This is a genomic window from Amycolatopsis lurida, from assembly GCF_900105055.1.
Lineage (GTDB): Bacteria > Actinomycetota > Actinomycetes > Mycobacteriales > Pseudonocardiaceae > Amycolatopsis > Amycolatopsis lurida.
Map to the genome: position 1 here is coordinate 6,772,534 of NZ_FNTA01000004.1, position 57,671 is coordinate 6,830,204.

At 67.3% G+C, this 57,671-nt stretch carries 45 protein-coding genes, 1 tRNA gene and 3 rRNA genes (2 of these 49 only partly in view); 27 read left to right on the forward strand and 22 right to left on the reverse strand.

Features of this window, described 5'->3' with window-relative positions; translation table 11 throughout:
• Window positions 1-657, reverse strand: partial view of a ferredoxin reductase gene (locus BLW75_RS37160; RefSeq protein ID WP_034311093.1) — the 5' portion only. The gene continues 435 nt to the left of window position 1, outside the view; 657 of the gene's 1,092 nt are visible here — the first part of the coding sequence; it begins with the start codon at window positions 655-657; the stop codon falls past the left edge of the window.
• Window positions 658-746: 89 nt separating this feature from the next.
• Between BLW75_RS37160 and BLW75_RS37165 the strand changes: the two genes are divergently transcribed.
• The 5 genes from BLW75_RS37165 to BLW75_RS37185 all read left to right on the forward strand — a co-directional run bounded on the left by BLW75_RS37165 (window position 747) and on the right by BLW75_RS37185 (window position 5,202).
• Window positions 747-1,403 carry a TetR family transcriptional regulator gene (locus BLW75_RS37165; RefSeq protein ID WP_034311095.1) on the forward strand — a complete coding sequence of 219 codons (657 nt, stop codon included), beginning with the start codon at window positions 747-749 and terminating at the stop codon, window positions 1,401-1,403.
• Window positions 1,404-1,668: 265 nt separating this feature from the next.
• Window positions 1,669-2,775 carry a Re/Si-specific NAD(P)(+) transhydrogenase subunit alpha gene (locus BLW75_RS37170; RefSeq protein ID WP_034311097.1) on the forward strand — a complete coding sequence of 369 codons (1,107 nt, stop codon included), beginning with the start codon at window positions 1,669-1,671 and terminating at the stop codon, window positions 2,773-2,775.
• Window positions 2,775-3,074, forward strand: coding sequence for an NAD(P) transhydrogenase subunit alpha part 2 (locus BLW75_RS37175; RefSeq protein WP_007032801.1), 300 nt, complete (start codon window positions 2,775-2,777; stop codon window positions 3,072-3,074). Before BLW75_RS37170 ends, BLW75_RS37175 begins: the two co-directional genes overlap by 1 nt.
• Window positions 3,071-4,456, forward strand: a complete 1,386-nt coding sequence (locus BLW75_RS37180) for an NAD(P)(+) transhydrogenase (Re/Si-specific) subunit beta (RefSeq protein ID WP_034311101.1) — start codon at window positions 3,071-3,073, stop codon at window positions 4,454-4,456. Before BLW75_RS37175 ends, BLW75_RS37180 begins: the two co-directional genes overlap by 4 nt.
• Complete coding sequence (locus tag BLW75_RS37185) at window positions 4,453-5,202, forward strand: lipoate--protein ligase family protein (RefSeq protein ID WP_034311103.1); 750 nt, start codon at window positions 4,453-4,455, stop codon at window positions 5,200-5,202. The genes BLW75_RS37180 and BLW75_RS37185 overlap by 4 nt, the downstream gene beginning before the upstream one ends.
• A 103-nt stretch (window positions 5,203-5,305) precedes the next feature.
• Here BLW75_RS37185 and BLW75_RS37190 read toward each other — a convergent pair whose 3' ends face one another.
• The gene (locus BLW75_RS37190) at window positions 5,306-6,034 is read right to left on the reverse strand and encodes an Lsr2 dimerization domain-containing protein (RefSeq protein ID WP_091599161.1); all 729 of its coding nucleotides are present in this window, start codon (window positions 6,032-6,034) and stop codon (window positions 5,306-5,308) included.
• Between the two features lie 154 nt (window positions 6,035-6,188).
• On the opposite strand from BLW75_RS37190, the gene BLW75_RS37195 reads away from it, so the two are divergent.
• Window positions 6,189-7,562 (forward strand): dihydrolipoyl dehydrogenase family protein, encoded by a 1,374-nt coding sequence (locus BLW75_RS37195; protein WP_034311108.1) that lies wholly within the window; start codon window positions 6,189-6,191, stop codon window positions 7,560-7,562.
• Here the strand turns inward: BLW75_RS37195 and BLW75_RS37200 are convergent.
• Window positions 7,559-8,965: an RNA-binding protein gene (locus BLW75_RS37200; RefSeq protein WP_034311109.1), complete on the reverse strand. Its 1,407-nt coding sequence runs from the start codon at window positions 8,963-8,965 to the stop codon at window positions 7,559-7,561. The genes BLW75_RS37195 and BLW75_RS37200 overlap by 4 nt on opposite strands.
• A 193-nt stretch (window positions 8,966-9,158) precedes the next feature.
• Between BLW75_RS37200 and BLW75_RS37205 the strand changes: the two genes are divergently transcribed.
• From BLW75_RS37205 to BLW75_RS37220, 4 genes are all read left to right on the forward strand, one after another.
• Window positions 9,159-10,631, forward strand: a complete 1,473-nt coding sequence (locus tag BLW75_RS37205; RefSeq protein WP_034311111.1) for a S8 family peptidase — start codon at window positions 9,159-9,161, stop codon at window positions 10,629-10,631.
• A 223-nt stretch (window positions 10,632-10,854) separates the two neighbouring features.
• Window positions 10,855-11,358, forward strand: coding sequence for a DUF3145 domain-containing protein (locus BLW75_RS37210; RefSeq protein WP_091599164.1), 504 nt, complete (start codon window positions 10,855-10,857; stop codon window positions 11,356-11,358).
• Between the two features lie 42 nt (window positions 11,359-11,400).
• Window positions 11,401-11,994: a hypothetical protein gene (locus BLW75_RS37215; RefSeq protein ID WP_034311113.1), complete on the forward strand. Its 594-nt coding sequence runs from the start codon at window positions 11,401-11,403 to the stop codon at window positions 11,992-11,994.
• A 65-nt stretch (window positions 11,995-12,059) separates the two neighbouring features.
• Entirely contained in the window at window positions 12,060-14,420 is a 2,361-nt protein-coding gene (locus tag BLW75_RS37220) for a cation-translocating P-type ATPase (protein ID WP_198935722.1), read from the forward strand.
• Between the two features lie 211 nt (window positions 14,421-14,631).
• Here BLW75_RS37220 and BLW75_RS37225 read toward each other — a convergent pair whose 3' ends face one another.
• The 5 genes from BLW75_RS37225 to BLW75_RS37245 form a co-directional block, all read right to left on the reverse strand.
• On the reverse strand, window positions 14,632-15,882 hold the full coding sequence (locus BLW75_RS37225; protein ID WP_034311114.1) for a beta-ketoacyl-[acyl-carrier-protein] synthase family protein: 1,251 nt from the start codon (window positions 15,880-15,882) through the stop codon (window positions 14,632-14,634).
• 40 nt (window positions 15,883-15,922) lie between these two features.
• Window positions 15,923-16,168 (reverse strand): acyl carrier protein, encoded by a 246-nt coding sequence (locus BLW75_RS37230; protein ID WP_004559006.1) that lies wholly within the window; start codon window positions 16,166-16,168, stop codon window positions 15,923-15,925.
• 68 nt (window positions 16,169-16,236) lie between these two features.
• On the reverse strand, window positions 16,237-17,220 hold the full coding sequence (locus BLW75_RS37235) for a beta-ketoacyl-ACP synthase III (protein WP_034311117.1): 984 nt from the start codon (window positions 17,218-17,220) through the stop codon (window positions 16,237-16,239).
• Window positions 17,217-18,143: an ACP S-malonyltransferase gene (locus tag BLW75_RS37240; protein ID WP_277814953.1), complete on the reverse strand. Its 927-nt coding sequence runs from the start codon at window positions 18,141-18,143 to the stop codon at window positions 17,217-17,219. Before BLW75_RS37240 ends, BLW75_RS37235 begins: the two co-directional genes overlap by 4 nt.
• Window positions 18,144-18,421: 278 nt before the next feature.
• Window positions 18,422-19,636 (reverse strand): PucR family transcriptional regulator, encoded by a 1,215-nt coding sequence (locus tag BLW75_RS37245; protein WP_034311123.1) that lies wholly within the window; start codon window positions 19,634-19,636, stop codon window positions 18,422-18,424.
• Between the two features lie 390 nt (window positions 19,637-20,026).
• On the opposite strand from BLW75_RS37245, the gene BLW75_RS37250 reads away from it, so the two are divergent.
• On the forward strand, window positions 20,027-20,764 hold the full coding sequence (locus BLW75_RS37250) for a mechanosensitive ion channel family protein (protein ID WP_034311126.1): 738 nt from the start codon (window positions 20,027-20,029) through the stop codon (window positions 20,762-20,764).
• A gap of 206 nt (window positions 20,765-20,970) precedes the next feature.
• Window positions 20,971-21,612 carry a nicotinamide mononucleotide transporter family protein gene (locus BLW75_RS37255; protein WP_034311128.1) on the forward strand — a complete coding sequence of 214 codons (642 nt, stop codon included), beginning with the start codon at window positions 20,971-20,973 and terminating at the stop codon, window positions 21,610-21,612.
• A gap of 16 nt (window positions 21,613-21,628) precedes the next feature.
• Here the strand turns inward: BLW75_RS37255 and BLW75_RS37260 are convergent, their stop codons facing one another.
• Window positions 21,629-22,840, reverse strand: coding sequence for an alpha-hydroxy acid oxidase (locus BLW75_RS37260; protein ID WP_007032785.1), 1,212 nt, complete (start codon window positions 22,838-22,840; stop codon window positions 21,629-21,631).
• 116 nt (window positions 22,841-22,956) lie between these two features.
• Window positions 22,957-25,752, reverse strand: coding sequence for a pyruvate dehydrogenase (acetyl-transferring), homodimeric type (aceE, locus tag BLW75_RS37265; protein ID WP_034311131.1), 2,796 nt, complete (start codon window positions 25,750-25,752; stop codon window positions 22,957-22,959).
• Window positions 25,753-26,154: 402 nt separating this feature from the next.
• On the opposite strand from aceE, the gene BLW75_RS37270 reads away from it, so the two are divergent.
• The 4 genes from BLW75_RS37270 to BLW75_RS37285 all read left to right on the forward strand — a co-directional run bounded on the left by BLW75_RS37270 (window position 26,155) and on the right by BLW75_RS37285 (window position 28,236).
• Window positions 26,155-26,586, forward strand: coding sequence for a DUF3052 domain-containing protein (locus tag BLW75_RS37270; RefSeq protein ID WP_034311133.1), 432 nt, complete (start codon window positions 26,155-26,157; stop codon window positions 26,584-26,586).
• 76 nt (window positions 26,587-26,662) lie between these two features.
• The gene (locus tag BLW75_RS37275; protein ID WP_034311135.1) at window positions 26,663-27,124 is read left to right on the forward strand and encodes a peroxiredoxin; all 462 of its coding nucleotides are present in this window, start codon (window positions 26,663-26,665) and stop codon (window positions 27,122-27,124) included.
• 39 nt (window positions 27,125-27,163) lie between these two features.
• Window positions 27,164-27,235, forward strand: a tRNA-Val gene (locus BLW75_RS37280).
• Between the two features lie 47 nt (window positions 27,236-27,282).
• The gene (locus tag BLW75_RS37285; RefSeq protein WP_034311138.1) at window positions 27,283-28,236 is read left to right on the forward strand and encodes a GNAT family N-acetyltransferase; all 954 of its coding nucleotides are present in this window, start codon (window positions 27,283-27,285) and stop codon (window positions 28,234-28,236) included.
• 477 nt (window positions 28,237-28,713) lie between these two features.
• Here the strand turns inward: BLW75_RS37285 and BLW75_RS37290 are convergent, their stop codons facing one another.
• Window positions 28,714-29,217: a carboxymuconolactone decarboxylase family protein gene (locus BLW75_RS37290; protein WP_034311141.1), complete on the reverse strand. Its 504-nt coding sequence runs from the start codon at window positions 29,215-29,217 to the stop codon at window positions 28,714-28,716.
• A gap of 15 nt (window positions 29,218-29,232) precedes the next feature.
• On the opposite strand from BLW75_RS37290, the gene BLW75_RS37295 reads away from it, so the two are divergent.
• On the forward strand, window positions 29,233-29,751 hold the full coding sequence (locus BLW75_RS37295) for a MarR family winged helix-turn-helix transcriptional regulator (RefSeq protein ID WP_034311142.1): 519 nt from the start codon (window positions 29,233-29,235) through the stop codon (window positions 29,749-29,751).
• An 88-nt stretch (window positions 29,752-29,839) separates the two neighbouring features.
• Here BLW75_RS37295 and BLW75_RS37300 read toward each other — a convergent pair whose 3' ends face one another.
• Genes BLW75_RS37300 through BLW75_RS37310 form a run of 3 tightly spaced genes read right to left on the reverse strand, consistent with a single transcriptional unit; the run spans window position 29,840 to window position 32,402 of the window.
• Entirely contained in the window at window positions 29,840-30,259 is a 420-nt protein-coding gene (locus BLW75_RS37300) for a cupin domain-containing protein (RefSeq protein ID WP_034311224.1), read from the reverse strand.
• Window positions 30,260-30,300: 41 nt separating this feature from the next.
• A complete protein-coding gene (locus tag BLW75_RS37305) occupies window positions 30,301-31,797 on the reverse strand; it encodes an AMP-binding protein (RefSeq protein ID WP_034311145.1) in 1,497 nt (498 codons plus the stop codon).
• On the reverse strand, window positions 31,794-32,402 hold the full coding sequence (locus BLW75_RS37310) for a TetR/AcrR family transcriptional regulator (RefSeq protein ID WP_034311147.1): 609 nt from the start codon (window positions 32,400-32,402) through the stop codon (window positions 31,794-31,796). Before BLW75_RS37310 ends, BLW75_RS37305 begins: the two co-directional genes overlap by 4 nt.
• Before the next feature lie 62 nt (window positions 32,403-32,464).
• On the opposite strand from BLW75_RS37310, the gene BLW75_RS37315 reads away from it, so the two are divergent.
• Entirely contained in the window at window positions 32,465-32,956 is a 492-nt protein-coding gene (locus BLW75_RS37315; protein ID WP_034311148.1) for a hypothetical protein, read from the forward strand.
• Here BLW75_RS37315 and BLW75_RS37320 read toward each other — a convergent pair.
• Complete coding sequence (locus BLW75_RS37320; protein WP_034311150.1) at window positions 32,953-34,131, reverse strand: aminotransferase class V-fold PLP-dependent enzyme; 1,179 nt, start codon at window positions 34,129-34,131, stop codon at window positions 32,953-32,955. The genes BLW75_RS37315 and BLW75_RS37320 overlap by 4 nt on opposite strands.
• Window positions 34,132-34,177: 46 nt before the next feature.
• Here BLW75_RS37320 and BLW75_RS37325 point away from each other — a divergent pair, with 46 nt between their 5' ends.
• Window positions 34,178-34,807 (forward strand): GntR family transcriptional regulator, encoded by a 630-nt coding sequence (locus BLW75_RS37325; RefSeq protein ID WP_034311151.1) that lies wholly within the window; start codon window positions 34,178-34,180, stop codon window positions 34,805-34,807.
• Window positions 34,808-34,811: 4 nt separating this feature from the next.
• Window positions 34,812-35,573 carry a metallophosphoesterase gene (locus tag BLW75_RS37330; RefSeq protein WP_034311153.1) on the forward strand — a complete coding sequence of 254 codons (762 nt, stop codon included), beginning with the start codon at window positions 34,812-34,814 and terminating at the stop codon, window positions 35,571-35,573.
• Here the strand turns inward: BLW75_RS37330 and BLW75_RS37335 are convergent.
• The 6 genes from BLW75_RS37335 to BLW75_RS37360 form a co-directional block, all read right to left on the reverse strand.
• Window positions 35,570-37,192, reverse strand: coding sequence for a CocE/NonD family hydrolase (locus tag BLW75_RS37335; protein WP_034311154.1), 1,623 nt, complete (start codon window positions 37,190-37,192; stop codon window positions 35,570-35,572). The genes BLW75_RS37330 and BLW75_RS37335 overlap by 4 nt on opposite strands.
• A 155-nt stretch (window positions 37,193-37,347) precedes the next feature.
• On the reverse strand, window positions 37,348-38,736 hold the full coding sequence (aspA, locus tag BLW75_RS37340; RefSeq protein WP_034311156.1) for an aspartate ammonia-lyase: 1,389 nt from the start codon (window positions 38,734-38,736) through the stop codon (window positions 37,348-37,350).
• Between the two features lie 10 nt (window positions 38,737-38,746).
• A complete protein-coding gene (locus BLW75_RS37345) occupies window positions 38,747-39,700 on the reverse strand; it encodes an asparaginase (RefSeq protein WP_034311158.1) in 954 nt (317 codons plus the stop codon).
• On the reverse strand, window positions 39,697-41,139 hold the full coding sequence (locus tag BLW75_RS37350) for an amino acid permease (protein ID WP_034311160.1): 1,443 nt from the start codon (window positions 41,137-41,139) through the stop codon (window positions 39,697-39,699). The genes BLW75_RS37345 and BLW75_RS37350 overlap by 4 nt, the downstream gene beginning before the upstream one ends.
• Window positions 41,140-41,143: 4 nt before the next feature.
• Window positions 41,144-41,815 carry a FadR/GntR family transcriptional regulator gene (locus tag BLW75_RS37355; RefSeq protein WP_034311162.1) on the reverse strand — a complete coding sequence of 224 codons (672 nt, stop codon included), beginning with the start codon at window positions 41,813-41,815 and terminating at the stop codon, window positions 41,144-41,146.
• A gap of 335 nt (window positions 41,816-42,150) precedes the next feature.
• On the reverse strand, window positions 42,151-42,552 hold the full coding sequence (locus BLW75_RS37360; protein ID WP_034311165.1) for a nitroreductase/quinone reductase family protein: 402 nt from the start codon (window positions 42,550-42,552) through the stop codon (window positions 42,151-42,153).
• A gap of 221 nt (window positions 42,553-42,773) precedes the next feature.
• Between BLW75_RS37360 and BLW75_RS37365 the strand changes: the two genes are divergently transcribed.
• The 7 genes from BLW75_RS37365 to rrf all read left to right on the forward strand — a co-directional run bounded on the left by BLW75_RS37365 (window position 42,774) and on the right by rrf (window position 56,256).
• Window positions 42,774-43,769 carry a plasmid pRiA4b ORF-3 family protein gene (locus BLW75_RS37365; RefSeq protein ID WP_034311167.1) on the forward strand — a complete coding sequence of 332 codons (996 nt, stop codon included), beginning with the start codon at window positions 42,774-42,776 and terminating at the stop codon, window positions 43,767-43,769.
• A 202-nt stretch (window positions 43,770-43,971) separates the two neighbouring features.
• Window positions 43,972-47,556 carry a DNA polymerase III subunit alpha gene (gene dnaE / locus BLW75_RS37370; RefSeq protein ID WP_034311169.1) on the forward strand — a complete coding sequence of 1,195 codons (3,585 nt, stop codon included), beginning with the start codon at window positions 43,972-43,974 and terminating at the stop codon, window positions 47,554-47,556.
• Window positions 47,556-49,028, forward strand: a complete 1,473-nt coding sequence (locus tag BLW75_RS37375; RefSeq protein WP_034311171.1) for an MFS transporter — start codon at window positions 47,556-47,558, stop codon at window positions 49,026-49,028. The genes dnaE and BLW75_RS37375 overlap by 1 nt, the downstream gene beginning before the upstream one ends.
• Window positions 49,029-49,484: 456 nt before the next feature.
• Entirely contained in the window at window positions 49,485-50,729 is a 1,245-nt protein-coding gene (locus BLW75_RS37380; protein ID WP_034311172.1) for a low temperature requirement protein A, read from the forward strand.
• A gap of 351 nt (window positions 50,730-51,080) precedes the next feature.
• Window positions 51,081-52,597, forward strand: a 16S ribosomal RNA gene (locus tag BLW75_RS37385).
• A gap of 321 nt (window positions 52,598-52,918) precedes the next feature.
• A 23S ribosomal RNA gene (locus BLW75_RS37390) occupies window positions 52,919-56,055 on the forward strand.
• 84 nt (window positions 56,056-56,139) lie between these two features.
• Window positions 56,140-56,256 (forward strand): 5S ribosomal RNA (gene rrf, locus BLW75_RS37395).
• Together the 16S, 23S and 5S rRNA genes form the textbook arrangement of a ribosomal RNA operon.
• A 475-nt stretch (window positions 56,257-56,731) precedes the next feature.
• On the opposite strand, the gene BLW75_RS37400 is transcribed toward rrf, so the two are convergent.
• Window positions 56,732-57,671, reverse strand: partial view of a glycoside hydrolase family protein gene (locus BLW75_RS37400; RefSeq protein WP_143055415.1) — the 3' portion only. The gene runs 464 nt beyond the window's last position; the window shows 940 of its 1,404 coding nt (coding positions 465-1,404); its start codon lies beyond the right edge, outside the window — the gene reads right to left on this strand; the stop codon is at window positions 56,732-56,734.

Consider the following 57,671-nt stretch of genomic DNA (forward strand, 5'->3'; position numbering starts at 1 on the left):
TCCGTGGAGGTCGCCGCCGGTTTTGGCGTGAGTGAACGCGTGTACCACCCGCAGGCCGGGCAGGCGGCGCGCGAGGTCGGCGAGTTCGGCGCGGTAGAGCGCGTCTTCGGCGCCGTTGGAGTAGTGCAGGAAGGCGAGATCGCCCTCGTACTTCTCGTCCGCCAGCGTGCGCAGCATCGACAGGACGGGCGTGATCCCGCTTCCGCCGCTCAGCAAGAGGATCCGCCGGGGCCTCGGCGAGGGGAGGGTGAATTCACCGTCCGGAGTGGACAATCCGAGGACCGAGCCGATGGTGACCGTGCGGTTCAGGTGCCGCGAGACGAGGCCCTGCGGGTCGGCCTTGATGGTCAGTTCCAGTGATCCGTCGTGCTCCGAACCGGCGGGTGAGTAGCAGCGGGTCCGGCGGACGCCGTCGATCTCGACGGTCACCCGCACGTACTGGCCCGCGACGTGTCCCCGCCAGGCGCGGCTCGGCCGGATGGTCAGCGTGACCGTGTCGGGTGTCTGCCGCCGGACGCCGGTGACCAGGCCGCGGATCTCGCGGCGGACCAGCATCGGATCGACGAGTTCGAGATAGCGGTCCATGCCATGGGGCGTGAGCAGGGCCTCGGCCAGCGAAGCCAGTCGCCTGGCCCTGCGCGGTACCAGTGCCGTCATCACTTCTCCCAAATTCAGTGAACGCTTGTACACTGAATAGTGAAGTGGCGATACTCGCGCTTGTCAACGCGAGAGGAGGGTGATGTGACGTGGGTGATACCGCGGAGGCGATTACGCTGTCCGTCGTGACAACGGAGCCCGTTTCCCGGCAGGAGCGCAAACAGCGCACACGGCAGGCGCTGCTGGACGCGGCCCTGGACCTGGTGGCGGAACGAGGGTTCTCCGGGCTCAGTCTGCGCGAGGTGGCGAAGCAGGCCGGGATCGTGCCGACGGCGTTCTACCGCCATTTCGCGTCCATGGACGAACTGGGTGTGGCGCTCGTCGAGGAGTCGATGCGCACGCTGCGCACGATGATCCGGTCGGCACGTACCAAACCGGCCGCGTACAACGACATGATCAGGACGTCCGTGCGCATCCTCCGCGAGCACGTGCGGGCGCACGAGGACCATTTCCATTTCCTGACCAGGGAGCGGTACGGCGGCACGGGACCGGTCCGGCAGGCGATCGCGTTCGAACTCAAGCTCTTCGTCAGCGAACTCGCCGTCGACCTCGCGCGCTTCGACAATCTCCGCGAATGGAGCACCGAAGATCTCCATCTGCTCGCCGACCTGATCGTGACGACCATGCTCACGACGGTGCTGGAGCTGCTCGAAGCGCCTTCGCGTGACGACGAGATCGGGCGCACGGCCGAACGGCGGCTGCGGCTGATCTTCCTGGGCGTGCCGAACTGGCGCAGCGTTCCATGATGCGGAAAGCGCTGCCGTACAAGGCGGGCTGAAAGCGTCCTTCGCCACGTGACACGCGGCGAAGGACGCTTTCGTCACATCTGATGCGGTGAAAGTCCCCTTCAGCCCCCTTATGACGTCGCACACCTGGATCGATGGCTGGATCGATCGTGATGAGCGATGTCACGGAAAGATGCCGTCCGGATACGTTCAGCCAGGAAAGTTGTCGGCCGGGCGTGGTAAGAAGTGCGGGTTCGTGTGGTCCTCTCCAGCGAGGAGGTCGCCTGTGGCGGCAGAGAACGAGCAGCTCACGGTCGGTGTGGTCCGGGAAACCGGGCAAGGCGAACGCCGTATCGCGCTGGTACCGAAACTCATCGAGCGCGTTTCCGGACGCGGACTGCGGGTGGTGGTCGAGCCCGGTGCGGGCGCCGGCGCGCTGCTCGCCGACGAGACCTTCGAGCAGGCGGGAGCGGTGATCGGCGATCCGTGGGATGCCGACATCGTGGTGAAGGTGGCGCCTCCGAGCGCGGCCGAAGTCGCGAAGCTCAAACAGGGCACCGTTCTCATCGGCTTCCTGAATCCGAGGGGTGATCCCGAGGGGATAGCGGCGCTCGAATCGGCGGGTGTGCGCGCCTTCGCCGTCGAGGCGATCCCGCGGATCTCCCGCGCGCAGGCGATGGACGCGTTGTCGTCGCAGAGCAGCGTCGCGGGTTATCGCGCGGTCTTGCTGGCCGCGGAGAAACTCACCCGGTTCTTCCCGATGCTCACCACCGCCGCCGGGACCGTCCCACCGGCGAAGGTGCTCGTGCTCGGCGCCGGCGTCGCCGGGTTGCAGGCCTTGGCGACGGCGAAACGGCTCGGCGCGCAGACCACCGGGTACGACGTCCGGCCGGAGGTCGGCGAGCAGGTGAAGTCGCTCGGCGCGAAATTCCTCGACCTCGGTATCGAGGCGGTCGGTGAAGGCGGGTACGCCCGCGAGCTGACCGACGAGGAAAAGGCCGAGCAGCAACGCAGGCTCACCGAGGCGATCACGAGGTTCGACGTCGTGATCACCACCGCGCTCGTGCCTGGCCGCCGGGCACCGGTCCTCGTCACCGCCGACGCGGTGAAGGGGATGCCCGCCGGCGGTGTCGTGGTCGACCTCGCCGGAGAGACCGGCGGCAACTGCGAGCTGACGAAACCGGGCGAGGTGGTCGTCGAGCACGACGTCACGATCTGCGCGCCGCTCAACCTCGCCGCGGAGATGCCCGCGCATTCCAGCGAGCTCTACGCGCGCAACGTCACCGAGTTGCTCGAACTGCTCGTCGACAAAGAAGGCAAGCTCGCGCTCGATTTCTCCGACGAGATCGTCGCCGGGGCCTGCGTGGCCGGAAAAGAAGAAGGAGGCGAGTGATGCTCGTAGGCAGTTTGGCGATCCTCGTACTCGCCGGATTCGTGGGTTTCACGGTCATCTCCAAGGTGCCCAACACGTTGCACACCCCGCTCATGTCGGGCACCAACGCGATCCACGGCATCGTCCTGCTCGGCGGGCTGATCGTGCTCGGCCTCGGGGTCGACGGCGTACTGAACAAGATCCTGCTGGTGATCGCGATCGCCTTCGGCACGATCAACGTGGTCGGCGGCTTCCTCGTCACCGACCGGATGCTCTCGATGTTCAAGGCGAAGAAGCCGGAAGACGGTGGTGACAAGTGACGACCTTCATCGCCGTCCTCTACATCATTTCCTTCGCGCTGTTCATCTACGGCCTCATGGGCCTGACCGGTCCGCGCACCGCGGTGCGCGGCAACTGGATCGCCGCGGTCGGCATGGGCATCGCGGTGATCGCGACGCTGCTGACGCCGGGGATGAGCAACTGGCTGCTGATCGCGCTCGGTGTCGCGATCGGTGTCGTCGTCGGCGTGCCGTCCGCGCGCAAGGTCAAGATGACCGCGATGCCGCAGATGGTGGCGCTGTTCAACGGCGTCGGCGGCGGAGCGGTCGCGCTCATCGCGTGGGTCGAGTTCCGCACCACCGAGGGCTATGCGCACGAGCCCGCGTATGTCGCGATCGCGTCGTTGTTCGCCGCGATCGTCGGTTCGGTGTCCTTCTGGGGATCGAACATCGCGTTCGGGAAACTGCAGGAACTCATCTCCGGCCGCCCGATCACCCTGGGCAAACTGCAGCAGCCGGTGAACGCCCTGGTCCTGATCGCCGCGATCGTGTTCGCGGTCGTCATCGCCGTCGGCGGTGACGCCGAGCTGCTGATGATCGGACTGCTGGTCGCGGCGGGCGTGCTCGGCGTCGTGGTCGTGCTGCCGATCGGCGGCGCGGACATGCCGGTCGTCATCTCGTTGCTGAACGCGCTCACCGGATTGTCGGCCGCGGCCATGGGGCTCGCGCTCGACAACACCGCGCTGATCGTGGCGGGCATGATCGTCGGCGCTTCGGGTTCGATCCTGACGAACCTGATGGCGAAGGCGATGAACCGGTCGATCCCGGCCATCGTCGCGGGCGGGTTCGGCGGCGGCTCGGCGGTCGCGAGCGGCGGATCCGGCGAGGTCCGGCCGGTTCGCAGCACCAGCGCGTCCGACACCGCGATCCAGATGGCGTACGCCAACAAGGTCGTGGTCGTGCCCGGTTACGGCATGGCCGTCGCGCAGGCGCAGCACGTGGTCCGCGAGATGGCGAAACTGCTGGAGGCCAAGGGGATCACCGTCGCGTACGCCATCCACCCGGTGGCGGGCCGGATGCCGGGGCACATGAACGTGCTCCTCGCCGAGGCCGACGTCCCGTACGAGCAGCTCAAAGAGATGGACGAGATCAACTCCGAGTTCGCCCAGACCGACGTCGCGCTGGTGATCGGCGCGAACGACGTCACGAACCCGGCCGCCGAGACCGATCCGGGCTCGCCCATCTACGGGATGCCGATCCTCAAGGTGAACCACAGCCGGTCGGTGATCGTGCTCAAACGCGGGATGAGCTCGGGCTTCGCCGGTATCGACAACGAGCTCTTCTACGATGCGAAGACCAGCATGCTCTTCGGCGACGCCAAATCGTCGGTGGGCGAGATCGTGGAGGAACTCAAAGCACTGTGATCGGTCCCTCGGAAGTCGTCGCCTCGTTCGACGACCCGGCCGACAACCTCGCGTTCGACGAAGCCCTCCTGCGCGCCGCACCGGAGGCGCCGATCCTGTGGATCTGGCGCAACACCGACTGTGTGGTCGTGGGGCGGGGGCAGAAGATCGAACGCGAGGTCAAGGCCGACGTCTGCGCGGCTGACGGCGTCCCGGTGCTGCGCCGGGCCAGCGGCGGCGGCACCGTGTTCCACGATCCCGGCAATCTCAACATCACGCTCGTCCTGCCGGGGCTCGGTTTGTCGGAGAAGTCCGTCAGACCCCTGGAAGCACTCGGGGAACTGATGACCGCGACGGTGGCCGAACTCGGGCTGCCGTCGCGGCTCGGTGATCGTGGTCTGTTCGTCGGTGACGCGAAGCTGTGCGGTTTCGCGGTGTTCCGGACGAGAACGGGCTTGCTCGCGCATTCCACGCTGCTCGTTTCAACCGCGGCCGAACGGGTCGGCCGATACCTCACTTCGGCACCCTCGGATCCTCGGCCGCTCGACTCGCATCGCAGCCCTGTCGCGTCGCTGGCCGAGCATGGCCTGCGCAAAGGTGTCGCCGAAGTCACTGCCGCGGTCCGCGTGGCGGCGGCCGCGCAACTGGGTGAACTCACCACCCGGAAGCCCTCGGCCGAGGAGCTGGAGCGGCACCGCTCACTCCAGCACACGCGGTACCACTACCAGGAATGGCATGCCAAGGGCGCTCAGAGAAAAGGCTCGTGAGTGGTAATGACGGTTCTAACCGTCATTACCACTCACGAGACCCAACGCAATCGGGCCCTCTTCCCACAATTGTGCGAAGAGGGCCCGTTTGTGTTTATTGAGACTATTTCTCCGTGGCCGAGAAAGTGACGGCGGGCACCTTGCGGGCGGCGCGCGTGGTCTTCTTCGGCTCGGCGGTCTTCTTCGCCGGAGCCTTGGCAGCGGCCTTCGGAGCGGCCTTGGCGGCCGTCGTCTTCGCGGCAGCTGCCTTCGGAGCCGCCTTCGCGGCTGTCGTCTTGGCCGCGGCCTTCGGCGTCGCCTTGGCCGTGGTCTTGGTCGCGGCCGCGGTCTTCGCGCGACCGGCCGGAGCCTTGGCCGAGGTCGCCTTCGCCGCTGTGCTGCGGGCCGACTTCGCCTTGGCGGCAGTGGCTTTCGCCGTGGTCTTGGCCGGAGCCTTGGCCTCCGCTTTGGCGGCGGTGGTCTTCGCGGCGGCGGTCTTGGGAGCGGCCTTGGCGGCAGCGGGCTTACGGCCGGCGACCCCCTTCGCGGCGGGCTTGCGGCCCGGCTTCGCGGCCGTCTTCGACTCGGCCTTCGCGGCGGTGGCCGCGGTCTTCGGGGTCGACTTGGCCACGCGCGCGCCCTTGGGCCGCTGCACGACCCGCGGCCGCAGTTTGCGTCCGCCGATCCGGCGGCCGTTCTCCACATAGGCACGCAGGATGTCCCGGAGTGCGGTGGCGTTGTCGGCCGAAAGGTCGATGTCGTAAGCGATTCCGTCCAAACCGAAAGCGACCGTTTCTTCGGCCGCCTCGCCGGTCAGATCATCCAGCAAATGCACAGCAGTGTTCCTGGCCATGAAAAACCTCCCGCGCTCGATCGTTCTACTGCGTAACCGGCACGGCGAAACCTGACCCGCGGCTATGACTCACGCAGCGACACGAGGATAGCGGCAGGTTGCGCGAAGCTGCGCGGTGGTGTGCGCTGAATGCATGTCAGCACAGGATTTTGACGTGATCGTGATCGGAGGCGGCCCGGTCGGCGAGGTCGCCGCCGAACGGGCAGCGCGGGGCGGCCTCCGGGTCGCGCTCGTCGAACACGAACGCTTCGGCGGCGAATGTTCTTACTGGGCCTGCATTCCGAGCAAGGCACTGCTGCGGCCGGGGAACCTCCTCGCCGCCGCCAAACGGGTCCCCGGCGTCCCGGTGGGCGACGCGGTCGACCCGGCCGAGGTGTTCGCGCGCCGGGACTGGTTCACCGGCAAGGGAGACGACACCGGACAGGTCGAGTGGGCGGAAGGCGTCGGGATCGTCCCGATCCGCGGCCACGGGCGGATCACCGGTGAGCGGGAGATCACGGTCGACGGTGGTGACGTGCTGACCGCGCGGCACGCCGTGATCGTCGCCACGGGCAGCGTCCCGCGGACACCGCCGATCCCCGGCCTGGACACCGTTTCCCCGTGGGGGTCGCGTGAGGCGACCTCGGCGGAGAAGGTTCCTGGCCGCCTCGGCGTACTGGGCGGCGGTGTCGTCGGTGTCGAAATGGCGCAGGCCTTCGCCACGCTCGGCGCCGAAGTCCACCTGATCATCTCGGGCGAACGTCCGTTGCCTCGGCTGCCGGAGTTCGCGGGAGACGCCGTCATCGCGGGTCTCCGGGAAGCCGGGGTCACCGTGCACACCGGCTCCGGCCTCGACTCCGTGTCCGCTGTGGACGGTGGTAAGGAATTGGCCTTGAAAGGTGGTGAGCGGTTGGTCGTCGACGAATTGCTCGTCGCCACCGGCCGCCGCCCGGCGACCGACGGACTCGGCGTCGAGACACTGGGGCTCGAAGCGGGCGCGCCGCTCACGACGGACGACAACGGCCGGGTGTCCGCTGTGGACGGTGGCTGGCTGTTCGCCGTCGGCGACGTCACCGGCCGGGCGCCCCTGACACATCAGGGCAAATACGCGGCCAGGGCCGCGGGCGACGCGGTGGCCGCGCAGGCCGCGGGCAAACCCGTCGACTCCGCCGCGTGGAGCGCGCACAGCGCCACGGCCGATCACCATGCCATCCCGCAAGTGGTGTTCACCGACCCGGAGGTCGCTTCGGTCGGGCTCGCCGGGCCGGAAGAGGGCAAGCCGCACCGCGTCGTCGACATCGACATAGCGGTGGCCGGTTCGTCACTGCACGCGGACGGGTACGCGGGCAAGGCGCGGATCGTCGTCGACAGCGAACGCGGTGTCCTTCTCGGCGCGACCTTCGTCGGGCAGGACGTGGCGGAACTGCTGCACGCGGCGACGATCGCGATCGTCGGCGAGGTCCCGCTGTCGAGGCTGTGGCACGCGGTCCCGTCGTTCCCGACGATCAGCGAGGTGTGGTTGCGCCTTCTGGAGGCGTACGGGCTCTAACCGTTCACGGGCAGTTCGAGCGCGGCCTTCGCGCCGCGAACGAGGCCGGGGTCGTCCGGAGTGGACGGTCCCGGCACCCACACGACCTGGACCAGCCGGACCGACTTCCCGTCCAGGCTGCTCTGGTAGGCGGCGCCCTCGAACACCGGGGCTTCGCCCTGCCACTGGCTGGTCTCGGTGGCGAGGTCGAGGATGCCGCCCCCACCGGGGGTGTCGGCGGTGGCCTTGAACGCGGTCGCCTGCTGGGTGTTCGGGAATTCCACGACGGCGATCGTCGCCGCGGCGGCCCGGCCGTCGATGGAGCCGGCGAAGCTGGCCCGTTTCACCGCGGAGCAACTCGTCTGCTGAAGGCTCGACTGGACGTCGCCGTACGCGTGCGACGCGCATTTCTGATCCGCGGCGGACGCCCGCGACGTGAATTGGGTGCTCTCCACCGCGCTGCTGCTCGGTGGCGGCGGCGGGGGAGCCTGGGTGGACGCGGTGTCGTCGCCGCTGGAAGCGACGCTGATGGCCGCGACCAGCAGCAAGATGAGCAGGCCGATCGCGGCGACCGGGAGCCATTTCACCGTCTTGGACTGGTGCGGCTTCTTCGGGTCCGGCTCGGCGGGAGCGGCTTCCGGTGGCGGGGTCGGCTGGGCCGGGGGAACCGGCTTCACGGCGACAGCCTGCTGAACAGGCTTGACGGGCGGCGGGGGAGGGGCTGCCGATTTCGCGGGCCCCTTCCCCGGATGGTGCGCCGGGACCGTCGGCGCGATCGCGACGAGCGGGTTCTCGCGGATCACCGTCGGTTCGTCGTCGGAGTAGGCACTGAACCCTTCCCCGAGCAACACCTCTTCCGGCATCGGCGGCGCGTCCGGAGCGAGCGCGGCGATCAGCTCCCGCGCCTGCTGGACCGAGCGGGGGTGCGGTGCGACGGCCAGGGAGACCGTCGCGGCGAGCATCGTCGTCGCCGTGGGGTAGAGGACGCGGACCGAGCCGGCGAGATCCGCGGCGGGCTGGTCGACCGTCTCCACGTACGGCCCGACGGCGATGATCGTGCCGATCGGCCCGGCGCCGGGGGCGACGTCCGCGATCTTGTGGGTGCACGCGGCGGACAGCGAGAGCGCGTCCGTGGCCGGGTTGATCGAGGTGTCACCGTGGACCAGCGGCCAGCCGTCGGCCTTCCACGGCCCGCCGAGCGGGGCTTCGAGTTTCAGCGCCGGATCCGGCAGGTCGACGCCGATGACGATGAGGACACCCTTCGGCATGACCAAGACGGCTTCGACGGGCCTGCCGTCGACCGGGCTGGCACCGATCAGGGCGACCCCGCCGACGATGTTGCTGCCCCGGCCGAGCGAAGCCAGCGCGGCGCGGACGTCCTCGGCCACCCGGGACGGCTGCTGAGCGAGGCGAACGAGTCGCACCGAACCCCTCCCCCCTCTCGTCGGTCTCGGTGCACAAACTAGCGCCTCCATCTGGAGCAACGGAGAGACACGTCGCAGGTAGCGAGGTGATGTTGCTCCGAAAAGTGGTAATGCGCGTGCACGCCGTCACCCGTCCGGGTGGTACTCGTTGGTAGGTGACAGTTTCCTGCCCTCTGTCACCAGGAGAATCACCATGGCCGCATTTCGCCACTGGCGTCGACGTGCAGCACTAGTCGTCGCCCTGCTAGCCGTCCCGGCCGCGGGGATGGTCCCCGCGCAGGCCGCGGGACCGCTCGCACCCGTCGCCCCCGGACTCTCCCGGCTGCTCTCGGCAGCCACCGGCGCCACGGGGGTGACCGCGCTCGTGCACGCCGGCGACATCGCCACCGCCGAACGCGCCGCCCGCGCGGCCGGGCTCGAGAAGATCACCTCGTTCGGGAAGATCGGCGTCGTCGCCGTCCGGGGCACGGCGGACCAGGTGCGCGCGGTCCGAGGGGCCGCCGGGGTCACCTACGTCGAAGGCAACGAGAAGCTCAGGGCGCACGGCAGCGCCGGCACCACGGCGACGCGAAGCCTGCAGACCCAGACACAGCTCAAGGACGCCGGTGGCGCTCCCGTGGACGGCACGGGCGTCTCGGTCGCGATCATCGACACCGGCGTCGACCCGACGCATCCGGCCTTCAAAGGCGCCGACGGCAAGACACGGGTGGTACGCAACCTCAAGAGCCTCTGCCTGAACGGCCCCGCCACGAACTGCGTCGTCGACGTCCCGACCTCCGTCGACACCGACACGCTCGCGCTGGGCGGCCACGGCACGCACGTCACCGGGATCGCCGCCGGGAACCGGCTGACGCTGACCGACGGCACCAAGGTCGGTGGCTCGGCGCCGGGCTCGAAGATCGTTTCCGTCTCGACCGGGGCCGCGCTGCTCGTGCTCGGCACGGACGCGGCGCTGAACTGGGTGCTGGAGAACCACAAGGCGCCCTGTGGCGCGGGTGTCGCGGCGTCGGTGTGCCCGCCGATCAAGGTGACCAACAACTCCTACGGCCCGAGCGGTGGCGGCACCTTCGACCCGAATTCGGCGACGGTGAAACTGCAGCGCGCCCTCGCCGCGGAAGGCGTCGTCACGGTGTGGGCGAACGGGAACGACGGCGGCGACGGTTCGGCGAACCTCTCCAACCCGCCGGGACAGGACCAGACGCCGGGCGTGCTGTCGGCGGCGTCGTTCAACGACCAGGGCACCGGCACCCGCGACGGCACGATGTCCGACTTCTCCTCGCGCGGTCTCAAGACCGACCAGGCGAGCTGGCCCGACGTTTCCGCGCCGGGGGAGAACATCCTCTCGGCGTGCCGTCCGACGCAGCCGATCTGCACGCAGGGCCTCCAGCCCAAGAACGGCCCGGGCCTCCTGGACCTCGGCACCTACAACGTGATCAGCGGCACCTCGATGGCGGCGCCGCAGATCACCGGGATCGTCGCGCAGCTGTTCCAGGTCGCGCCGAACGCGAGCCCGGGCGACATCGAAGCCGCGATCAAGGGCACGGCGTACAAGTTCGCCGATGGCGCGCCGTACGTGGCGGCCGGGCCGTACACGTCGAGCTTCGACAAGGGCACCGGCCTGGTGGACACCTTCGCCGCGGCGAAGTCCCTCGGCGCCCAGGGTTAACCCTCGTGATGGCCCCCTTCCCTCGGCTGAGCCGAGGGAAGGGGGCCATCACGCGAGTCGTGCGTCCCAATCAGGTGCGACTTGTGGTGTTCATGTGGCCAAACAGCACAGTTGGGGTGCACAATGTGCTCACGCGTACCGGGAGGCGGCACGAGCCACCTGACCAGCGCAGCTCGCGAGGTCGTAGGGGAAGACGCCCCTCGTCGAGTAGCGGAGGTCAGCAGTGAGCACCCGTGGCAACACCCGTGGCGTGGTGTACGTCCACTCGTCGCCGTCTGCGGTGTGTCCGCACGTCGAGTGGGCCATTTCGGGCACCCTGGGTGCCCGAGTCGAGTTGAAGTGGACGGCGCAGCCCGCCAGTCCAGGACAGCTCCGCGCCGAATGTGGTTGGCGTGCGCCTTCGGGCACCGGCGGCAAGCTGGCGTCCGCGCTCAAGGCGTGGCCGATGATCCGGTTCGAAGTCACCGAAGAGCCCAGTGCGGGGGTCGACGGAGAGAGGTTCTGTTTCGCGCCGGGCCTCGGCCTGTGGCACGGCAGGACCAGTGCCAACGGCGACATCGTCGTGGGCGAGGACCAGTTGCGTGCCTTGGTGAGCAAGGTCCGCACCGGCGAATCGCTGGCGCACAAGCTCGACGAGCTCCTCGCCGCCAACTGGGACGAAGCGCTCGAACCGTACCGGCACGCCGGTGACGGCGCCCCGGTCACCTGGCTGCACCAGGTCGGGTAGACGCCGGTGTTGACGGAAGAGGCGGGCGGCTAACCTTTCAGGGTGACCGCCCAGCCTCGCCCCCTCTCTCGCCAGCGGTGGCTGATCCCCGTTCTCGTGGTCGTGATCTCCATGACCGTCGCCGTGGGGTTGCTGGCACGTGATCTCTACACGCGCCCGGAGGCCGAGCCCAGCGAGCCGGTCGTGAGCGAGTCGCCGACGTCCGTCGCCCCGGAGCAGCAGCCCGGTTCGCCCGTCGTCGAGGTGACTCCGGACGTCTTCGCGCATCCGCAGTACCAAAGCGTCCGGCAGGTGCTGCAGGGATATTTCGACTCCATCAACGACCGCGACTATCCGAAGTGGACATCGGTGGTCACCCGCGAGCGGGCGAAGACCAAGACCGCGGCGGAGTGGAGGAAGGACTATCAGTCCACTCGGGACGGCAGCATCCTCGTTTACCGCATCGAGCCGAGCACGCCGACCATGCTCCGGGTGCTCGTCGCCTTCACCAGTACGCAGGATGTCGAAGACGCGCCGCTGTACCTGCCGGAGGGGTGCATCCGCTGGCGGCTGGTGCTGCCGTTGCGGCTGGAGAGCGGATCGTGGCGCGTCGACACGACCGACGGTGGCACCAACCCCGAACACGAAAGATGCTGAAGTAAGGGGCGACATCGTCCCCGAGGCTGACGCGGGCGGGAGCCGGGCGGAATAGAGTCGCGGGCATGGCAATAGATCAGCCGGCCCTGCTGACCGACGCCTCGAGGGGGCTCACCAGCGAAGAGGTCGCCCAGCGGGTGGCCGCGGGCCAGACCAACACGGTCTCGACGAAGACCAGCCGGACGACCGGCGAAATCATCCGCGCGAACGTCTTCACCCGGATCAACGCGATCTACGGCGTGCTGTTCGTGCTCATCCTGTCGACGGGGTACTTCATCGACGGGTTGTTCGGCGGGCTGATCATCGTCAACAGCGCGGTCGGCATCATCCAGGAACTCCGGGCGAAACGGACACTGGAACGGCTCGCGATCGTCGGGCAGGCGAAGCCGACGGTCCGCCGTGACGGCCGGAGCAGCGAGATCGCGCCGGAAGACGTCGTGCTCGGAGACCTCGTCGAGCTGGGGCCGGGCGACAAGATCGTCGTCGACGGCCCGGCGCTGACGGCCGACGCGCTGGAGGTCGACGAATCGCTGCTGACCGGTGAATCCGATCCGGTGGTCAAGCAGCCCGGCGACAAGGTGCTGTCCGGCAGCTTCGTCGTCGCGGGCAGCGGCACCTATCGCGCGGACATCATCGGCGACGAGTCCTACGCGGCGAAGCTGGCCGCGGAGGCCAGCAAGTTCACCCTGGTGAAGTCGGAATTGCGCCAGGGCATCGACAAGATCCTCAAGTTCATCACGTACCTGCTCATCCCGGCGGGCGCGCTGACGATCTACAACCAGCTCGCGGGCGACCAGGCGTGGCCGGACGCGCTGCGCGGCATGGTCGCGGCGCTCGTGCCGATGGTGCCCGAGGGCCTGGTGCTGATGACCAGTGTCGCGCTGGCGGTCGGTGTCATCCGGCTGGGCAAGCGCCAGTGCCTGGTGCAGGAGCTCCCGGCGATCGAAGGACTCGCCAGGGTCGACGTGGTGTGCGCGGACAAGACCGGCACGCTCACCGAGAACGCGATGCGGCTTTCCGAGGTCCGGGAGATCACGCCGGGCCATCCGGTGGACGACGTGCTGGCCGCGCTCGCCGCCGCCGATCCGCGCCCGAACGCGAGCCTCCAGGCGATCGCGGAGGCGCACCGGACCGATCCGGGCTGGCGGGTCTCCACGACCATGCCGTTCTCCTCGGCACGCAAATGGAGTGGTGCTTCGTTCGGTCCCGACGGCGATTGGGTGCTCGGCGCGGCCGATGTCCTGCTGCCCGAGGGCGAGCACCGGGCGGAGGCCGAGAAGATCGGTTCACGCGGTCTGCGGGTCCTGCTGCTGGGCCGTGCCGAGCGGGCCGTCGACGCGGCCGAAGGCCCCGGCGAGATCGAACCGGTCGCGCTCGTCGTGCTGGAGCAGAAGGTTCGCCCGGACGCGAAGGACACGCTGGACTTCTTCGCGCACCAGGACGTCGCGGTCAAGGTCATCTCCGGTGACAACGCCATTTCGGTGGGCGCGGTCGCGGGCACCCTCGACCTGCCGGGAGCCGACAAGCCCGTCGACGCGCGGAAGCTGCCGGACGACGCGGAGAAACTGGCTGACACCGTCGAGGAACGTGCCGTCTTCGGCCGCGTGACCCCGCTGCAGAAACGCGCGATGGTCGGCGCCCTGCAGTCGAAGGGGCATACCGTCGCGATGACCGGCGACGGCGTGAACGACGTCCTCGCCCTGAAGGACGCGGACATCGGCGTCGCCATGGGAGCCGGCAGCCCGGCCACCCGCGCGGTGGCGCAGATCGTACTGCTGGACGACAAGTTCGCCACCCTGCCGCACGTCGTCGCCGAGGGGCGGCGGGTGATCGGCAACATCGAACGCGTCTCGAACCTGTTCCTCACCAAGACGGTGTACTCGGTACTGCTGGCGCTGATGGTCGGCATCGCGCAGGTGCCGTTCCCGTTCCTGCCGCGGCACATCACGATCACCGCCTGGTTCACGATCGGCCTGCCCGCCTTCGTGCTCTCGCTGGCGCCGAACAACGAACGCGCCCGCACCGGCTTCGTCGGGCGGGTGATGCGGATGGCCGTCCCGGCCGGGCTGGTCATCGCCACCGCGACGTTCGTGAGTTACCTGCTGGTGTACAAGGGTTCCGGACAGTCCGAACTGGACAAGATCCAGGCGGGGACGACCGCGCTGATCACGCTCATCACGATCGCGCTGTGGGTGCTCGGGATCGTCGCGCGGCCGTATCGGTGGTGGAAGATCCTGCTGATCGGCGGGATGGTCGTGCTGACGCTCGCGTTGTTCCTGATCCCGTTCACACAGAAGTTCTTCGCGCTGGACCCGAGCGTGAGCGCGTACACGCTGTCGGCGTTCGCCTGCGCCGGAGTGGGGATCGTGCTGGTGGAAGTGGCTTGGTGGGCCGGGCGGTATCTGGTCAAGCGCCAGGAGGCGTGACCGGGGAGTCTCGGAGGAATCCCCCTCATAGCCTCCGGAACCGCCACGGTTGGCAAAGAGCGTGCTGCGAAAGCCACTTTCGCAACCTTCAACGTTGCGAAAGTGGCTTTCGCAACACCGCGTTCGCTGTGCCGCCCGCGCCACCCAAGAAGTACGTGAAGGCCCCCTTCACTGCGCTAGACGCAGTGAAGGGGGCCTTCACGTACTGAAATCAGGCCGCCGGGGTGAACAGCAGCGCCGTGTTGTGCCCGCCGAAACCGAACGAGTTGCTGATCGCCGCGCCCAGCTCGACCTTGCGCGCCTCGCCGGAGACGACGTCGAGCTGCACCTTCGGGTCCAGATCTTCGAGGTTCAGCGTCGCCGGGATGAGGCCGTGGTAGATCGCCAGGATCGTGGCGATGCCCTCGACCGCGCCCGCACCGCCGACCAGGTGGCCGAGCGCGCCCTTGGGAGCGGTCACCACGACGTGCTCACCGATGGCCTTGCGGATCGCCGCGGCCTCGCCGACGTCGCCGACGACCGTCGAGGTCGCGTGCGCGTTGACGTGGCCGACGTCGGCAGGGGAGACCCCGGCCATCGTCATCGCCTGCCGCATGGCGGCGATCTGTCCGACGCCCTCCGGGTGGTTGCCCGTGATGTGGTACGCGTCCGAAGTGATCCCGTACCCGCTCAGCTGCGCGTAGATCCGCGCGTTGCGGGCCTTGGCGCGGTCCGCCCGCTCGAGGATCACGACGCCGGAGCCCTCGCCGAGGACGAAACCGTCACGGTTCACGTCGAACGGCCTGGACGCCTTCGTCGGGTCGTCGTTGCGGGTGGACACCGTCCGCGCCTGCGCGAAACCGGCGAGGGTGATCGGGTGGATGCACGATTCGGCACCACCGGCGACCACGACGTCGGCCCGGCCCGAGCGGATCATCTCGTAACCGGCGGCGATGCCTTCCGCGCCCGACGCGCAGGCCGACGCGGGCGAGTGCACGCCGGCACGCGCCTTCAAGTCGATCCCGACGTGAGCGGCGGGGCCGTTCGGCATCAGCATCGGCACGGTCAGCGGGGAGACCTTGCGGAGTCCCTGCTTGTGCAGAAGGTCGTTCTGGGAGATCAGGGTGACCGGACCGCCGACACCGGTACCGATGGTCACCCCGAGGCGCTCGGGTTCCACATCCTGATGCTCGTCGGTCGGCTGCTCGAAGCCCGCGTCCGCCCAGGCCTGCCGGGCGGCGATGAGCGCCACCTGCTCACAGCGGTCCAGCCGCCGGGCCTGGACCCGCGGCAGGACCTCGGACGGGTCGACGGCGAGCATGGCGCCGATCTTCACCGGCAGTTCGAGTTCGTCGACCCAGTCGGCTTCGATACGGCGGATCCCGCTCGCCCCGGCGAGCAGGCCGTCCCACGTGGACGCGACGTCCCCGCCGAGCGGCGTGGTCGCGCCCATCCCGGTGATCACGACGTCGATGTTGCTCATTGGAGTCTCCCCAAGGTCGGCGCCAATCAAGAAGTCGGACTTACTTGGAGTTGGCCGACACGTAGTTCACCGCGTCGCCAACGGTCTTCAGGTTCGCCAGCTCGTCGTCCGGGATCTTGACGCCGAACTTGTCCTCGGCCTGGACAGCGATCTCCACCATGGACAGCGAGTCGATGTCGAGGTCGTCCACGAAGGACTTCTCGGCGGTCACGTCGTCCTGCGCCACACCGGCGACCTCTTCGACGATCTCGGCGAGGCCGGCGAGGATCTCTGCGTTGTCTGCCACTGGTTGTTCCCTTCTCGGTGATGCTTTCGGCTGCCCTGCGGACACGGTGCCCGCGGGGGAAGTATTCATCACGGGCAGATGAAGGCCTGGCCCGCGTAGGAGAGTCCGGCACCGAAGCCGACGGCGAGCACGACGTCGCCCTGTTTGACGGTCCCGGCTTTGCGCATGTGGTCCAGCGCCAGCGGAATCGACGCGGACGAGGTGTTGCCCGAGTACCTGATGTCGTCGGCGACGACCATGTCCTCGCGGGCGCCCTTGGCACGCAGCTTCTTCGCGATGGCCTCGACGATACGCAGGTTGGCCTGGTGCGGGATGAGCACGTCCACATCGGACGGTTCGAGCCCGGCGAGTTCCAGTGCCTGCATGGCGATCGGCGCGATCTGCGTGGTCGCCCAGCGGAAGACCGACTGGCCCTCCTGGTAGATCCACTTGTCGTCGCGCATGTAGATCAGGTCGACGTGCTCGCCTGCGCTGCCCCAGGCGACCGGGCCGATCTGCGCGGTGTCGGCCGCGCCGACCACCGCCGCGCCCGCGCCGTCGGCGAAGATGATCGCGTTCGCGCGGTCGACCGGGTCGACGTGGTCGGTGAGCTTCTCGGCGCCGATGACGAGCGCCTTCTTCGCACTGCCCGCGCGGATCAGGTCCGAGGCGACGCCGATGCCGTAACAGAACCCGGCGCAGGCGGCGTTGAGGTCGAACGCGGCCGGATGCGTGATGCCGATCCGGTCGGCCACCTGTGCGGCGGCGTTCGGGATCTGGGTGGGCATCGTGCAGTTCGGCAGGATGACCGTGTCCACTTCGGACGGGTCCACGCCGGCGTCCGCCAGCGCGGCGGTGCCCGCCTTGACCGCCATGTCGACCAGCGACTCGTCCTTTTCGGCGAACCGGCGCTCGACGATGCCCACCCGCTCGCGGATCCACTGGTCGTTGGTGTCCATGATCTTCGAGAGATCGTCGTTGGTCACGATCTTCTCGGGCTGGAAGCTCCCGACACCGAGGATGCGGGTCCCGGCGGCGCCCGGCGCCTGCCGCAAAGTGGATCGGTCGGTCACGAAGCGTCCTCCTGCCCCTGAAGCTTCGCCAGCTCGGCCGGCGTCTTCAGAGCGATCGTGGTGGTCACGGTTCCCTTGAGCTGCCGCTTGACCAGCCCGGTCAGCGTGCCCGCCGGCGGAAGTTCGAGCGTCGAGGTGACACCCGCGGAGACCAGACCGTCCATGGTCAGGTCCCAGCGCACCGGGCTCGTGACCTGCTTGACCAGCCGGTCGAGGTATTCGGCCCCGCTGGTGACGACCTGGCCGTCGGCGTTCGACAGCAGCGGACGCGTCGGGTCCGCCGGGGTGATCTTCGCAGCGTGGGCCGCCAGCGCTTCACGCGCGGGTGCCATGTAGGAGGTGTGGAACGCGCCCGCGACCTTGAGCGCGCGGACCTTCGTCCCCTCGAGCGGCTCGGCGACGATCTTCTCGATCGCTTCGGCGGCACCGGAGGCGACGATCTGACCGGCACCGTTGCGGTTCGCCGCGGCGAGCCCGTGGCCCTCGAGCCACGCGACGACCTGCTCCGGGTCGCCGAGCATGACCGCGGCCATGCTCGTGGGCTCCAGCGCGCAGGCCTTCGCCATTTCCGCGCCGCGGACGGCGGCCAGCGCGACGGCGTCTTCGGGGCTCAGCACCCCGGCGACGGCGGCGGCCGCCAGCTCGCCGACGGAGTGACCGGCGACCGGCGCGTCCGCGGCGACCGGGGCCTCACGCTGAAGGTGCTCGAACGCCAGCAGTGACAGCGCCACGATCAGCGGCTGCGTGATCGCGGTGTCCTGGATCTCTTCGGCGTCCGCTTCGGTGCCGAGGCGGACGAGGTCGAGACCGGCTCGCTCGGACCAGGCTTCGACGCGCGCGCGGGCGCCGTCGAGCTCGAGCCAAGGGGAGAGCATGCCTGGGGCTTGGGAACCCTGACCGGGGGCGAGGACTGCAACTGTCACCCCATTAGAGAACACTCTCGGCCACCATGGTCGTGATGCCGACGCTCACCAAGTCCGGCCGACGGAATTGTCGAAACCCTCCAAAAGCGTCTTCCTGATCACCGCGCTTAACCCAAAAGCCTTGTCGGGTTCAACCAGCTTTCCCTATGAACTCCGTCACTGCGCAGAGTTACCAACCGGTTCTGGTGGGAGGCCGCGGGTAGCCGCTGGGGCGCGTGGGTCGTGAGTGGTAAGTGACGTTCTAACGACACTTACCACTCACGACCACCCCGTCCCAGTCACCAGAGTCCGCGGGCACGGGCCAGCCGCCCGACCGTCAGCGCCACCTTCAGCACCCAGGCGTCACGCGATTCGGCGGCGTGGCGGCCGGTGAGTTCGGCCGCCTTCCGCAGCCGGTACCGGACGGTGTTCGGATGCACGAACAGCGTTCGCGCGCAGGTCTCCAGGACGCCGCCGCTGTCGAGGTAGGTCTCCACCGTCCGCAGCAGTGCCGGGCCCGCTTCCTCCAGCGGTCGCGCGATCTGCTCGACGAGCAGGCGTTCGGCCTCGGGGTCGCCGGACAACGCGCGTTCCGGCAGCAGGTCGATCGATCTCGCGGGCCGCGGCGCGCCGGGCCAGCCGACGACGGCACGAAGGCCGGAAAGCGCCTCTGTCGCACTGTGGCGCGCTTCGGCGAGCGTGGGCACCGTCGGCCCGGCGACGACCGGGCCCTCGGCGAAGGCGACCGAAAGCTTGGTGAGGATCTCGCGGTCCTTGACGCTGCCGTCGGTGGGCCCGGCGACGACCACGACCAGGCGGGAGCCCTGCACCGAGAGCAGCACCGGACGCCCGACCCGCGCGGCGCGGCTGCGCACTTCGAACACGACGGCGGGCGGGTCGTCCGACGTCGGGGTGCCGACCAGCGCGGTGGCGGGCGCGGCCGGATCCCAGCCGAGCGCGGCGGCGCGGGAGAGCACCGCCTCCTCGGCGTCACCGCGGACGATGCCGTCGACGACCAGCGCCTCCAGCCGCGCGTCCCACGCGCCTCGCGCCTCGGCGGCCGCCGCGTAGGAGTTGGCGGCGGCGAACGCGATCTCCCTGCCGTAGCGCAGGATCCCCTCGATCAGCGCGGCGCGTTCCGCCTCATTCGCGGCGAACTCCGGCAGCTGCTCCTCGAACACCTCGATCGCCAGCCGGACCATGCCGACCGCCTGCCGCAGGCTCACCCACCGGGAAAGCTCGGCCGGTGCTTCGCGGAAGGCTTCGGTGGTGAGGGAGAGGGCCTCCTTCGCGTCGCGGAGCCAATCGACGAAACCGGCGGCACCCGCCTGGGTGATCAGCAGGACGCTCGCGCGCTGGTCGGCGGGAAGCCTGGCGAACCAGCTCAGCCGCTCCTCCATCACCGCCACACTCGCGCTCGCGAGCCGGCCGGAGGCGTGTTCGAGCCGCCGGAGGGTCTTGGCGGACAGCCCGTGGTGCTTGGGCACACGCCGTCCGGAGGTCGCATCAGCCATGGTCAGCCGATCCTAGGCCGTGTCCGGCAAGCCGTGTTCGCGGTCTTCGTGAACTGACTTGCCGGACACGACCTGGTCCGCCGGGCAAAGGACGCCTTCATCCTGCGGCCTTTCGCCGCGCGCGTCCGAAGTGGACATTCCTGGGCGATGAATGGTGAAAGGTGTTCGCATAAAACTCGAGGCCGCCCGGCGCCAGCGTTTTTCGCTGCGCCGGACGGCCTCGTCTCCCCGGTCCCCACCGGTGGAACAAGTATGGGACTTGTCGATCTTTTCCCGCTAGCTCACTCACTCGATCGTGGGTCGCCGAGTTGCCGGTGCGGTGCTCGTGCTCAACGATCCCTCGCAAGCCGCACCGGGTAGGTCGCGGATGCGCAGAGGAGGGAGTTCGCCGTGGGCGAGCAGCTGAAAGACGGTCTGGGACAAGCATGGAACCTTGTCGCCACCTTCGTGCCGAAATTGCTCGGTTTCCTGATCATCCTGCTGATCGGCTGGCTGATCGCGAAAGCCGTGTCGAAGGCATTGGGACTGGTTCTGTCGAAGATCGGTTTCGGCAAGCTCATCGAGAAGACCGGACTCACCGGAACGCTCAAACAGGCGAATGTCGACGCGGGCGGGATCCTCGTCAAACTCGTGTACTACTTCATTCTCCTGATCGCGTTGCAGCTCGCGTTCGGCGTATTCGGTGAGAGCAATCCGGTCAGTGCGCTGCTCAACGACATCATCGCGTTCCTGCCGCGGATCCTGGTGGCGCTGGTGCTGGTGATCGTCGCGGCCGCGGTCGCGAAGGTCGTCCGCGACCTGGTGACCGGGGCGCTGTCCACCAGGCCCGCCGGACGGCTGCTCGGCACGATCGCCTACTGGATGATCATGGCGTTCGGCATCATCGCGGCACTCGGCCAGGTGAACATCGCGACGGCCGTGACGGGTCCGGTTCTGGTGGCCGTGCTCGCCACCATCGGCGGTGTGATCGTCGTCGGCTTCGGCGGCGGCCTGATCAAGCCGGCGCAGGACCGCTGGCAGGGCTGGCTGGCCAACCTGCAGGGCCAGTTGGAGGCCGGAGACGGCAAGCAGGCGGTCCGTTCGGAGCCGCCGACTTCGCCCGTGGGCATCGGTCGCGTAGATTCCTGAGCATCCGCGTGGGCCCGGTGATCGAGGAAGGCACCGGGCCCGCGTGGAGTCGAAGGGCCCGTCGTCGCGGAACACGCGATCGAGGGGCCCTTTTCGCGTCCCGGTGAGCGTCTCTCGAGCCGTCCGCCTGTTCCGCACCTCACACTCTCTGGGGAATGGCGTCGGTACGGAGCATGTTGGAGCGGGAGACGGAGAGGGGTGCGGACGTGGACTTCCTGCTGCACAACGGTGTCACGGTGCTCGGACAGTGGATTTCCTTCGCCGAGCTGGCGGGGCAGATCTTCGCGCTGGCCGTGGTCTTTTTGGCCCAACGCCGCACGTTGTGGACGTGGCCGGTGCAGGTCGGAGCCACCGTGCTGTTGTTCTCGGTCTACCTCTCCGCGCATCTCGGCGGCCTCGCGACCAGGCAGATCGCGATCCTCGCCATCTCGATCTACGGCTGGTGGGCCTGGTCCCGCCGCAGCGACCCGGTCTACGGCGTCGTCGTCCGCAAGGGCAGGCTCGGCGAGCGCCTGGCGATGATCGGCGCGTTCGCGATCGGCACCACCGCGATGGCGCTGGTCCTCGACGCGCTGAACGCCTCGTGGGCGCCATGGCCGGACGCCGCGATCTTCGTCGGCACGCTGGTCGCCTTCGCCGCGCAGGGCGCGGGTCTCGTCGAGTTCTGGCTGGTGTGGCTGGTCGTCGACGCGATCGGCGTGCCGCTTCAGCTCTCGTCGGGCCTGTACTTCTCGGCGGCGGTCTACATCGTGTTCGCCGGGCTGGTCGTGCACGGCTGGTGGAGCTGGAACCGCACCGCGAAGCAGGTTCGCACCGCTCCCGCCGGGGTCACCTCGGCCTCCGTCTGATCCGAAATGCGCAGGGTCAGCGCATGGTGGCGTGGGAGGGCTTGAGGTCGGCGAGGGTGCGGACGCCCAGCAGCTGCATCGTCCGGACCATCTCGGCGCGCAGGATGTCCACGCACCGCTGAACCCCGCGCTCGCCGCCTGCCATCAGGCCGTAGAGGAACGCGCGCCCGATGAGCACCGCGTCCGCGCCGCGCGCGATCGCGGCCACGATGTCGCCGCCGGAGAGGATGCCGGTGTCGACCCACACCTCGGCGTCGCCCTGGATCTCGTCGAGCACCGCCGGGAGCAGTTCGATCGGGGTCGGCGCGCGGTCCAGCTGACGGCCGCCGTGGTTGGACAGCAGCACCGCGTCGGCGCCGTGCTTGACCACGTCCCGCGCGTCGTCGACGTTCTGGATCCCCTTCACCACGAGCTTGCCGGGCCAGGTCTGGCGGACCCAGTCGAGGTCGTCGAAGTTCAGGGTCGGGTCGAAGAGCTGGTTGAGCAGTTCGGCGACCGTCCCGTCGAACTGGCTCAGCGACGCGAAGGTCAGCGGCTCGGTGGTCAGCAGGTTGAACCACCACGCGGGGTGCATCGCGCCGTCGACGAAGGTCTTGAGGGTGAGCGCGGGCGGGATGGTCAGCCCGTTGCGGACGTCGCGCAGCCGCGCGCCGGCGACCGGGGTGTCGACCGTCAGCATGAGCGTGTCGAACCCGGCGGCCCACGCGCGATTCATCAGATCTTCGCCCGCCTTGTGGTCACGCCAGACGTAGAGCTGGAACCACTTGCGGGCCTCCGGGGCGGCCGCGGCGAGATCTTCGATCGACGTCGTCGCCATCGTCGACAGGCCCATCGGGATGCCGTTGCGCTGCGCGACACGGGCCACCGCGGACTCGCCCTCGTGGTTCATCATGCGGGTGAACCCGGTCGGCGCGAACGCGAACGGCAGCTCCGAACGTTTGCCGAGGATCTCCTTGCCGGTGTCCACATCGGACACGCCGCGCAGGACGTTGGGGTGGAATTCCACGCTGCGGAAGGCTTGCCGGGCGCGGCGGAGGCTGTCTTCCAGCTCCGCGGCGCCGTCGGTGTAGTCGAACGCCGCCCGCGGCGTGCGCTTGCGGGCGAGCATCCGCAGGTCGGCGATCGTGTGCGCGCCAGCCAGCCGCCGGTCGGTCGGGTTGAGCACGATCGGCTTCGGCCGCAGGATCTGCTTCAGCTCACTCGGCTTCGGCAGTCGACGCTTGGTCACACTCGCTCACCCTCTCCGCAAACATCCGATGTCTCACCCTAGCTCGTCCGGTCCCGAACGCAATGAACGGTCCGTTCCTCGCACATTTCGCAAGGAACGGACCGTTCATGGCATCGCTAGGCGCTGCCGGAGTCCGACAACTGCGGACCCGCGGCGGCGACGTCGTCGAGGCGGTACTTCTGCGCCGCCTCTGCCACCTTCGCCCGGTCGAACTCGCCGCGCTTGGCGAGCGCGCTCAGCGTGCCGACCACGATCGATTGGGCGTCGACCAGGAACTTCCGCCGGGCGGCCGGGCGGGTGTCGGAGAACCCGAACCCGTCGGTGCCCAGTGTCAGCATGTCGTTCGGCACCCACGGGCGGATGAGGTCCGGCACGGCGCGCATCCAGTCCGAAACCGCGACGACCGGCCCGTTCGCGCCGGACAGCTTCTGCGTGATGTACGGCACACGCGGGGAGTCGCCCGGGTGGAGCAGGTTGTCGTGATCGGCTTCGACGGCCTCGCGCCGCAGCTCGGTCCACGACGTGGCCGACCACACGGCCGCGCGTACGCCCCACTCCTCGGCCAGCATCTGCTGGGCGCGGAGCGCGTCCGGCATGGTGACGCCGGAGACCAGGATCTGCGCCTCCGGGCCTTCGCCCGACGGCGCGTCGGCGTACTTGTAGAGACCCTTGAGCAGGCCGTCGACGTCGAGGTTCTCGGGCTCGGCGGGCTGCTGGTAGGGCTCGTTGTAGATCGTCATGTAGTAGAAGATGTTCTCGCCGTTGCCGTCCGGCCCGGTCTCGCCGTACATCCGGCGAAGACCGTCCCGCACGATGTGGGCGATTTCGAACGACCACGCCGCGTCGTAGGCCACGACGGCCGGGTTGGTCGCCGCCAGCAGCAGCGAGTGCCCGTCGGCGTGCTGCAGGCCCTCACCGGTCAGCGTGGTGCGGCCGGCGGTGGCGCCGAGCACGAACCCGCGGGCCATCTGGTCGGCCGCCGCGTAGAGGCCGTCACCGGTCCGCTGGAACCCGAACATCGAGTAGAAGATGTAGATCGGGATCATCGGCTCGCCGTGCGTGGCGTACGAGGTGCCGACGGCGGTGAACGACGCGGTGGAACCCGCCTCGTTGATGCCCTCGTGCAGGATGACGCCCTTTTCGGACTCCTTGTAGGCCAGCATCAGGCTCGCGTCGACCGACGTGTACGTCTGGCCGTGCGGGTTGTAGATCTTGGCCGTCGGGAACATCGAGTCGAGACCGAAGGTGCGCGCCTCGTCCGGGATGATCGGGACGATCCGCTTGCCGATCTCGGAGTCCTTCGCCAGCTCGCGGACGAGCCGGACGAACGCCATCGTCGTGGCGACCTCCTGCTTGCCCGAGCCCTTGCGGATGCCTTCGTAGACCTTGTCGCCGGGCAGCACGAGGGCCTTCGAGGCCTTCGGGCGCCGCTCCGGCAGGAAGCCACCGAGCGCCTTCCGGCGGCCGATCATGTACTCGATCTCCGGCGATTCCTTGCCGGGGTGGTAGTACGGCGGCAGCTTCGGGTCGCGCTCGAGCTCCTCGTCGCTGATCGGGATGCGCTGGGCGTCCCGGAACAGCTTGAGGTCGTCGAGGGTGAGCTTCTTCATCTGGTGCGTGGCGTTGCGGCCCTCGAAGGAGGGGCCGAGGCCGTAACCCTTGATGGTGTGGGCCAGGATCACCGTCGGCTGGCCGTGGTGCTCCAGCGCCGACTTGTAGGCCGCGTAGACCTTGCGGTAGTCGTGCCCGCCGCGCTTGAGGTTCCAGACGTCGGCGTCGGTGAGGTCCTTGACCAGTTCCTTGGTCCGCGGGTCGCGGCCGAAGAAGTGCTCGCGGACGAAGGCGCCGTCGTTGGCCTTGTAGGTCTGGAAGTCGCCGTCCGGCGTGGTGTTCATCAGGTTGACCAGCGCGCCGTCGCGGTCGGCGTGCAGCAGCGAGTCCCACTCGCGGCCCCAGATGACCTTGATGACGTTCCAGCCGGCGCCGCGGAAGTACGACTCCAGCTCCTGGATGATCTTGCCGTTGCCGCGCACCGGGCCGTCGAGCCGCTGCAGGTTGCAGTTGATCACGAAGGTCAGGTTGTCGAGGCCTTCGCCGGCGGCCACGTGGATGAGGCCGCGCGATTCCGGCTCGTCCATCTCGCCGTCGCCGAGGAACGCCCAGACGTGCTGGTCGCTGGTGTCCTTGATGCCGCGGTCACGCAGGTAGCGGTTGAACCGCGCCTGGTAGATCGCGTTCATCGGGCCGAGGCCCATGGACACGGTCGGGTTCTCCCAGAACTCCGGCATCAGCCGCGGGTGCGGGTACGACGGCAGGCCGCCGCCCTCGCCGGCGTGCGAGAACTCCTGGCGGAAGCCGTCCAGCTGGTTCTCGGTCAGCCTGCCCTCGAGGAACGCGCGGGCGTAGATGCCGGGGGAGGCGTGCCCCTGGATGAAGATCTGGTCGCCGCCGCCCGAGTGGTCCTTGCCGCGGAAGAAGTGGTTGAAGCCCACTTCGTACAGCGCCGCGGACGAGCCGTAGGTCGAGATGTGCCCGCCGACGCCGACGCCGGGACGCTGCGCGCGGTGCACCATGATCGCGGCGTTCCACCGGATGTAGGCGCGGTAGCGGCGCTCGATCTCCTCGTCACCGGGGAACCAGGGTTCGTTCTCGGTGGGGATGGTGTTGACATAGTCCGTCGACGTCAGCGCCGGGACGCCGACGTGGCGTTCCCTGGCCCGCTCGAGGATGCGCAGCATCAGGTACCGGGCGCGCTGCTGACCACCCCTGGCCAGCGCCTCGTCGAAGGAGTCCAGCCATTCGGCGGTCTCCTCCGGGTCGATGTCGGGCAGGTGCGCCGCCAATCCGTCACGGATGACGCGGACGCGTGCCGGGGTCTCCTTGCCGGAGGCGCCGTCGTTCTGCGGGGCCAAGGGGTCTCCTTGCGAAAGGTGGTAGCTGGTTGTGCTCGTACGCGGGCGTGTTCGCCGTCCATCGTCGTCCTCCGGTTCCGTTCTCGTCACCGCTACTGATCGGTAACGTTCGTGGACCCGATTGCGACACGCCTCGCACGCGCCTGTACTCGCGCGCGCGTTCTCTCTCCCACCCTAAAGCAGGGCGTTCGGAGGTGCCCAGGCGCGCCCGAATTGACCCCGTGAGAGTGGGCTGAATGTCCGTACGCCGCGACACGAGTTGTTCAAGATCCGGTGTGGACGGTTGCGCGGAACGCTTCACCAGTGTTCGCTAACGGGCATCGTGTACCCGAGTGTGGTGCCCGCCCGGCCGATCAGGCCGACGCGACACCACGCTCCGTCGTAGTTGGAGGAGTGACAGCAGTGGTCGCCGCGGGAGACGCTGATCAGAGCAGCGTCGCCGAAAGGCTCGGGATCAAGCCGGACATGGTGGTCCAGGAGATCGGCTGGGACGAGGACGTCGACGACGACCTTCGTGCGGCGATCGAGGAACAGATCGGCGGCGACATCCTCGACGAGGACGCCGACGAGGTCATCGACGTGGTGCTGCTGTGGTGGCGCGAAGACGACGGTGATCTCGGTGACACGCTGATCGAGGTCCGGACCCCCCTGAACGAGAACGGCGTGATCTGGGTGCTGACCCCCAAGACGGGCCAGCCCGGGCATGTCGAGCCGAGTGAGATCGCCGAAGCGGTGCCGCAGGTCGGGCTGGCGCAGACGGCCAACATCAGCGCCGGTCCCAAGTGGGCGGGCACGCGGCTGGTTTCGCCGAAGTCGTCCAAGACCAAGCGGTGACCTCTCCGGGCACGCGATCGACACGATAGGGTTGTCGTCGCAGGCCCCTGTTCGCTCTTGAGAGGAAACCGCCGGTATGGCCGTCGAGGTCGGATCGCAAGCCCCGGACTTCACGCTCAACGACTACAACAAGCAGTCCGTGACGCTGTCGTCCTTCAAGGGCGAGAAGCCGGTCCTGCTCGTGTTCTACCCGTTCGCGTTCAGCGGCATCTGCACCGGCGAGCTGTGCCAGCTCCGCGACGAGTTCGCGGACTACGACGGCCAGGGCGTCCAGGTCATCGGTGTGTCCGTGGACACCCCGTTCTCGCTCAAGGCGTGGGCCGAGCAGCAGGGCTACCAGTTCCCGCTGCTTTCGGACTTCTGGCCGCACGGTGAGGTCGCGAAGGCCTACGGCGTCTTCAACGAGGCGGCCGGTCTGGCCACACGCGGCACCTTCCTGATCGACAAGGACGGCGTCGTGCGGTTCGCCGAGGTCAACCAGCCCGGCGAGGCGCGCGACCAGCAGGCGTGGAAGAAGGCCGTGGCCTCGCTGGCCTGAGTCTTCACCGGTGGCACCCGTGCGCGGGTGCCACCTCCCGGGCGCATAGCTCAGCGGGAGAGCACTCGGTTTACACCCGAGCGGTCGTAGGTTCGATCCCTACTGCGCCCACCGAAAACCTGGAGACAGCCCGCCCGCGCGGCGCTACCTTCGGCCGCATGCACGACCTCGCGTGGCGGCCGCTCACCCCGCAGGACGCCCAGGCGTCGGCCGACCTCCTCAACGCCATGGAGACCGTCGACGGGATCGGCGAGAACTACACGGCGGAGGACACCCTCCAGGAACTGATCGACCCGTACGCGGATCTCGAGCGGGCGAGTCTCGCCGCCTTCGACGGCGACGTGATGGCCGGCTACGTGAAGATCCGCTTCAAGCCGTCCGCGGAAGAGGTCCATCGGGTCTTCCTCGACGGCGGAGTACACCCCGGATATCGCCGCCGGGGCATCGGCGGCGCGCTCGTCGACGCGGGCGTGGCGGCGGCCAAGGTGGTGCACGAGCTGCATCACCCGTCGGCGAAGCTCGTGGTGGACGTCAATCGGCCCGAGCGCATCGCCGGGCTGGCCGAGCTCGTTCGCTCCCGAGGTTTCGTGCCGGTGCGCTACTTCCAGCGCATGGAGCACTCGCTCGGTGTCGTCGACGGTCCGGTGATCCCGGAAGGGTTCCGGGTCGAGGCGTGGTCGGAGCGGAACGACGAGGATTTCCGGAAGGTCCGGAACGAGGCGTACCGGGACTACTGGGGCGCCGTGCCGATGCCCGCAGATCTCTGGCGGAACAAGATCACCAATCAGACTTTCCGGCCCGAGGCCAGCTTCCTGCTTCGTGAGGCGGACCGCGCGGCCGGCATGCTGGTGACCATGAGCTGGGACGCCGACACGGAGGCCACCGGTGTCCGCGATGCGCACTTCATGGCGATCGGGACGCTTCGCGAGTACCGGCGTCGGGGTGTCGCCAGCGCGCTGATGGGGCACGCGCTACACGCCGCCGCCGAGCACGGGTACGACCGCGCGAGCTTGAACGTGGACTCGGCGGACCCTTCGGGCGCGTTCGGGGTCTTCGAGAAGGCGGGCTTCATTTCGTCGATGCGTTACGTGCGCTGGGCGCTCGAGGTCTGACACGCCACGCATTTAGTATGCGGAGCGAGGCTTGAGGTGAGAGCCGTTCGCCTGGACACGCGTGTCGTCCATCCAGTCGCGCGTGTCGGCCCGCCAATCACGTGTGTCGTCCATCCCATCACACGAGACCGCCGCCCGGGGCTTGTACCGGCGATGGGCTGGGCGCTCGAGGTCTGACGTCGTGCCGCCAGCGCTGCCGCAATTAGTCGGCTAATTGCGGAGGGGACACGTGAAGGCCCCCTTCCCTCGGCTCAGTCGAGGGAAGGGGGCCTTCACGCACCCCCAACACCTGTGGAACGTTTTCGGTTTCGGCGGTCTGGTCTGCCCCCTCGGCAGGCCAGACCGCCGGTGTGCGCCGCGCCGCGGGTGGCGAACTTTCGGCTACACAAGAGAAGAGGCGGTCGGGACTGCCCAGATACATCAAGATCGGCGGCCATTGGAGTGATCCGGGCCGCGAGGGGCGATCACGCAGAGCGACTAGGCCCGGATGAGCCTGTTCGCCAGGGTCGACATCGTGTAGGCCCCGATGCCCATGACGACTTCGAGGGCGTTCCGTTCGGTGTATCCGTGCCCGAAGAAGGTCCGCAGCGTGTCGTCGTCGACGGCGCCGGCGGTTTCGAGGACTGCGAGCGTGAACTGCCGGACGGCTTCCAGTCGCTCGTCGGGCACCGGCTCCTGGGAGCGAAGCGCCGCGATGACGTCGTCGTCCGCGTGGAGACCCTTCAGCTTGCCGGTGTGGATCTCGACGCACACTTCGCAGCCGTTGCGGGTCGCCACGGTCATCACGACCGTTTCCCGCGCGAGGGGTTCGAGTGTCGTCCGCTCGAAGCTCGCGCTCAGTTTCAGGAACCCGTCGAGCAGTTCGGGTGACGACGCCTGCCGGGCGACGGCGGTGGGGAGGTTGCCGAACTTCCGGATGGTCGCTTCCATCGAGCGACGCGAGGCTTCGGGCGCGGTTTCGACGGTGTGGTCGGTGAACAAGGGCTCCCCTTTAAGATGGTCAACGTGGTTGACGAAAAGGTAAACCAAGTTGTCGATCCTGGCAAGCGCGATTCCGATCCGCCCGGCTTCGAGCTGCCGCTCCTGCTGTTCGCGGGCTTCCGCTCGATCATCGACCGGATGCACGCCGAACTCGCCGGACAGGGGCATCCCGACGTCCGCCCGGCGTACGGCTTCGCCATGCAGGCGATCGGCCGCGAGGGCGCGACGGCGAGCGAGATCGGGCGGCGGCTCGGCGTCAGCAAGCAGGCGGCGGGCAAGACCGTCGACAAGCTGGAGCAGCTCGGTTACGTGGCACGCGTCGACGACCCGGCCGACGCGCGGCGCAAGGTCGTGCGGCTCACCGCCCGTGGGTTCGACTCACTCGGCCGGACGGCGGCGATCTTCGAGGAGCTGCGCAAGGAGTGGGCCGCCACGCTGGGCGTCGAAAGGGTCCGCGCGCTCGAAACGGACCTCCGCACGATGGCGCCCGCGGACGGCTTCCGGCTCGATGTCGCCGGCTGGTTCGGCGGCTAGGCGGTGTCCTGTAAGTCTGTTCGATGGGCTTCGTGATCCAGGGGCCGCCTGGGCGCGGAGACCGCGAACATGACTTGCAGAACGGCGCCTAGAACGGGCAACCGGGGTTCGGCGCGTCCTGCGAAAGCGGGCTCCCGTGCGGCAGCACGTAGAGCACCTCCAGCACCACCGGCGTCGTCCCGAGGTTCCGTCCGATGTGGACGGTGTCGCTCGGCTCGGTGAAGACGGCGCCCTTGCGGTACAGGCCGTCGAGCCCGCAATCGGCCGAGTTGTGCGTCAGTGTGCCGTCCTTGACGTATGCGTGCAGTGTGCCGTCGTGGTAGTGCCAGCCGGTGTACCCGCCGGGTTGGATGACGACCTCACGCAGCACGTAATCGGTGTCCCCGACCGTCTTCTGGTGGAAGATCGTCCCGGTCACACCGGATCCGGGCGTCGCCTCGGCCGTCGCGGGGACGGCGAGGGCGAGAACGAGGGTGGCGAGCAGTGTGGTCACGGACCGCGGGCGCATGAGCGAACCGTACCGCGATCGGCGCTGCCCGAAAGGGCCGTTCAATCCGCCCGAAGCGTCCGCCGCAGCATCTTGCCGCTCTCGGTCCGTGGCAGCCGTTCGCGGAAATCGAACCGGCGCGGCGTCTTGAACCCGGCGAGCTCGGCTCGGCAGTGCTCTTCGAGCCGCTTCGCCAGCGCGGCGTCCCCGGCCGTTCCCTCGACCGGTTGCACGACCGCGACGACCCGTTGTCCCCACTCGGGATCCGGTTCCCCGATCACCGCGACGTCGGCGACGTCGGGATGGCCCAGCAGTCGCGCCTCGATCTCGGCCGGGTAGATGTTCACGCCACCGGAAAGGATGAGGTCCGTCCGCCGATCGCACAGGAACACCCGCCCCGCGGCGTCGAGATAGCCGACGTCCCCGACCGTGACGAACTCCCCGGAGCGCGCGGCGGCCGTCTTGTCCGGGTCGTCGTGATAGTCGAATTTCGTGTGCGCGGAACTGAAGTAGAGCGTCCCGGTCTCGCCCGCGGGGAGTTCCGCGCCGTCGTCGTCGAGCACCTTGACCCGCACGCCGTCCAGCGGTGTGCCGACGGTACCCGGCTCCGCGAGCCAATCGCGCGCGTGCACGGCCGTGATCAGGCCCTCGGACGCGCCGTAGTACTCGTGGACCACCGGTCCGAGCCAGGCGAGCATCCGCTCCTTGACCTCCCTCGGGCACGGAGCGGCACCGTGGATGACCGAAGCCAGGCTCGACAGGTCGTACCGCGCGCGGACGTCTTCGGGCAGCCGCAGCATGCGGTGGAACATCGTCGGTACCAGGTGGGTGCTCGTCACCCGGTGCTTTTCGGTGAGCCGCAGCGTGTCCTCGGCGTCGAACCGGTCCATCAGCACGAGTGTGTGCCCGAGATGCAGGATCGCGGTCGAGAACATGCCCGGCGCCGCGTGGTAGAGCGGGCAGGCGACGAGATGCACGCCGTGCCCCGGCCGGACGTCTACGCGTTCGAGGACGTTCGCGTGGATCGGGTGCAGCGCGGGCGGCCGCCCGGACAAGGCGCGCCGGACGCCTTTGGGGCGCCCCGTGGTCCCGGAGGTGTAGAGCATCGTCTGGCCCGCGGTCCGGTGCTCCGGCGTGGTGGTGGGCCGGTCCGCGCCCCAGGCCGCGTAGTCCGCCCAGCCGGGTGTCTCTCCGCGCGAAAACCGGTGCAGGCTCGCCAGTTCCGCGGTGCACGTGGCGGCGACGTCCGCGTCCGCGACGGCGACCTTGGCGCCGCTGTTGGCCGCGATGTAGGCGATCTCGGCCGGTGAGGACCGGTGGTTGACCGGGGTGAAGTACATCCCCGCCTGCAAAGTCGCCAGCAGGAGCTCGTAATAGGTGAGTCCATTGTGGATGATCGCGACGACGCCGTCGCCTTCACCGAGACCGAGCGCGCGCAAGGCATGGGTCAGCTGATTCGCGCGCGCGGACAGCTCGCCGAAGGTCGTCTCGTGCCCGTCGACGTCGATCACCGCGACTCGGCCGGGGTCGTGGGCGGCGACCTCGTAGAACGTGCTCATTCCGGGCACCGCAGGGTCTCCAGGTGTCGCCGGAGCACCGTGCGCATGAGCTCCGGCGACGTCCGGCCCGTCGACAACGCGAGCCCGTCCAGCAGCGCGGCCAGCCGTTCGGTCTCCACGGCCAGGTCGAGGCCTTCAAGGAGACCGCCGGCTTCGTTCGCGCCGCCGAGGACCCGCCGGACGAGGGCGCGGACCCCGTCGTACATGCGGGCTGCCTCCTCGGCGAGGTCCGGCCGGTTCTTCGCGGCGGCCGAAAAAGCCAGCCAGACGTCGGTTTCGGCTCGGGTCTGCTCGGTGAGCGGAAGCAGTTCGCCGAGCAGTTCTTCGGTGATCTCCTGCCGCCGCGAGCGCGGGGTCGCGGGGTCGAGCAGGGCGGGGAGATGGCCGAGCAGCCTCGCCTCGAGCCGGTCGCCGAGCGATCGCATGGCGAACACGATCAGCTCGTCGTGGCCGCGGAAGTAGTGCCGCACCGAACCGATCGCGAGACCGGCCTCCTCGGCCACGCTCCTGAGCGACGCCTGCGCGAGACCGTCGCGCTGGATCACCCGGAAGACGGCTTCGGCTATCTCCAGGCGCCGGGCGTCGGGGTCGACGATCTTGGGCATGTTGCCTTTATAGCACGACCTTGCTATTTTATTTGGCACAGTCATGCTACAAAGGGGGAGTCATGAGGACCTGGTTGCTGATCGCGCTGGTGGTCGCCGTCGTGATCGTGATCGTGGTGCGCAGGCTGCGCGGGGAACCACTGGTCGCCCGCGAGGTGTTCGGGGCGCCGGTGGTGCTGCTCGCGATCGGGGTCTACGGCCTGTCCAAGCTGGAACATTTCACCTTCACGGACGGTGCCTGGCTCGTGCTGGGTTCCGTCGTCGGATGCGGCCTCGGCGCGGTGCGCGCCACCACCACGAAACTGTTCGAGCGCGACGGCGTGCTGTGGCTGCGCTATACCGGCTGGACGTTCGGCGTCTGGGTGCTGTCGCTCGTGGTGAACTTCGGGATCGGCTTCCTGGCCACGATGGCCGGGACGCATCCCGACGCGCGGCCGGTGACGTTGTCGATCGGCGTGAGCCTACTGGGGGAGGCGTTGGTGCTCGGTAAGCGCGCGAAGACGACGGGGCTGCCATACGCCCCGCCGTCCGAGTCGCTGCTTTCGCGCCGCTAAGCCACTTTCCCGACTTCGCCGACGAGGAGGGCGACGTCGTCCTCGGTGTTGAAGTAGTGCACCGAAGACCGGACCAGCGGCGGCAATCCACGTTCGGCGAAATCGAATCGGGCGGACGTCGCTTCCGTGACGCTGACGTTGATCTTCGCCGCCGCCAGGCGCTGTTTCACTTCCTGCGACGGTGTTTTCGCCACGCTGAACGTGACGATCCCGCACTGGCGCGTGCCTTGGTCGTGGACTTGGACGCCGGGGATCTCGCGCAGCGCGTCGCGCAGTTTCGCCGCGAGGGCGGCGACGCGGGCTTCGATGGCGGGCAGGCCCCATTCGAGGGCGTAGTCGATCGCCGCGCCGAGGCCGTGCAGGGCGGCGTGATCGCGTTCCCAGACCTCGAACATCTTCGCCGTCGGATCGACTTCGTAGGTTTCGGGCGCGGTCCACGCCGCCGAGTGAAGGTCGAGCATCGCGGGCTCGACGCGCTCGCGCAGCCGCGGGTGCGCGTAGAGGAATCCGGTACCCCGCGGGCCGCGCAGGTATTTGCGGCCGGTGACGCTGAGGGCGTCGCAGTTCAGGCGTGCGACGTCGAGGTCGATCTGGCCGGCGCTCTGGCACGCGTCCAGCAGGAAGGGGATCCCGGCCTCGCGCGCGACCGCGCCGATCTCCTCGGCGGGGTTCACCAGCCCGCCCTGGGTCGGCACGTGGGAGACGGCGATCAGCTTGACGTCGCCGTCGACGCGGCGCTTGAGGTCCTCGACGTCGAGTTGCCCGGACTCGTCGTTGTCCACCACCTCGACGACGGCGCCGGTGCGCTTCGCGATCTGCAGGAAGGAGATGACATTGCTCGCGTACTCGGATTTCGCCGTCAGGATCCGGTCTCCCGCCGAGAACGGGAGCGCGTAGAAGATCGCCTGCCAGGACCGGGTCGCGTTGTCGGTCAGGGCGATGTCTTCGGGGGCGGCGCCGACGAGGCGCGCGGCCGAGGCGTAGACGCCGTTCATCCGCTCCACGGTCGCCGCGGCCTGCTCGTATCCGCCGGTCAAGGCTTCTTCCCGCAGGTAGCCGATGACGGTGTCGGTCACCCGTGCGGGTGGCAGCGACGATCCGGCGTTGTTGAGGTGGACCACCTCCGCGCAGCCCGGTGTTTCGGCGCGGGCGCGGTGTACATCGAAGTCCGTCATGCCTAACTGAATACAGTACGGCCGAAGTGCATGCAATACTGCACCGATGACGAGGAACCTGCTCCGGCGCGACCTCGCGGAGGAGATCACCGCCCGCGTGCTCGACGGCCGCATCGCCGCGGACAGCCGCATCAACGAGGTGCACCTCGCCCGTGAACTGGGGGTCAGCCGGACGCCGTTGCGTGAGGCGCTGATCGGGCTGGCCGACCGCGGCCTGCTCGTCTCGGCGCCGGGCCGCGGTTTCCTCGTGCCGCCGTTCGACCCGGACGAGGCTCGGCAGCTGTACCCGCTCGTCGCTGAACTCGAATCGCTCGCGTTGCGCTGGAGTTCGCCGCAGGACCTCGCCGGGCTCACCGGCGGACTGGACCGGATCACCGCCGAGATGACCGCGGAACTCGCGCGGCAGGGTGATTTGTCCACTTTGGACGACCGGTGGCACGCGCTGCTCGTCTCCCGGTGCACGAATCCGCATCTGCTGCGCCTGCTCGAGCAGACGAAGCCGCTGCTGAAACGCTATGACGCACGCTATTTCGGTGGCGTCGAACGCGCGGGGGAGAGTATCGACGAACACCACCGGATCGCCGAGGCGATCCGCGTCTCCGACCTCGCGACGGCGGTGGAGCTGCTCGTGCGGAACTGGGTGAAAACGTTGGCATATCTGGACGACATGGGGTGACACGATGTTCGTGACCGCACATCTGAGCGACAACCATCTCGACGGCGGGGAGCGCGCCGACGAACGCACCGCACGGGTCATGCGGTACCTGGAAAACCTGGAGACACCGGCCGACGCGATCCTGGTGACCGGTGACATCACCGACCACGGCACCCTGGAGGAATACCGGCGCGCGGCCGAGCTCTTCAAAACCGACGTCCCGCTCTTCGTCTGCCCCGGAAACCACGACAAGCGCGGCCCGTTCCGCGAAGGGCTGCTCGGTCAGGCGCCGGGCGACTCCCCGGTCAACGCGGCGCACACCGTCGGCGACGTCACCTTCGTCATGGCCGATTCGACCATCCCCGGCAAACCCGACGGGCGGTTCGACGACGAGACCATGGCCTGGCTGGACGGCGTGCTCGGCGAAGGTGACGGCCCGGCCTTCATCGCCTTCCACCACCCGCCGGTCGCGCTGGGGTTGCCGCTGGTGGACGCGATGCGCCAGTACGGTGAGGACAGGCTGGCCGAGGTGCTCGCGCGTCATCCGCGCGTGGTCGCCCTGCTCTGCGGGCACGTCCACGCCGCGGCATCGACGACGTTCGCGGGAGTGCCGCTGCGGTCGGCGCCGTCGGTCGGGTCGAGCATCCTGTTCCCGTGGGAGCGCGACGGGCTGCGGTCCTGGGGCGAGGGTGGACCGATCGACTACGACCTGCCGCCGTCGCTGCTGTTTCACGTATTGCACGACGACGGCAGGCTGACCACGCACCAGCGGGTCGTCCCGGCTTAACCCTCCGACACCGGCAGCGTGATCCGGGACGGGTGAACGGGGTCGTGGAAGATCTCGAACCGCGCGGGCTTCCCGTCCACCGCGCTGAAAACCGGCTCGCCGGTGCCGTGGTTGCGGGCGAAGCGCGGGAACGCGCCGCCCGCGACCTGCACCCGCAGACGGTGCCCGCGCCGGAACCGGTACGCCGTCGGGTCGAGGAGGATCTCGGCGGCGACCACACCATCCACATCGGACTCCGGCTGACCGGGCCGAAGACGGAGGATCCCGTCGGTGACGTTGCGCGAGACACCACGTCGGTCCACATCGCACAACCGGACGAAGACGTCGCCGTGCCCGATGTCGGTCCGGACGTGCACCAGAGCGGAGATCTCGCCGATGACGTCAAGTTCGCGCTTCAGCACGTCACCGGTGAAGAGCAGTACGTCCGGCCGCGCCTCGACGTCCTTGTTGTCCTGCTGTTTCTGCACGCCCGACAGCAGCGGGCCACCGACGGTCGGCGTCGGATCGGCCGGATCGAAGGTGAACGTTCCCGGCTTCGACTCGACGGGTCCCGCGGTGGAAAGCCCGCCGGGACGCAGGAAGTACGGGGTGGCGCCGGACTCCGGCGGCCAGCTTTCGAAGTCGAGCCACCGCCCGGAACCCTGGAGATACAGGCGCACGGGCGACTGCCTCAGCGGCGCGCGGTCGCCGAGGAGATGGGCGGAGAGGAAGCCGATCTGGTCGGTGATCAGGGTTTTCAGGCTCGCGGGCTCGCCGTGCGCCCAGGGTCCGATGGTGATCCGCGGTGCGCGTCCGGCCGCGGCGAGTTCCTTGAAGTCGCGCAGCTGGGCGGAGATGAACAGGTCGTACCAGCCGGTCACCATGGACACCGGGGTCCGCAGCGCGGCGACCTCGGCGCTGTGATCCGACGGCGCCCAGAAGTCGTCGCCGGGTTCGGCGTGCGCGGAGACGTCCTGCAGGAACCGCACCTGCTTGCCGATGGCCGCCACATCGGCCCCGGAAACCGGCAGATAGGCCATGGCGCGACGGGTCTTGTTCGTCTGCCAGGGATTGGGCAGGCCGGCGAACCGGCCCTCCTGGCGGCCGATCAGCGCCGACCACGAGACCATGTTGTCGACGGCGAGGATCCCGCCGGGATAGAAGGTCGACACGAACTCCGAAGCGGTGACGCCGAGACACAGCGCTTCGAGCGGCTCGTCGAGGTACGGCGCGACGGCCCACTGCGTGTGGCCGAGGTAGCTCGCGCCCGCCATCGCGACCCGGCCGTCACACCATGGCTGCTCGCGCAGCCACGCGACGGTGGCGAGGCCGTCCTCCTTCTCCAGATGGAACGGCCGGAACTCGCCGCCGGAGCCGAAGGTCCCCCGCGTGCTCTGGAGGACCGTCTGCAATCCGTGCCGCGCGAACGTCTCGCCGAAGATCCTGCCCATCAGGCCCTTGCGGCCGTACGGCGTCCGGATCAGCACCACCGGCCGCGGTTCGTCACCCGGGACGGCGTAGCGATCCGCCAGCAGCCGGACACCGTCGGGCATCGGGACGGGGATCGCCTTGGTCACCGAGGGGCGGGGGCCTTCGGCGGGCGGGAGCCCGAGGTACCGGTCGAGAAGTCGGTCGAGCACGCTGGCCGCCCTTCCGTGCGGAGGATCACCTTCGCTTGCGACCGTACTCGCGTGGCTCCGCACCCGCCTGGAAGGAAAGCGTCCTTCATCGCGAATCCACGATGAAGGACGCTTTCCTGGCGCGGGGCGGACCGCCCGGTACCGCCCCGCGGGTCTCAGGAAAGCCGGGCGAGCGTCTCCGGCTTCAGCAGCTTCGCCAGCTCCTCGGCGGGCAGAAGCCCCTTCTCGACGACGAGTTCCGCCACCCCGCGCCCGGTCAGGAGCGCCTCTTTGGCGATCTCGGTCGCCGCCGCGTACCCGATCTTCGGGTTCAGCGCGGTCACCAGTCCGATCGAATTCTCGACGTAGCCCCGCATCACGTCCGCGTTCGCGGTGATCCCGGAGACGCATCGCTCCGCCAGCACGAGGCACGCCGACCGCAGATGCGTGATGCTCTCCGAAAGCGAGTGCAGGATCAGCGGCTCGAACGCGTTGAGCTGCAGCTGCCCGGCCTCGGCCGCCATCGTGACGGCGACGTCGTTGCCGATGACCTCGAACGCGACCTGGTTGACCACCTCGGGGATCACCGGGTTGATCTTGCCGGGCATGATCGACGACCCGGCCTGCACCGGCGGCAGGTTGATCTCGTTGAGCCCCGCCCTCGGCCCGGATGAAAGCAGCCGCAGATCGTTGCAGCTCTTGGAGAGTTTCACCGCGATCCGCTTGAGCACGCCGGAAAGGTGCACGAAGGCGCCGCAGTCCTGTGTCGCTTCGATGAGGTCCGCAGCGGAAACGACGGGCAGGCCGGTGATCTCGCGCAGATGCGCGACCGCTGCTTCGGCGTACCCGGGCGCGGCGTTGAGCCCGGTACCGATCGCGGTCGCGCCGAGGTTGATCTCGTGCAGCAGCGTCACCGCTTCGGTGAGCCGAAGCCGGTCTTCGCCGAGCATGACCGCGTAGGTGCCGAATTCCTGCCCCAGCGTCATCGGGACGGCGTCCTGCAACTGCGTCCGGCCCATCTTCAGCAGCTCGCGGAACTCGACGGCCTTGGCCGCGAAAGCCTGTTCCAGCACGACCATCGCCTCGGCCAGTTCACGGACGGCGATGATCGTCGCGACGTTGACCGCGGTCGGGTACGCGTCGTTGGTCGACTGCCCGAGGTTCACGTGCTCGTTCGGGTGGACGCGGGCGTAGTCGCCCTTCTCGTGCCCGAGCAGTTCGAGCGCGCGGTTCGCGATCACCTCGTTGGCGTTCATGTTCGTCGAGGTGCCCGCTCCGCCCTGGATGACGTCGACGACGAACTGGTCGTGCAGCGCGCCTTCGCGGATCTCGCGGCACGCCCGGCGGATGGCGTCGGCGACGTCCGGCTCCAGCAACCCCAGGTCGGCGTTGGCGTGGGCGGCGGCCTCCTTGACCGAGGCGAGCGCCTCGATCAGATGCGGGTACGCGGAGATCGTGGTGCCGGTGATGGGGAAGTTCTCCCTGGCGCGCGCGGTGTGCACACCCCAATAGGCGTCGGCGGGGACTTCCTTGTCCCCGAGCAGATCGTGTTCCACGCGGTGCATCGAAGGCTCCTCAGGCAGCGAGGTCGAGTTCGGCCAGCGCGCCGGTCACGCGCAGGCCGGGAGTGGGTTCCAGCACGTCCGGATCGACACCGCACAGCGCGAGCGTGGCGGCGAGCACCGGCCGCCGCGCGCGGTCGCCACCGTCGGCGATCTTGATCGCGATCGCCGTCCCGTCCGGGAGAGCGGCGACCTGGACGGCTTCGAAACCGTCCTTGGCGATCAGGCCGGGCACCGCGCGCATGAGCGCGGTGACGTCGCGACGGGTGCCGGCGACCAGTTCCGGATGCTTCCGGATCCCTTCGGCGACAAGGCCTTCGGGTGTTCCCGGCGCCGACGCGGCGATCTTGCCGGCCGCGCGGGCGAGCCCGCGCAGGGAGACCGCGAACAGGGGAGCGCCGCAGCCGTCGACGGCCACCTTCGGGATGCGTTGCCCGGTCAGGTCTTCGACGCACTCCGCGATCGCGCGCTGCAGCGGATGCCCGGGATCCAGATAGTCCTTTGTGGACCATCCGTGCAGGCGGCAGGTGGCGAGCATGGCGGCGTGCTTGCCGGAGCAGTTGTGCGCCACCCGCGAAGCCGTCCGCCCCGAAGCGACCCACGCGTCGCGCTCGACCGGGTCGAACGGCAGATCGTCCGGCGTCCGCAGATCCTCCGTGGCGAGCCCGGCGCCGTCGAGCGTCCGGCACACCTCGGCCAGGTGGATCTCCTCGCCGGAGTGGCTGGCCGCCGCGACGGCGAACCCGGCGGGGCTCAGGTCGACCCCGAGCCGCGCCATCGCCGTGGCCTGCAAGGGTTTCGCCGCCGAACGCGGATAGAACGCCGCCTCGATGTCGCCCGCGGCGAACAGCACGCGGCCGTCGGGAGCGAGCACCACGGCCGAACCGTGGTGCACCCCCTCGACCATTCCGTCGCGGAGGAGGTGCACCAGCGGTTCGTGCGCGGGAACGCGGATCTCGGGGATCACAGCTTCGTCTTTTCGAACACGTCCATGTTGATCCGCTTGCGGACCCCGAACCAGCCCGCCACCAGCGCGAGCCCGATGACCGGCAGGCAGTACAGGGTGATCCGGCCGACCTCGTCGAAGCCCATCAGCACCACGACGGCGACGAGGAAGATCAGCGTCGCGATTTCGGTGTAGGGGGAGAAGGGCAGCCGGTACGACGGCCGCTCGACCTCGCCGAGCTTGGCCTTGCGGACGAACAGCAGATGCGAGAGCACGATGATCGCCCAGGTGCCGAGGATGCCGATGGCGGCGAAGTTCAGCACGATCTCGAAGGCCTGGCTCGGCACGACGGCGTTCAGGCCGACACCGACCACGCAGACCGCGGAGGTGAGCAGGATCCCGCCGTAGGGCACGTGGTTCTTGTTCATCACACCGGTGAACTTCGGTGCGGATCCGGCCAGCGACATCGACCGCAGGATGCGGCCGGTGGAGTAGAGGCCCGAGTTGAGGCTGGACAGGGCCGCCGTCAGCACCACCAGGTTCATGACGTTGCCCGCCTGCGGCACCCCGATATGCGAGAGCACGGTGACGAACGGGCTCTCGTTCTTTGAGTAGGAGTCCCACGGCATCAGCATCGCCAGCAGGACGACCGAGCCGACGTAGAAGATCCCGATCCGCCACATGATGGAATTGATCGCCTTCGGCATGATCTTGCGCGGGTTCTCCGTCTCGCCGGCGGCGACGCCGACCAGCTCGACCGAGGCGTAGGCGAACACGACACCTTGGACGATCAGCACCATCGGCAGCAGACCCGCGGGGAAGATCCCGCCGTGGTCGGAGATCAGCGAGAAGCCCGGCGTGGTGCCGTCGATCGGCTGCTGCGTGACCAGCAGGAAGATCCCGATCCCCATGAAGGTCACCAGCGCGGCGACCTTGATGATGGCGAACCAGAACTCCATCTCGCCGAACAGTTTCACCGAAACCATGTTCAGCGCCAGCACCACCGCGAGCGCGATGAGCGCCAGCACCCATTGCGGGATCGGGGTGAAGAACGACCAGAAATGCGCGTACAGCGCGATCGCGGTGATATCCGCGATACCGGTCGTCGACCAGTTCAGGAAGTGCATCCAGCCCGCGACGAAGGCGCCCTTCTCACCCATGAATTCCCGGGCGTACGAGACGAAGGCGCCGGAGGAGGGGCGGTACAGGATGAGTTCGCCGAGCGAGCGCACCACGAAGAACGCGAAAAGGCCGCAGACCGCGTACACGATCGCGAGTGCCGGGCCCGCCTGCGCGAGCCTGCCGCCCGCGCCGAGGAACAGGCCGGTCCCGATGGCGCCGCCGATCGCGATCATGTTGACGTGGCGGGGTTTCAGCGCCTTGTCGTAGCCGGCGTCTCCGGCGTCGGCGAGCACCGGCGCGGATTTGCTGTCGTCCGCGCTGAGGGTCTGTTCGGTCACGATGTCAGTCGTCCTTGTCCTGCTGCGTCGTGTGGCCCGGCCGCACGATGGTGGTGAGCGCGTACTCGACGTGTTCGAGATGGGAGGTCATCGCCGCGACGGCGTCGGCTTCGGAGCCGGCGGCGATGGCGGTGACGATCTCACGGTGCTCGGTGTTCGAGCGGGTCCGACGGTCCCCCAATTGGTTGAGAAAGGACGACTGCCGGGCCAGCGCGTCCCGGATCTCTTCGATGACCTTGCCGAACACCGGGTTGCCCGAGGCCTGGGCGATGGTGATGTGGAACAGCGAGTCCAGCGCCACCCACGCGGTGTTGTCGGTTTCGAGATCCATCCGCTCGACGAGGTGACCGAGCAGGTCCAGGTCGTCGGTGCTGCGGCGCAAGGCCGCGTAACCGGCGACGGGGATCTCGACGTGCCGCCGTACCTCGAACAGGTCGCGGGCCGAGTAGGTCCCGAAGGTGGGGTTCTCGACCGGCCCGGTGGCGGTCACGAAGGTCCCTTTGCCCGTTTTGGACACGGTGAGCCCGAGTGCCTGCAGCCCCCGCAACGCTTCGCGGACGACCGAACGACTGACCTCGAATTCCTTGCCGAGCGCGGATTCCGACGGCAGTTTCTCGCCGACGGGGTACTCGCCGCGCTCGATGGCACCGCGGAGGTGGGCCAGAACGGCCTCCATCGCGCTGACGCGTCGTGGACCACCGTGTCCGGCTGTCTGGCTGTCAGACAGGTTCATGGGACGAGATCGTGCGGTCGGCCCAACGCTTTGTCAAGGGACCAGCCGAGCGCCTCGATCCAGCCTGCGAGGCGCGCTTCGGCGAGGTAAAAGGAACCCGTACAGGGCACCTTCGCGGGCACGGAGTTCCCTGAGGGCACCGGATCCCCGAGCGCGAGTGGCCAGTGTCACAAGGTCGGCGGCGGTTCGGTCTGCGGTGCCGTGAAGGCCTCCCTTGAGGGACCCAGAGTCCCTCAAGGAGGCCCTTCACGGACTCGACGTTCGCGATCCCGCGAACGTCACACGCGGTGGAGCGCGACCACCGGGAACGGCCGCGTGGTCTTCGACTGGTGCTCGGCCAACCGCGGGAACGCCTTCGCCTGCTTCGCGAACAAACGGTCCCGAGCCGCTCCGGTGATCTCGACCGCGTGCGCGGTGAAGGCCTCTCCGTCGGCCTCGACATCGACCGACGGCTCCGCGACCAGGTTGCGGTACCAGTCCGGATGCCCGGGCGCGCCACCGTTGGCGGCGAAGACGACGTAGCGGTCGTCGTCGGCCAGGAACAGCATCGGCGTCACGTGCCGTCGCCCGGTGCGGGCGCCGGTGGTGGTGAGCAGCAAGGTCGGGAGACCGTCGCCGTGGCGGCCGTTCGCGCGGAATTCCGCGATCACGCGCTCGTTCATGGCCTGCAGGTCGATCATCAACTCTCCGGGCGTTCGGTTGATCTTGGCGGCTGGCCAGTCTGCACATCCACGCCCAGGTCGGCAAGCATTTTCCGATCAGCGCTGCTCATGGCGCCGAAACTGTCGGTGCCGGTGGCGATACTGCTCCCGTGTCCCCCGTCAGCCGCGGCCGCAAGCCCGCCAAACGACCGAAGAGCCGGCGCTCCCGCCTGCCATGTCCGCCCCTGGACGTGGCCAGAGTGGAGCGCTGGCCGAAGCTGCTCCACGGGCCGATCGAGCTTTCGGGCTGTGTCGTCCAAGGCCAGGTGGATCAGGACCTGGTCGTCCTGGCCGCCACGCTGGCCGCCGGCAAACGCTCGGTGGGTGTCGAGGTGGTGGTCAACGGTCGCGAGGTCGATGTGATCGAGCTCCATCCCCAACCCGAGGCCGCCCTCGCGGTGCTTCGCGGCGGCTTCGAGGTGACCGAGGCACCGCTGAGCCCTGAGGAGTTCCGAAGCCAGGTCGAAGCGGCGTTGATCGTCAGGGCGGACAGCGCCGCCTGGATTCGGGAGACGATCCCCGACCTCTTGAAGTTGGGGAGAGATCCCAGGCCCGATCTGCCGGAGCGTGCGGCCCAGCTGCGCCGGTGGCTCGGTCTTCCCGACTACGATCCGCTGCCGCGTATACCGTCGGCCGATCCGCTGCCGCTCGTCCTGCCCCCGCCCGCGCCGGTCACCGGGCTCTGGCTGGCGGTCGCCCTGGCCGAGCCGGACGACGCGATCTGGCGACGGCTCGAAGTCCGCTCCGATGTCACCCTCGCCGGCCTGCACCGCATCCTCGCGGCCGCGTTCGACCGGGACGAACAGGAGTATCACCGGTTCGAGACCGCGTACGGAGGTTTCAGCGTCGACGCGCAGAGCTGCGAAGGCGACCGCTTCGACGACGAAGTGACACTCGGCCAGGTCGTCAGCTCGCCAGGCCACCGGTTCGTCTACGAGGCGGAGAGCTGGCGGCATTGGATCCGCGTCGAGCGGCGGGTCTCCCTCCCCGGAGCCCCGAGCTGCCTCGACGGTGAACGCGCCGCCCCTCCGCCGGAATGCGAAGACGAGCGGAGTTACGAGATGTTGCTGGAGGCACTGCGCGATCCGGACGGCGAAGAGAACGAGGAACTGCTCGAAGAGCTCGGCGGATTCGGGTTCGATCCGGAGTGGTTCGACAGGGAGGTGGTCAACGAGCGGCTGGCCCGGCCGAGCTGATCCGGCGCCCCGTTCGGGGGGTAACCGAGGTCATCGCGAACCGCACCGCGTCGGTGCTTGGCGGTGGCGGGCCGGAGGTGGAGACTGGCCCTCGCCGGGGTGCCATCCCGCCCGGGCGTCGAGATCCTCCGGCGCATAAGGTGGGAGGACCGGCCCGCGTCAAGCAGCCAGGGATCCGTCTGCCTAGGGGAGGTTTTCGCTGGTGTCGAACGATTCCTTCGTCCACCTGCATGTGCACACCGAGTACTCGATGCTCGACGGTGCGGCGAAGATCGCCCCCTTGTTCAAGGAGGCGGCGCGGCTGGGCATGCCCGCGGTCGGGATGACCGACCACGGCAACATGTACGGCGCGGACGAGTTCTACCAGCAGGCGGTCAAACATGACCTCAAGCCGATCATCGGCATCGAGGCCTACGTCGCGCCGGAGAGCCGGTTCCACAAGAAGCCGGTCTTCTGGGGGCAGTCGAACCAGCGTGGCGCCGACGAGTTCGGTGAGGGCGGTGACGTCTCCGGTGGTGGTGCCTACACCCACATGACGATGCTCGCCGAGAACTCCACCGGGCTGCGCAACCTGTTCAAGCTCTCCTCGCTCGCGAGCATGCAGGGCTACTACCGCAAGCCCCGGATGGACCGCGAGCTGATCGCGGAGAACCACCACGGCATCATCGCGACCACCGGCTGCCCCTCGGGCGAGGTGCAGACGCGGCTGCGGCTGGGGCAGCGCACCGAAGCGATCCAGGCCGCTTCGGACTACAAGGACATCTTCGGCGCCGACAACTTCTTCCTCGAGCTGATGGACCACGGGCTGCCGATCGAGCGCTCGGTCCGTGAAGGCCTGCTCGAGATCGGCAAGCTGCTCGACCTCAAGCCGCTGGCCACCAACGACTCGCACTACGTCACCAAGGACCAGGCCGACACCCACTCCGCGCTGCTGTGCGTGCAGGCGGGCAAGACGCTGAACGACCCGAACCGGTTCAAGTTCGACGGTGACGGCTACTACCTGAAGTCGGCCGCCGACATGCGGGAGTACTGGGACAAGGAGGTCCCCGGCGCCGCCGACTCGACGCTGCTGATCGCCGAGCGCGTCGAGTCCTACAAGGACGTGTACACGCACAAGGACCGGTTGCCCTTCTTCGAGGTCCCCGAGGGCTACGACCAGGGCACCTGGCTGCGGGAAGAGGTCGCGCGCGGTCTCAAGTGGCGGTACCCGGACGGCGTCCCGGACCCGTACTACAACGAGCGCATCGAGATCGAACTCGACGTCATCATCGGGAAGGGCTTCCCCGCCTACTTCCTCATCGTGGCCGACCTCATCAACTACGCCCGTAAGGTCGGCATCCGCGTCGGCCCCGGCCGTGGTTCCGCCGCCGGCTCGCTGGTCGCGTACGTCCTCGGTATCACCAACCTGGACCCGATCCCGCAGAAGCTGCTGTTCGAGCGGTTCCTGAACCCCGAGCGCGTCTCGATGCCCGATATCGACATCGACTTCGACGACCGCCGTCGCGGCGAGATGATCCGCTACGCCACCGAGAAGTACGGCGTCGACAAGGTCGCGCAGGTCATCACCTTCGGCACCATTAAGACCAAGGCGGCCATCAAGGACTCCGCCCGCGTCCACTTCGGCCAGCCGGGGTACGCGATCGCGGACCGGATTTCGAAGGCGCTCCCGCCGCCGATCATGGCGAAGGACATCCCGCTCTCGGGCATCGTCGACTCGAAGCACGAGCGCTACGGCGAAGCGGCCGAGGTCCGCGCCCTCGTCGAGACCGACGAAGAGTGCAAGACGATCTTCGAGACCGCGCGTGGTCTCGAAGGCCTGATCCGCAACGCCGGCGTCCACGCCTGCGCGGTCATCATGTCGTGCGACCCGCTGACCGACGCCATCCCGCTGTGGCAGCGTGACGACGGTTCGATCATCACCGGCTGGGACTACCCGTCGTGCGAGGCCATCGGCCTGCTGAAGATGGACTTCCTCGGCCTGCGGAACCTCACCGTCATCGGTGACGCGATCGACAACATCAAGACCAACCGCGGGATCGACATCGACCTCGACACCCTCGGCGTCGACGACAAGGCGACCTACGAACTGCTGTCCCGCGGTGACACGCTCGGCGTGTTCCAGCTGGACGGCGGGCCGATGCGTGACCTGCTGCGCCGCATGCAGCCGACCCAGTTCGACGACATCGTGGCGGTGGGCGCGCTGTACCGCCCCGGCCCGATGGGCATGAACGCGCACAACGACTACGCCGACCGCAAGAACGGGCGGCAGAAGGTCAAGCCGATCCACCCCGAGCTCGACGAGCCCCTGAAGGAGATCCTGGCCGACACCTACGGCCTGATCGTCTATCAGGAGCAGATCATGCACATCGGCCAGAAGGTGGCCGGTTACTCGATGGGTCGCGCGGACGTGCTCCGCCGGGCGATGGGCAAGAAGAAGCAGGAAGTCCTCGAGAAGGAGTTCGAGGGCTTCGAGGCCGGGATGAAGTCGAGCGACCTCCTCCCCGGCGGGTTCTCGTCCGAGGCGATCAAGGCGCTCTGGGACACGATCCTCCCGTTCGCCGGCTACGCGTTCAACAAGAGTCACGCGGCCGCGTATGGCCTGATCTCCTACTGGACCGCGTACCTCAAGGCGAACTTCACGCCGGAGTACATGGCCGCGCTGCTCACCTCGGTCGGTGACAACAAGGACAAGTCCGCGGTCTACCTCTCGGAATGCCGCCGCCTCGGGATCAAGGTGCTCCCGCCGGACGTCAACGAGTCGGCGCTGAGGTTCGCGGCCGTCGGGGAGGACATCCGCTTCGGCATGGGTGCCGTCCGCAACGTCGGCGCGAACGTCGTCGAGTCGATCATCAAGACCCGCGAGGAGAAGGGAAAGTACTCCTCCTTCACCGATTTCCTCGACAAGTCGGAGCTGGTGGCCTGCAACAAGCGGGTCATCGAATCGCTGATCAAGGCGGGCGGGTTCGACTCGCTCGGCAACACGCGGCTCTCGATGATCCAGGTGCACGAGGACGCGGTCGAGGCCGTGGTCCCGCTCAAGCGCCAGGAGGCGATGGGCCAGTTCGACCTCTTCGGTTTCGGCGGGGACGACGACGCCGAAGCTTCGGTGTCCTCTTCGCCGCTCGCGCATCTGAAGTTCGGCGAAGAGGAGTACCCGCGCAAGCAACTCCTGGCCTACGAACGGGAGATGCTCGGCCTCTACGTCTCGGCGCATCCGCTGGACGGCGCCGAACGCATCCTGCGCAAACACGCGCCGCGGCCGATCGCGGCGATCCTCGCCGACCCGCCGAAGGAAGGTGAGCTGGTCGTCTCCGGGCTGATCACCTCGCTGGAACGCCGGGTCAACAAGAAGGGCGAGCCCTGGGCGATCTGCACCATCGAGGACATGGACGCCTCACTCGAGGTGCTGTACTTCCCGAAGTCGTACGCGATGTTCTCCGCCGACCTCATCGAGGACAACGCGGTGCTGGTCAAGGGCCGGGTGAACTGGCGCGAGGACAAGATGTCCATCTTCGGCGGCGGGCTCGTGCCGCTCGACCTGTCCGAGGTCGGCAACGGCGACGAGGATCTGCCGCTGGTGCTGCTGGCCGCGGCGGAGAAGATCGACCAGTCGGTGGTCAGCGAACTGAAGCAGACCCTGCTGGCGCACAAGGGCGAGACGCCGGTGCACCTCAAGCTGGTCGGCAAGAACCAGACGGTCTTCGCGCTCTACGACTATCCGGTCAAGGTGACGTCGATGCTGATCGGTGAGCTCAAGGGCATCCCCGGGATCGCCGCCAGCACCTGATGAGCGCCTACGAACCCGACCCGCGGCGCTGGAAGGCGCTCGCCGTCTCCCTCGCCGCCGGGTTCATGGGGCTGCTCGACGTCAGCATCGTCAACACGGCGCTGCCCTCGATCCAGAAGGACCTCGGCGCGTCGAGCGGCGGGATCCAATGGGTCGTTTCGGGTTACGCGCTGGCGTTCGGGCTGGTGCTGGTGTCCGGTGGCAGGCTCGGCGACGCGCTCGGCCGCCGGCGCATGTTCCTGTTCGCGCTCGCCGCGTTCGTGCTGACCAGCGCGTTCGCCGGCGCGGCACCGAACGAGACGACGCTGATCATCGCGCGGCTCCTGCAGGGATTCGCCTCGGGCATGATGACGCCGCAGAACAGCGGGATGATCCAGGACCTGTTCCGCGGCGCGGAACGAGGCCGCGCGTTCGGCATGTTCGGCGCCACCGTCGGAATTTCGACCGCCGTCGGGCCGGTGCTCGGCGGCGTGATCCTCGCCGTCTTCGGTGACCCGGAAGGCTGGCGCTGGGTCTTCTACGTGAACGTGCCCATCGGGATCCTCGCGTTCGCGCTGGCCCTGAGATGGCTGCCGAAACCGGAGACGCCGGCGAGAAGCCTGCGGGGCGAGATCGATTTCGTCGGCATCATGCTGCTGGGTGTCGCCGTGCTCGGTGTCCTGCTTCCGCTGATCGAATCCGAACAGGGCGGGCTCAGCAGCCTGTGGTGGCTGTTCCTCGTCGCGGTGGTCTTCGGTTTCGCCTTCGTTCGCTGGGAGCGTTCGATGGTGCGGCGCGGCCGTTCGCCGCTGCTGGACACCCGCCTGTTCACCGGAACCCCGGGCTACGCGACGGGCGCGGCCGTCGGCGCGCTGTACTTCAGCGGGTTCACCGGGATGTGGCTGGTCTTCGCCATCTTCTTCCAGCAAGGCCTCGGCTACACGCCACTGCAGTCCGGGCTCGCCGTCACCTCCTTCGCCCTCGGCTCGGCCGTGTCGGCGGCGATCGCGGGACGGCTGGTGCCGAAGTGGGGCCGCAAGCTCACCGTCACCGGGCTGGTGATGGTGATCGCCGGGATGGTCACCGTCGCCGTTCTCGCCGGTCAGGACCCCGGCGACGCGGCGGGATGGTGGTTCGCGCTGCCGTTGCTCGTCGCGGGTGTCGGTGGCGGCATGGTCATCTCGCCCAACACCACGTTGACCCTGGAATGCGTCCCGACGTCGATGGCCGGTGTGGCCGGAGGAGCGTTGCAGACCGGACAGCGGATCGGCACCGCGATCGGCACGGTCGTGCTGGCCTCGGTCTTCCACGCGGTACTCGGGGCGAACGGTGGCTACCCGGCGGCGCTGACCGCGGCGATGCTGTGCGCCGCCGTCCTGACGAGCTCGGCGCTTTTACTCGCCGTGATCGAGCTTCGCGCTCGCCGGAAGCGGCGTTTGCTCACCGAGCGAGAGGGAGCCGAGCGGACTGCCGCCGACAGTCAACGCGGCTGAGTCTCCCGCACGTGCAGGTGACTACTTTCGGCAAGATCGGATGCTCCATCCGAGTGACTGAGGCGGTCATCCTCTGGTGCTACTCAGAGCAACCGGGTACACCTAACGGAGCCTTCACCGCTGTGACTTGGCTACCGACAGTGGTATTTCTGTCGATCGATCGGGGATGGATCGATCGGCGGGAGCGATCGTGGTGAGTCCGGAGTTCCCAGGAATGGACACCCGCGGTCACGAACCGGTGGACAGCCGTCGGCGTCCGCGGGGGACCGTTCGGCGGCGGCCGGCTCAACACCACTGGCGGGCCGAGTTCCGGTGAGGCATTCGCGCGGGTGGGTTCGCGCGGGGTCGCCTGGGGAGGTGCACCCGGCCCGGACCCACCCGCCGCGCGTTCCTCCGAGTGTGTGAATCGCCTTCGGCTGCGAAGATCTCCGCAGATCGACATGGCGAGGAGCACTGATGGCGGAGAGTTCTGTACGGCGGAGTCGGCTGCGGGTCTGGTACCGGCCGATGAAGATGCGCGATTCCGGCGAAGGACACCGGGTCGCGACCCCGCTGGAGCTGTTGTTCGACCTGTGTTTCGTGGTCGCCGTCGCGCAGGCCGCCGCCGGTCTGCACCACGCGATCGCCGAGAACCACATCGGGCACGGGGTGCTCAGCTTCGGGATGGTGTTCTTCGCGATCTGGTGGGGCTGGCTGAACTTCAGCTGGTTCGCGTCGTCGTTCGACACCGACGACGTTCCGTACCGGCTGGTGACGCTGGTCCAGATCGCGGGTGGGCTGACCGTCGCCGCCGGTGTCTCCTCGGCCTTCGAAGGCGACTTCGGGATCGTGGTGGCGGGCTACGTCCTGATGCGGCTGGCGATGGTCGTGCAATGGCTGCGCGCCGCACGGACCGATCCGCACTGCCGTCCGGCCGCGCTGCGCTACGCCGTCGGCATCACGATCGTCCAGATCCTGTGGGTCGTCCGCCTCGGTCTTCCGGAGTCCTTGGCGCTGCCGTCGTTCTTCCTGCTCCTGGTGGCCGAGCTCGCGGTTCCGGTGATCGCCGAACGCAAGCGCTGGACGGGCTGGCACCCGCACCACATCGCCGAGCGCTACGGCCTGTTCACCATCATCGTGCTGGGTGAATCCATCCTCGGCGCGACCACCGCGGTCAAGGAGGGGCTGGACGAAGGCAAGCACACCGGCAGCCTGATTTCGCTCGCCGCCGCAGGACTTGTGCTGGTGTTCTCCCTGTGGTGGCTGTACTTCGACCAGCCGGGACATGCTCGCCTCGAGAAGGCGAAAAGCCTGTTCACCGTCGCGAGCTGGGGTTATGGGCACTACCTGATCTTCGCGTCGGCGGCCGCGCTCGGCGCCGGCCTCGAAGTCGCGGTCGACTACGACACCCACACCGGACACGTCGCGTCCCTGCCCGCCGCCATGGCGACGACCGTGCCCGTCGCGATCTATCTGCTCAGCGTCTGGCTGATGCACATCGGGCCCACCAACGAATGCCGCCCGATCGCGATCGGCTTCCCGGTGACCGCGGTGCTCGTGCTCGGCGCGTCGTTCACGCCGGCGCCCATCCACATCACCGCCGGGCTCGCCGCCGCTCTGGTCGTCCTGACGGTGGTCGCCACCCACGGCGAGCCGGTTCCGGGGGAGAGCCCGATCGATGCAGGTCAGAGCCCCGGCGCGAAAAAAGGGACCCCCCTGTAAACGCCGGTTTCGGGCCGTGTAATGTTCTCTTCGTCGCCAGGGAAACCGAGCGGCCGCCGGGAACACGAACCAAGCTCCCACCGGATGGTGGTAGAGTGGGTGGTCCCGAACCGGAGAGGTAACTCTACCCCCGCTGAAACGGCAGTTTCGAGCAGGTGTTAGGGTGTGCTCCGGACAAAAGCCAAGAAATGACTGCTTCGGATAAGGCCGTGTAGCCACGGTGCGATCTGGGGTGTGTTGCTTGAGAACTCAACAGTGTGCTAGTGAACTAAGCCAGTAGAGCTTATATATTTGAACCTCGTTTGAGGTTCCTTTGAGAGCATTAAATTGCCTCGATTGAATTCGAAGACATTGTTGGAGAGTTTGATCCTGGCTCAGGACGAACGCTGGCGGCGTGCTTAACACATGCAAGTCGAACGATGAAGCCTTTCGGGGTGGATTAGTGGCGAACGGGTGAGTAACACGTGGGCAATCTGCCCTGTACTTTGGGATAAGCCTGGGAAACTGGGTCTAATACCGGATATGACTGAGCCTCGCATGGGGTTTAGTGGAAAGCTCCGGCGGTACAGGATGAGCCCGCGGCCTATCAGCTTGTTGGTGGGGTAATGGCCTACCAAGGCGACGACGGGTAGCCGGCCTGAGAGGGTGACCGGCCACACTGGGACTGAGACACGGCCCAGACTCCTACGGGAGGCAGCAGTGGGGAATATTGCACAATGGGCGCAAGCCTGATGCAGCGACGCCGCGTGAGGGATGACGGCCTTCGGGTTGTAAACCTCTTTCGCCAGGGACGAAGCGCAAGTGACGGTACCTGGATAAGAAGCACCGGCTAACTACGTGCCAGCAGCCGCGGTAATACGTAGGGTGCGAGCGTTGTCCGGAATTATTGGGCGTAAAGAGCTCGTAGGCGGTTTGTCGCGTCGTTCGTGAAAACTCCACGCTTAACGTGGAGCGTGCGGGCGATACGGGCAGACTTGAGTTCGATAGGGGAGACTGGAATTCCTGGTGTAGCGGTGAAATGCGCAGATATCAGGAGGAACACCGGTGGCGAAGGCGGGTCTCTGGGCCGATACTGACGCTGAGGAGCGAAAGCGTGGGGAGCGAACAGGATTAGATACCCTGGTAGTCCACGCTGTAAACGTTGGGCGCTAGGTGTGGGCGACATCCACGTTGTCCGTGCCGTAGCTAACGCATTAAGCGCCCCGCCTGGGGAGTACGGCCGCAAGGCTAAAACTCAAAGGAATTGACGGGGGCCCGCACAAGCGGCGGAGCATGTGGATTAATTCGATGCAACGCGAAGAACCTTACCTGGGCTTGACATGCGCCAGACATCCCTAGAGATAGGGCTTCCCTTGTGGTTGGTGTACAGGTGGTGCATGGCTGTCGTCAGCTCGTGTCGTGAGATGTTGGGTTAAGTCCCGCAACGAGCGCAACCCTTATCCTACGTTGCCAGCGCGTTATGGCGGGGACTCGTGGGAGACTGCCGGGGTCAACTCGGAGGAAGGTGGGGATGACGTCAAGTCATCATGCCCCTTATGTCCAGGGCTTCACACATGCTACAATGGCTGGTACAGAGGGCTGCGATACCGCGAGGTGGAGCGAATCCCTTAAAGCCGGTCTCAGTTCGGATCGCAGTCTGCAACTCGACTGCGTGAAGTCGGAGTCGCTAGTAATCGCAGATCAGCAACGCTGCGGTGAATACGTTCCCGGGCCTTGTACACACCGCCCGTCACGTCATGAAAGTCGGTAACACCCGAAGCCCATGGCCCAACCCGTAAGGGGGGGAGTGGTCGAAGGTGGGACTGGCGATTGGGACGAAGTCGTAACAAGGTAGCCGTACCGGAAGGTGCGGCTGGATCACCTCCTTTCTAAGGAGCAACACATCCACCCCGCCGGGATACCCGGACCAACGGTTGGTGGAGTGGCCAGGGTTTCAACACCGACCGTGTGTTGGCACTGGTTGCTCAAGGAATTGTGGAACTACTGGTTTATGTCGGTTCGCTTGATGCCTGCACGGGCTAGTACTGCACCTTCGGGTGCGTGGAACGTGTGCTGCGGGGTCAAGGGAATTTCGATGTTCGCTGGCATGCTGTTGGGTCCTGAGGCAACACGCCGAGGGGCTTACGCCCCGGGACGTTTGTTTCTGGTGTGGTGTTTGAGAACTGTAGAGTGGATGCGAGCATCTTTGTGGTCAAGTTGTTAAGGGCACATGGTGGATGTCTTGGCTTCAGGAGCCGATGAAGGACGTGGGAGGCTGCGATATGCCTCGGGGAGCTGTCAACCGAGCTGTGATCCGAGGATTTCCGAATGGGGAAACCCAGCACCAGTTATGTGGTGTTACCCGCATCTGAATATATAGGGTGTGTGGAGGGAACGCGGGGAAGTGAAACATCTCAGTACCCGTAGGAAGAGAAAACAACCGTGATTCCGTGAGTAGTGGCGAGCGAAAGCGGAAGAGGCTAAACCATGCACATGTCAAGCTGTCAGGCGTTGTGTGTGTGGTGTTGTGGGACCCAGCGTCGAGGATCTGACAGTCCTCGGAGCGGTTACGCGTGTTAGTGGAACGTCTTGGGATGGGCGACCGGAGTGGGTGAGAGTCCCGTACGCGAAAACACGTTGTGGATCGTTTGTTTGGTGTTCCCGAGTAGCAGCGAGCTCGTGGAATTTGCTGTGAATCTGCCGGGACCACCCGGTAAGCCTAAATACTTCCTGAAGACCGATAGCGGACTAGTACCGTGAGGGAAAGATGAAAAGTACCCCGGGAGGGGAGTGAAAGAGTACCTGAAACCGTGTGCCTACAAGCCGTCAGAGCCCGAGCACATCCTTGTGATGTTGAGGTGATGGCGTGCCTTTTGAAGAATGAGCCTGCGAGTTAGTGCTGCGTGGCGAGGTTAACCCGTGTGGGGTAGCCGTAGCGAAAGCGAGTCTGAATAGGGCGTCTGAGTCGCGTGGTCTAGACCCGAAGCGGAGTGATCTACCCATGGCCAGGCTGAAGCGTCGGTAAGACGACGTGGAGGGCCGAACCCACTTAGGTTGAAAACTGAGGGGATGAGCTGTGGGTAGGGGTGAAAGGCCAATCAAACTCCGTGATAGCTGGTTCTCCCCGAAATGCATTTAGGTGCAGCGTCACATGTTTCTCCACGGGGGTAGAGCTACTGGATGGTCTAGGGGCCTTACCGGGTTACCGAAATCAACCAAACTCCGAATACCGTGGTGTGAGAGTGTGGCAGTGAGACGGCGGGGGATAAGCTTCGTCGTCGAGAGGGAAACAGCCCAGAACACCAGCTAAGGCCCCCAAGTGTGTGCTCAGTGGGAAAGGATGTGGGATTGCCCAGACAACCAGGAGGTTGGCTTAGAAGCAGCCACCCTTGAAAGAGTGCGTAATAGCTCACTGGTCAAGTGGTCCTGCGCCGACAATGTAGCGGGGCTTAAGCACACCGCCGAAGCTGTGTCATTCGTGCATATAGATCGGCGTCTCTCTTGAAGAGATGTCTAGTCGCACGGATGGGTAGGGGAGCGTCCTGCATCCAGGGAAGCGGCGGCGGAAGCCAGTCGTGGAGGGTGTGGGAGTGAGAATGCAGGCATGAGTAGCGAATGCAGAGTGAGAAACTCTGCCGCCGGATGACCAAGGGTTCCTGGGCCAGGCTAATCCGCCCAGGGTAAGTCGGGACCTAAGGCGAGGCCGACAGGCGTAGTCGATGGATAACGGGTTGATATTCCCGTACCCGAGCACGTGCGCCCAGGATGAGGCGGTTGATACTAACCACCCAAAGCGCCAGTCGAGACCCTTCGGGGTGGAGATTGGTTGTGGAGCGTGGGATCTGATTCCGTAGTAGTCGAGTGATGGGGTGACGCAGGAAGGTAGCTCCGCCAGTGAGTGGTAGTACTGGTGTAAGCGTGTAGACCGAGTGGTAGGCAAATCCGCCGCTCATGAAGGTTGAGACGTGATGCGTAGCCGATTGAGGCGAAGTAGAGTGATCCTATGCTGCCGAGAAAAGCCTCTAGCGAGTGCGTGCACGGCCCGTACCCCAAACCAACACAGGTGGTCAGGTAGAGAATACTAAGGCGATCGGGTGAACTGTGGTTAAGGAACTCGGCAAAATGCCCCCGTAACTTCGGGAGAAGGGGGGCCAAACACTCTGAAGTCCCTTGCGGACTAGGGGTGGGTGGCCGCAGAGACCAGCGGAAAGCGACTGTTTACTAAAAACACAGGTCCATGCGAAGTCGCAAGACGATGTATATGGACTGACGCCTGCCCGGTGCTGGAACGTTAAGAGGACCGGTTAACCTTTCGGGGTGAAGCTGAGAATTTAAGCGCCAGTAAACGGCGGTGGTAACTATAACCATCCTAAGGTAGCGAAATTCCTTGTCGGGTAAGTTCCGACCTGCACGAATGGCGTAACGACTTTCCGGCTGTCTCAACCACAGGCCCGGCGAAATTGCACTACGAGTAAAGATGCTCGTTACGCGCGGCAGGACGGAAAGACCCCGGGACCTTTACTATAGTTTGGTATTGGTTTTCGGTTCGGCTTGTGTAGGATAGGTGGGAGACTGTGAAGCTGGCACGCTAGTGTTGGTGGAGTCGTTGTTGAAATACCACTCTGGTCGGATTGGGAATCTGAACCTCGGACCATGATCTGGTTCAGGGACAGTGCCTGATGGGTAGTTTAACTGGGGCGGTTGCCTCCTAAAGAGTAACGGAGGCGCCCAAAGGTTCCCTCAGCCTGGTTGGCAATCAGGTGTTGAGTGCAAGTGCACAAGGGAGCTTGACTGTGAGACAGACATGTCGAGCAGGGACGAAAGTCGGGACTAGTGATCCGGCACCACCTGGTGGAAGGGGTGTCGCTCAACGGATAAAAGGTACCCCGGGGATAACAGGCTGATCTTGCCCAAGAGTCCATATCGACGGCATGGTTTGGCACCTCGATGTCGGCTCGTCGCATCCTGGGGCCGGAGTAGGTCCCAAGGGTTGGGCTGTTCGCCCATTAAAGCGGCACGCGAGCTGGGTTTAGAACGTCGTGAGACAGTTCGGTCCCTATCCGCCGCGCGCGTAGGATACTTGAGGAAGGCTGTCCCTAGTACGAGAGGACCGGGACGGACGAACCTCTGGTATGCCAGTTGTCACGCCAGTGGCATGGCTGGTTGGCCACGTTCGGAAGGGATAACCGCTGAAGGCATCTAAGCGGGAAGCCTGTTCCAAGATGAGGTATCCCACCCCTTTGTGGGTTAAGGCCCCCAACAGACCATTGGGTTGATAGGCCAGAAATGGAAGCACAGTAATGTGTTGTCGAGTTGACTGGTACTAATAGGCCGAGGACTTGCCCACGAAGATGTTACGCATCCACTCTACAGCTCTGAAACACCACACAACCACCAGCAGTATATGGTGGGGAGTGTTGTTTCATAGTGTTTCGGTGGTTATAGCGTCAGGGAAACGCCCGGTCCCATTCCGAACCCGGAAGCTAAGCCTGACAGCGCCGATGGTACTGCAACCGAAGGGTTGTGGGAGAGTAGGACACCGCCGGACTAACATTAAGAAAAGGGACCCAGGTCGGTCGAGAACCACGAGTTCTCCCGACCTGGGTCCCTTTTTTCATACCCGAAACCCGCCACACCCGTGCCCAGGGACGTCACTCGCGTGTCCAGGGACGTAACACACGTGATTGAGCACGTAACTCGCGTGATCAGACGGACGACACCTGTGACCACACGGACGACACGACGACCCGGGGGTTCGTACGCCGTGTCGTCCGTCTGATCACGCGTGTCGTCCACCCAAACACGCGAGTTACGGCACTGGACACGCGAGCCACACCCCCGGACACGCGAGTTACGGCGCAGAACACGCGAGTTACGGCCCGGATCACGCGAATGACGTCCCTGGACACGCGAGTTACGGCGCAGATCACGCGAGTTACGGCGCTGAGCACGCGAGTGACGGGGAAGGGCACGCCGGTTCCGCGGGCCGTGCGGGATCTGGTCGAGTGGTCGCGCGGGCCAAGTCACGCCAGTGGAGCGCTCACGTGGTCGAGCGTCCAGTCGCCCACGCCCGGGTTCCCTTCGTTGCAGTAGTAGCTGTGCAGGGTGTTGTCGAAGACGTGCTGGAAGACGCACGCCGATCCGTTGCCGTAGACCGGCCCGGTGGGAAGCTCGAAGAACTGGCCCGTCGGGCTGGTCGCGGTGAGCACCCGTGTCTTCCAGACGTTGGTCTGCTCCAACGTCTCCACGGCCAGGTAGTACAGCGAGCCGACCTTGATCACGTGTGGTGCGGCCACTACGTCTCGGGAGTAGGCGACGAGCGTGCCGAGATCGGCCGAGTCGGTCTGAAGCAGCGCGTCGAAGGAGACCGCGCTTTTGACGCGGATCTCCTTGCGGCCGCCCGCTTCGCGGAACCAGTACAGGTACACGGTCTGTGTGGCCGGGTCGCGGAACAGGGTCGGATTTCCGTTGTTAACCGCCATTTCCTTGACCAGGGGGACGAAAGAAGTGAACTGTGTGCCGTTGACACCGTCCGTGCTCTTGCGCCCGACGATGTAGTAGGCACCGCCGTCGGGGTTGCCGCCGCACCAGTAGACGTTGTGCACCAGGCCGATCGTGCTGTCCGGGTTCAGCAGCGCGCAGCCCCAGCGTTCGCCGGTGCCGGACAACAGCGGCGTGGTCGACTGCGTCCACGAGGTGCTGTTCAGATCGTTCGTTCGCGCGATGCCAAGGCCGGCGCATTCGTGGTGCCCGAAGTAGCCCAGATAGCGGAAGCCACCGTTGATGGACGGCGACTGCGCCGGGTTGACGTCCAACACGCTGAAGGTGTGCGGGTGGTCGTGTTCGCCGCTCCACGAAACCGGGCTCAGCACCGACTTCTGTGGCGTGCTCAGGGCGAAGTATCCGGCTTCCTGCGTCGGCGACTGCTGCGCGAAGGCGTAGAACAGGAAGGTCTTGCTCTGG

Excerpts from the sequence above, each read along its gene's own strand:
- BLW75_RS37175 (WP_007032801.1), top strand. The coding sequence starts at position 2,775 with ATGCTCGTAGGCAGTTTGGCGATCCTCGTACTCGCCGGATTCGTGGGT.
- BLW75_RS37190 (WP_091599161.1), bottom strand. The coding sequence starts at position 6,034 with ATGGCCAGGAACACTGCTGTGCATTTGCTGGATGATCTGACCGGCGAG.
- BLW75_RS37310 (WP_034311147.1), bottom strand. The coding sequence starts at position 32,402 with ATGCCCAAGATCGTCGACCCCGACGCCCGGCGCCTGGAGATAGCCGAA.
- BLW75_RS37220 (WP_198935722.1), top strand. The coding sequence starts at position 12,060 with ATGGCAATAGATCAGCCGGCCCTGCTGACCGACGCCTCGAGGGGGCTC.
- BLW75_RS37245 (WP_034311123.1), bottom strand. The coding sequence starts at position 19,636 with ATGGCTGATGCGACCTCCGGACGGCGTGTGCCCAAGCACCACGGGCTG.
- BLW75_RS37375 (WP_034311171.1), top strand. The coding sequence starts at position 47,556 with ATGAGCGCCTACGAACCCGACCCGCGGCGCTGGAAGGCGCTCGCCGTC.
- BLW75_RS37355 (WP_034311162.1), bottom strand. The coding sequence starts at position 41,815 with ATGGAGGCCGTTCTGGCCCACCTCCGCGGTGCCATCGAGCGCGGCGAG.
- BLW75_RS37330 (WP_034311153.1), top strand. The coding sequence starts at position 34,812 with ATGTTCGTGACCGCACATCTGAGCGACAACCATCTCGACGGCGGGGAG.
- aspA (WP_034311156.1), bottom strand. The coding sequence starts at position 38,736 with ATGCACCGCGTGGAACACGATCTGCTCGGGGACAAGGAAGTCCCCGCC.
- BLW75_RS37320 (WP_034311150.1), bottom strand. The coding sequence starts at position 34,131 with ATGACGGACTTCGATGTACACCGCGCCCGCGCCGAAACACCGGGCTGC.
- BLW75_RS37275 (WP_034311135.1), top strand. The coding sequence starts at position 26,663 with ATGGCCGTCGAGGTCGGATCGCAAGCCCCGGACTTCACGCTCAACGAC.
- BLW75_RS37300 (WP_034311224.1), bottom strand. The coding sequence starts at position 30,259 with ATGCGCCCGCGGTCCGTGACCACACTGCTCGCCACCCTCGTTCTCGCC.
- BLW75_RS37205 (WP_034311111.1), top strand. The coding sequence starts at position 9,159 with ATGGCCGCATTTCGCCACTGGCGTCGACGTGCAGCACTAGTCGTCGCC.
- BLW75_RS37295 (WP_034311142.1), top strand. The coding sequence starts at position 29,233 with ATGGTCAACGTGGTTGACGAAAAGGTAAACCAAGTTGTCGATCCTGGC.
- BLW75_RS37325 (WP_034311151.1), top strand. The coding sequence starts at position 34,178 with ATGACGAGGAACCTGCTCCGGCGCGACCTCGCGGAGGAGATCACCGCC.
- BLW75_RS37360 (WP_034311165.1), bottom strand. The coding sequence starts at position 42,552 with ATGATCGACCTGCAGGCCATGAACGAGCGCGTGATCGCGGAATTCCGC.
- BLW75_RS37285 (WP_034311138.1), top strand. The coding sequence starts at position 27,283 with ATGCACGACCTCGCGTGGCGGCCGCTCACCCCGCAGGACGCCCAGGCG.
- BLW75_RS37225 (WP_034311114.1), bottom strand. The coding sequence starts at position 15,882 with ATGAGCAACATCGACGTCGTGATCACCGGGATGGGCGCGACCACGCCG.
- BLW75_RS37380 (WP_034311172.1), top strand. The coding sequence starts at position 49,485 with ATGGCGGAGAGTTCTGTACGGCGGAGTCGGCTGCGGGTCTGGTACCGG.
- BLW75_RS37315 (WP_034311148.1), top strand. The coding sequence starts at position 32,465 with ATGAGGACCTGGTTGCTGATCGCGCTGGTGGTCGCCGTCGTGATCGTG.
- BLW75_RS37305 (WP_034311145.1), bottom strand. The coding sequence starts at position 31,797 with ATGAGCACGTTCTACGAGGTCGCCGCCCACGACCCCGGCCGAGTCGCG.